The 57,671-nt window shown below is 67.4% G+C and carries 48 protein-coding genes (1 of these 48 cut by a window edge); 20 read left to right on the top strand and 28 right to left on the bottom strand.

What is annotated here, in order from left to right:
- The first annotated feature begins 223 nt into the window (after window positions 1-223).
- A complete protein-coding gene (locus tag AC1VVG_RS25725; protein ID WP_034191569.1) occupies window positions 224-811 on the top strand; it encodes an IMPACT family protein in 588 nt (195 codons plus the stop codon).
- Between the two features lie 60 nt (window positions 812-871).
- Here AC1VVG_RS25725 and ppk2 read toward each other — a convergent pair whose 3' ends face one another.
- From ppk2 to AC1VVG_RS25690, 7 genes are all read right to left on the bottom strand, one after another.
- On the bottom strand, window positions 872-1,822 hold the full coding sequence (gene ppk2, locus AC1VVG_RS25720) for a polyphosphate kinase 2 (RefSeq protein ID WP_034191570.1): 951 nt from the start codon (window positions 1,820-1,822) through the stop codon (window positions 872-874).
- Window positions 1,823-1,910: 88 nt separating this feature from the next.
- On the bottom strand, window positions 1,911-3,305 hold the full coding sequence (locus AC1VVG_RS25715) for an OmpW/AlkL family protein (RefSeq protein ID WP_482836624.1): 1,395 nt from the start codon (window positions 3,303-3,305) through the stop codon (window positions 1,911-1,913).
- 4 nt (window positions 3,306-3,309) lie between these two features.
- The gene (locus AC1VVG_RS25710) at window positions 3,310-4,605 is read right to left on the bottom strand and encodes a beta-barrel domain-containing protein (protein WP_034191572.1); all 1,296 of its coding nucleotides are present in this window, start codon (window positions 4,603-4,605) and stop codon (window positions 3,310-3,312) included.
- A gap of 12 nt (window positions 4,606-4,617) precedes the next feature.
- Window positions 4,618-5,622, bottom strand: coding sequence for a lysophospholipid acyltransferase family protein (locus tag AC1VVG_RS25705; protein ID WP_482837217.1), 1,005 nt, complete (start codon window positions 5,620-5,622; stop codon window positions 4,618-4,620).
- Complete coding sequence (locus tag AC1VVG_RS25700) at window positions 5,619-7,739, bottom strand: peptidase domain-containing ABC transporter (RefSeq protein ID WP_049034799.1); 2,121 nt, start codon at window positions 7,737-7,739, stop codon at window positions 5,619-5,621. Before AC1VVG_RS25700 ends, AC1VVG_RS25705 begins: the two co-directional genes overlap by 4 nt.
- A gap of 131 nt (window positions 7,740-7,870) precedes the next feature.
- Window positions 7,871-8,056, bottom strand: a complete 186-nt coding sequence (locus tag AC1VVG_RS25695; RefSeq protein ID WP_021159490.1) for a hypothetical protein — start codon at window positions 8,054-8,056, stop codon at window positions 7,871-7,873.
- A gap of 225 nt (window positions 8,057-8,281) precedes the next feature.
- Entirely contained in the window at window positions 8,282-8,458 is a 177-nt protein-coding gene (locus tag AC1VVG_RS25690; protein WP_006479216.1) for a hypothetical protein, read from the bottom strand.
- A gap of 378 nt (window positions 8,459-8,836) precedes the next feature.
- On the opposite strand from AC1VVG_RS25690, the gene AC1VVG_RS25685 reads away from it, so the two are divergent.
- Complete coding sequence (locus AC1VVG_RS25685) at window positions 8,837-10,153, top strand: TolC family protein (RefSeq protein WP_376698773.1); 1,317 nt, start codon at window positions 8,837-8,839, stop codon at window positions 10,151-10,153.
- Between the two features lie 213 nt (window positions 10,154-10,366).
- Here AC1VVG_RS25685 and AC1VVG_RS25680 read toward each other — a convergent pair whose 3' ends face one another.
- On the bottom strand, window positions 10,367-10,816 hold the full coding sequence (locus AC1VVG_RS25680; protein ID WP_034191574.1) for a winged helix-turn-helix transcriptional regulator: 450 nt from the start codon (window positions 10,814-10,816) through the stop codon (window positions 10,367-10,369).
- 257 nt (window positions 10,817-11,073) lie between these two features.
- On the opposite strand from AC1VVG_RS25680, the gene AC1VVG_RS25675 reads away from it, so the two are divergent.
- Both AC1VVG_RS25675 and AC1VVG_RS25670 read left to right on the top strand, forming a co-directional pair.
- Window positions 11,074-11,997, top strand: coding sequence for an alpha/beta fold hydrolase (locus AC1VVG_RS25675; protein ID WP_059556438.1), 924 nt, complete (start codon window positions 11,074-11,076; stop codon window positions 11,995-11,997).
- A 478-nt stretch (window positions 11,998-12,475) separates the two neighbouring features.
- Window positions 12,476-14,899, top strand: a complete 2,424-nt coding sequence (locus AC1VVG_RS25670; RefSeq protein ID WP_482836621.1) for a glycosyl hydrolase family 28-related protein — start codon at window positions 12,476-12,478, stop codon at window positions 14,897-14,899.
- A gap of 257 nt (window positions 14,900-15,156) precedes the next feature.
- Here AC1VVG_RS25670 and ggt read toward each other — a convergent pair whose 3' ends face one another.
- The gene (ggt, locus tag AC1VVG_RS25665) at window positions 15,157-16,878 is read right to left on the bottom strand and encodes a gamma-glutamyltransferase (RefSeq protein ID WP_034191577.1); all 1,722 of its coding nucleotides are present in this window, start codon (window positions 16,876-16,878) and stop codon (window positions 15,157-15,159) included.
- A 409-nt stretch (window positions 16,879-17,287) separates the two neighbouring features.
- On the opposite strand from ggt, the gene AC1VVG_RS25660 reads away from it, so the two are divergent.
- From AC1VVG_RS25660 to AC1VVG_RS25650, 3 genes are all read left to right on the top strand, one after another.
- Window positions 17,288-17,812, top strand: a complete 525-nt coding sequence (locus AC1VVG_RS25660) for a metal-dependent hydrolase (RefSeq protein WP_034191578.1) — start codon at window positions 17,288-17,290, stop codon at window positions 17,810-17,812.
- A 190-nt stretch (window positions 17,813-18,002) separates the two neighbouring features.
- Window positions 18,003-22,469: a DEAD/DEAH box helicase gene (locus tag AC1VVG_RS25655; RefSeq protein ID WP_482836618.1), complete on the top strand. Its 4,467-nt coding sequence runs from the start codon at window positions 18,003-18,005 to the stop codon at window positions 22,467-22,469.
- Between the two features lie 141 nt (window positions 22,470-22,610).
- A complete protein-coding gene (locus tag AC1VVG_RS25650) occupies window positions 22,611-23,885 on the top strand; it encodes an APC family permease (RefSeq protein WP_034191580.1) in 1,275 nt (424 codons plus the stop codon).
- A 92-nt stretch (window positions 23,886-23,977) separates the two neighbouring features.
- Here AC1VVG_RS25650 and AC1VVG_RS25645 read toward each other — a convergent pair whose 3' ends face one another.
- The 4 genes from AC1VVG_RS25645 to AC1VVG_RS25630 all read right to left on the bottom strand — a co-directional run bounded on the left by AC1VVG_RS25645 (window position 23,978) and on the right by AC1VVG_RS25630 (window position 26,635).
- Window positions 23,978-24,274, bottom strand: a complete 297-nt coding sequence (locus AC1VVG_RS25645; protein WP_034191581.1) for an XRE family transcriptional regulator — start codon at window positions 24,272-24,274, stop codon at window positions 23,978-23,980.
- Window positions 24,275-24,346: 72 nt separating this feature from the next.
- A complete protein-coding gene (locus AC1VVG_RS25640) occupies window positions 24,347-24,706 on the bottom strand; it encodes a type II toxin-antitoxin system RelE/ParE family toxin (protein WP_049033345.1) in 360 nt (119 codons plus the stop codon).
- 127 nt (window positions 24,707-24,833) lie between these two features.
- Complete coding sequence (pcaQ, locus tag AC1VVG_RS25635) at window positions 24,834-25,820, bottom strand: pca operon transcription factor PcaQ (RefSeq protein WP_034191582.1); 987 nt, start codon at window positions 25,818-25,820, stop codon at window positions 24,834-24,836.
- A 77-nt stretch (window positions 25,821-25,897) separates the two neighbouring features.
- Complete coding sequence (locus AC1VVG_RS25630; protein WP_034191583.1) at window positions 25,898-26,635, bottom strand: helix-turn-helix domain-containing protein; 738 nt, start codon at window positions 26,633-26,635, stop codon at window positions 25,898-25,900.
- A gap of 120 nt (window positions 26,636-26,755) precedes the next feature.
- On the opposite strand from AC1VVG_RS25630, the gene AC1VVG_RS25625 reads away from it, so the two are divergent.
- The 3 genes from AC1VVG_RS25625 (at window position 26,756) to pcaG (ending at window position 28,913) form a co-directional block, all read left to right on the top strand.
- Window positions 26,756-27,331, top strand: a complete 576-nt coding sequence (locus tag AC1VVG_RS25625; protein ID WP_034191584.1) for a YiiX/YebB-like N1pC/P60 family cysteine hydrolase — start codon at window positions 26,756-26,758, stop codon at window positions 27,329-27,331.
- 277 nt (window positions 27,332-27,608) lie between these two features.
- A complete protein-coding gene (pcaH, locus tag AC1VVG_RS25620) occupies window positions 27,609-28,316 on the top strand; it encodes a protocatechuate 3,4-dioxygenase subunit beta (RefSeq protein ID WP_006489685.1) in 708 nt (235 codons plus the stop codon).
- 3 nt (window positions 28,317-28,319) lie between these two features.
- Window positions 28,320-28,913, top strand: coding sequence for a protocatechuate 3,4-dioxygenase subunit alpha (gene pcaG / locus AC1VVG_RS25615; RefSeq protein WP_034191585.1), 594 nt, complete (start codon window positions 28,320-28,322; stop codon window positions 28,911-28,913).
- A gap of 429 nt (window positions 28,914-29,342) precedes the next feature.
- Here the strand turns inward: pcaG and AC1VVG_RS25610 are convergent, their stop codons facing one another.
- Window positions 29,343-30,122, bottom strand: coding sequence for an AraC family transcriptional regulator (locus AC1VVG_RS25610; RefSeq protein ID WP_034191586.1), 780 nt, complete (start codon window positions 30,120-30,122; stop codon window positions 29,343-29,345).
- Window positions 30,123-30,264: 142 nt separating this feature from the next.
- Here AC1VVG_RS25610 and AC1VVG_RS25605 point away from each other — a divergent pair, with 142 nt between their 5' ends.
- The gene (locus AC1VVG_RS25605; protein WP_069705292.1) at window positions 30,265-31,044 is read left to right on the top strand and encodes an alpha/beta fold hydrolase; all 780 of its coding nucleotides are present in this window, start codon (window positions 30,265-30,267) and stop codon (window positions 31,042-31,044) included.
- Window positions 31,045-31,079: 35 nt separating this feature from the next.
- Here the strand turns inward: AC1VVG_RS25605 and AC1VVG_RS25600 are convergent, their stop codons facing one another.
- From AC1VVG_RS25600 to AC1VVG_RS25565, 8 genes are all read right to left on the bottom strand, one after another.
- Window positions 31,080-31,907, bottom strand: a complete 828-nt coding sequence (locus AC1VVG_RS25600) for a M55 family metallopeptidase (protein WP_473375159.1) — start codon at window positions 31,905-31,907, stop codon at window positions 31,080-31,082.
- Window positions 31,904-32,986, bottom strand: coding sequence for a DmpA family aminopeptidase (locus AC1VVG_RS25595; protein WP_482836614.1), 1,083 nt, complete (start codon window positions 32,984-32,986; stop codon window positions 31,904-31,906). Before AC1VVG_RS25595 ends, AC1VVG_RS25600 begins: the two co-directional genes overlap by 4 nt.
- Window positions 32,986-33,879, bottom strand: coding sequence for a glutathione ABC transporter permease GsiD (gene gsiD / locus AC1VVG_RS25590; protein WP_034191590.1), 894 nt, complete (start codon window positions 33,877-33,879; stop codon window positions 32,986-32,988). Before gsiD ends, AC1VVG_RS25595 begins: the two co-directional genes overlap by 1 nt.
- A 7-nt stretch (window positions 33,880-33,886) precedes the next feature.
- Window positions 33,887-34,807 carry a glutathione ABC transporter permease GsiC gene (gene gsiC / locus AC1VVG_RS25585; protein WP_034191591.1) on the bottom strand — a complete coding sequence of 307 codons (921 nt, stop codon included), beginning with the start codon at window positions 34,805-34,807 and terminating at the stop codon, window positions 33,887-33,889.
- 67 nt (window positions 34,808-34,874) lie between these two features.
- Window positions 34,875-36,437 (bottom strand): glutathione ABC transporter substrate-binding protein GsiB, encoded by a 1,563-nt coding sequence (gsiB, locus tag AC1VVG_RS25580; RefSeq protein ID WP_034191592.1) that lies wholly within the window; start codon window positions 36,435-36,437, stop codon window positions 34,875-34,877.
- Window positions 36,438-36,566: 129 nt separating this feature from the next.
- Window positions 36,567-38,471 (bottom strand): dipeptide ABC transporter ATP-binding protein, encoded by a 1,905-nt coding sequence (locus AC1VVG_RS25575; RefSeq protein WP_482836612.1) that lies wholly within the window; start codon window positions 38,469-38,471, stop codon window positions 36,567-36,569.
- Window positions 38,472-38,498: 27 nt separating this feature from the next.
- A complete protein-coding gene (locus AC1VVG_RS25570) occupies window positions 38,499-39,485 on the bottom strand; it encodes an isoaspartyl peptidase/L-asparaginase family protein (RefSeq protein ID WP_049030774.1) in 987 nt (328 codons plus the stop codon).
- Window positions 39,482-40,426: a MurR/RpiR family transcriptional regulator gene (locus AC1VVG_RS25565; RefSeq protein ID WP_049030772.1), complete on the bottom strand. Its 945-nt coding sequence runs from the start codon at window positions 40,424-40,426 to the stop codon at window positions 39,482-39,484. Before AC1VVG_RS25565 ends, AC1VVG_RS25570 begins: the two co-directional genes overlap by 4 nt.
- A 469-nt stretch (window positions 40,427-40,895) precedes the next feature.
- Between AC1VVG_RS25565 and AC1VVG_RS25560 the strand changes: the two genes are divergently transcribed.
- The 5 genes from AC1VVG_RS25560 (at window position 40,896) to AC1VVG_RS25540 (ending at window position 48,610) form a co-directional block, all read left to right on the top strand.
- The gene (locus AC1VVG_RS25560) at window positions 40,896-42,167 is read left to right on the top strand and encodes an MFS transporter (RefSeq protein WP_034191596.1); all 1,272 of its coding nucleotides are present in this window, start codon (window positions 40,896-40,898) and stop codon (window positions 42,165-42,167) included.
- Between the two features lie 27 nt (window positions 42,168-42,194).
- On the top strand, window positions 42,195-44,615 hold the full coding sequence (locus AC1VVG_RS25555) for a glycoside hydrolase family 31 protein (RefSeq protein ID WP_069705286.1): 2,421 nt from the start codon (window positions 42,195-42,197) through the stop codon (window positions 44,613-44,615).
- A gap of 106 nt (window positions 44,616-44,721) precedes the next feature.
- Window positions 44,722-45,909 carry a porin gene (locus tag AC1VVG_RS25550; RefSeq protein WP_034191598.1) on the top strand — a complete coding sequence of 396 codons (1,188 nt, stop codon included), beginning with the start codon at window positions 44,722-44,724 and terminating at the stop codon, window positions 45,907-45,909.
- Between the two features lie 306 nt (window positions 45,910-46,215).
- Window positions 46,216-48,237, top strand: a complete 2,022-nt coding sequence (locus AC1VVG_RS25545; protein WP_482836610.1) for a BCCT family transporter — start codon at window positions 46,216-46,218, stop codon at window positions 48,235-48,237.
- A gap of 61 nt (window positions 48,238-48,298) precedes the next feature.
- Window positions 48,299-48,610: a hypothetical protein gene (locus AC1VVG_RS25540; RefSeq protein ID WP_034191600.1), complete on the top strand. Its 312-nt coding sequence runs from the start codon at window positions 48,299-48,301 to the stop codon at window positions 48,608-48,610.
- A gap of 98 nt (window positions 48,611-48,708) precedes the next feature.
- On the opposite strand, the gene AC1VVG_RS25535 is transcribed toward AC1VVG_RS25540, so the two are convergent.
- Complete coding sequence (locus AC1VVG_RS25535) at window positions 48,709-49,557, bottom strand: class I SAM-dependent methyltransferase (RefSeq protein ID WP_482836608.1); 849 nt, start codon at window positions 49,555-49,557, stop codon at window positions 48,709-48,711.
- A gap of 160 nt (window positions 49,558-49,717) precedes the next feature.
- Between AC1VVG_RS25535 and AC1VVG_RS25530 the strand changes: the two genes are divergently transcribed.
- The 3 genes from AC1VVG_RS25530 to AC1VVG_RS25520 all read left to right on the top strand — a co-directional run bounded on the left by AC1VVG_RS25530 (window position 49,718) and on the right by AC1VVG_RS25520 (window position 52,936).
- The gene (locus tag AC1VVG_RS25530) at window positions 49,718-51,181 is read left to right on the top strand and encodes a metallophosphoesterase family protein (RefSeq protein WP_034191602.1); all 1,464 of its coding nucleotides are present in this window, start codon (window positions 49,718-49,720) and stop codon (window positions 51,179-51,181) included.
- Window positions 51,178-52,563, top strand: coding sequence for a cytochrome-c peroxidase (locus AC1VVG_RS25525; RefSeq protein ID WP_208606523.1), 1,386 nt, complete (start codon window positions 51,178-51,180; stop codon window positions 52,561-52,563). Before AC1VVG_RS25530 ends, AC1VVG_RS25525 begins: the two co-directional genes overlap by 4 nt.
- A gap of 97 nt (window positions 52,564-52,660) precedes the next feature.
- On the top strand, window positions 52,661-52,936 hold the full coding sequence (locus AC1VVG_RS25520; RefSeq protein WP_034191604.1) for a CppA family protein: 276 nt from the start codon (window positions 52,661-52,663) through the stop codon (window positions 52,934-52,936).
- Window positions 52,937-53,017: 81 nt separating this feature from the next.
- Here AC1VVG_RS25520 and AC1VVG_RS25515 read toward each other — a convergent pair whose 3' ends face one another.
- Window positions 53,018-54,502, bottom strand: a complete 1,485-nt coding sequence (locus AC1VVG_RS25515; RefSeq protein ID WP_034191699.1) for an aminotransferase-like domain-containing protein — start codon at window positions 54,500-54,502, stop codon at window positions 53,018-53,020.
- A 203-nt stretch (window positions 54,503-54,705) separates the two neighbouring features.
- Here AC1VVG_RS25515 and AC1VVG_RS25510 point away from each other — a divergent pair, with 203 nt between their 5' ends.
- On the top strand, window positions 54,706-55,056 hold the full coding sequence (locus AC1VVG_RS25510; RefSeq protein ID WP_069705283.1) for a hypothetical protein: 351 nt from the start codon (window positions 54,706-54,708) through the stop codon (window positions 55,054-55,056).
- A 129-nt stretch (window positions 55,057-55,185) separates the two neighbouring features.
- On the opposite strand, the gene AC1VVG_RS25505 is transcribed toward AC1VVG_RS25510, so the two are convergent.
- The 4 genes from AC1VVG_RS25505 to AC1VVG_RS25490 all read right to left on the bottom strand — a co-directional run.
- On the bottom strand, window positions 55,186-55,608 hold the full coding sequence (locus AC1VVG_RS25505) for a DUF6691 family protein (protein ID WP_034191606.1): 423 nt from the start codon (window positions 55,606-55,608) through the stop codon (window positions 55,186-55,188).
- Window position 55,609: 1 nt separating this feature from the next.
- On the bottom strand, window positions 55,610-56,044 hold the full coding sequence (locus AC1VVG_RS25500; RefSeq protein WP_049030563.1) for a YeeE/YedE family protein: 435 nt from the start codon (window positions 56,042-56,044) through the stop codon (window positions 55,610-55,612).
- Complete coding sequence (locus tag AC1VVG_RS25495; RefSeq protein WP_049030564.1) at window positions 56,034-56,384, bottom strand: ArsR/SmtB family transcription factor; 351 nt, start codon at window positions 56,382-56,384, stop codon at window positions 56,034-56,036. The genes AC1VVG_RS25500 and AC1VVG_RS25495 overlap by 11 nt, the downstream gene beginning before the upstream one ends.
- 253 nt (window positions 56,385-56,637) lie before the next feature.
- Window positions 56,638-57,671: the 3' portion of an NAD(P)/FAD-dependent oxidoreductase gene (locus tag AC1VVG_RS25490; RefSeq protein WP_034191609.1), read on the bottom strand. The gene runs 235 nt beyond the window's last position; only the last 1,034 of its 1,269 coding nucleotides appear in the window; the start codon falls outside the window, past its right edge — the gene reads right to left on this strand; its stop codon occupies window positions 56,638-56,640.

Raw genomic sequence — 57,671 nt, 5'->3', positions numbered from 1 at the left:
ACGGGCGGCATGCTCGCGCACGGTGGCCATCTTCGTCTGCGTCTTCGTATCCGGCACATCGCCCGAGCCGGGTTTCGACCGCATCGAAATGCTTCGATGCGCACCACGGTAAAATTCCCGTTTCGTCCCGTCCGCGCGTGCAGGTGCCATCCACGTGCGGGCCGATATCCCAGCATCGCCAGGCCATCATCACCTTGACTTCCTTACCTGTTGCTCGCGGCGCATGAGTTACACGCTCGCCACCACCTATATCCGCGAACTCGAGATCCGCAAGAGCCGCTTCATCGGGCTCGCGATCCCGGTCGACGACCGCGATGCCGCGATGCAGGCGCTGCAACGCCTGCGCGACGCGCATCCGACGGCCACCCATGTGTGCTGGGCGCTGCTGGCCGGCGGCCAGTCGGGCATGTCGGACGACGGCGAGCCGTCGGGCACGGCCGGCCGGCCCATTCTCGAAGTGCTGCGCCATCACGATCTCGACGGCGTGCTCGGCGCGGTCGTGCGTTACTACGGCGGGGTGAAGCTCGGCGCGGGCGGACTGGTGCGCGCCTATACGGATGCGATCGCCTCGGCGCTGCTCGATGCCGAGCGCATCGAGCGCATTCGCCAGACGCGGCTCGCGATCGAGATCGGCTACCCGGAGGAGGCGCGCGTGCGCCGCTGGATCGAACAGGCCGGATACGAACTGGTGGACAGCACGTACGGCATGACGGTGAAACTGGTGATCAAGCTGCCGGAAACCGCCGAGGCCGATGCGAGGGCCGAATTGTTCGACCTGACCCAGGGGCGCTCGGGGTTTCCGGACCTGTGACGCGCGGGCAAGGCACCTGCCTTCCCCGCTTTGCCTGACGCTGCCAGGCGCATTCCTGCGTCAGTAAGTATCCGGCACGATCATGTCGTCCGGCGTCGGCCGGCGGATGTAGTCCTCGTGATGCTCGCGCGGCGGCAGGTCGATCGACGGGTGCGGCACCTCGTGATACGGCACCTGGCCCAGCAGATGGTGGATGCAGTTCAGCCGCGCGCGCTTCTTGTCGACGGCCTGCACGACCCACCACGGCGCCTCGGGAATATGCGTGCGCTGCAGCATCTCCTCCTTCGCGGCCGTATAAGCCTCCCAGCGGCGCCGGCTTTCGAGGTCCATCGGGCTCAGCTTCCACTGCTTCAGCGGATCCTGGATCCGCGCCTGGAAACGCACTTCCTGCTCGTGATCGGTGATCGAGAACCAGTACTTGACGATCTGGATGCCGCTGCGCACGAGCATCTTCTCGAACTCGGGTACCGACCGGAAGAACTCCTCGTACTCGTCGTCGGTACAGAAATTCATCACGCGCTCGACGCCCGCGCGGTTGTACCAGCTGCGGTCGAACAGCACGATCTCGCCGCCGGCCGGCAGATGCGCGACGTAGCGCTGGAAGTACCATTGCGTGCGCTCGCGGTTGTTCGGCGCGGGCAGCGCGGCGACACGGCACACGCGCGGGTTCAGGCGCTGCGTGATCCGCTTGATCACGCCACCCTTGCCGGCCGCGTCGCGCCCTTCGAAAATGACGACGAGCCGGTGCCCGGTGCTCACGACCCAGTCCTGCAGTTTCACGAGTTCGCCCTGCAGCCGGAACAGCTCGCGGAAATACTGCTTGCGTGCCTCGCGACGCGCCTGCGAAAACAGCAAGTCGTCGCCGTCGTCGAAGCGACGGTCGTCGAGTTCCATTTCCAGTTCTTCGTCGTATGCGTCGACGAGATCTTCCTCGAAGCGGCGCTGACGCGCTTCCATCGAGCTCGAATCAGCAAGGTTGTCGGTCTCGGTGCGGGTATCTTTGTCGCCCATGGGGCCTCCTTCCATCATTGACGCGGCCAAACTTCGCCATTATCCCAGCGTCGCGCGTCAAATTGATGAAAACCGGCCGCCGGGACCGTCAGAAGCGGAAGTTCAGCAGCACGCTGGCCAGCACCGGATTGGCCGAAATATCGAAGGTGTTCGATGCAAGCGTCCGGTTCGGCTGGCTGATGTCGAGCGTGATCTTCGTCCGCAGCGGGATATAGGTGACCATCCCCGTGATCCAGAGCCGGCGCGTGATCTGGTAGCTCGCGCCGACGGTGAACACCGGCTCCCACACGCTCTTCACCTTCGTCGATACATTGGTCCGCCCCGACAGCAGCAGGTCGCCGCCGGCATCCCAGATCCGCTGGAACATCGCCGGGTCGAGCAACAGCGACTGCAGGCTGCCGATGTCCGCGCCTGCCGCGAGCAGCCCGCCGAGCGACGCGAGCTTGCGCTGGAACACGGGGTTCAGGTTCGTGTTCGTGAAGCGCGTGTAGCTGACGCCGATGCCCGCGAACGGCCGGAAGCGATCGTCGCGCTCGCCGAGGTAGTACTTGAACACGACGGACCCGAGCCACGCGCGCGTGGTCGCGAGCGGATTGCTTTGCGTGTTCGCAAGGTCGATCAGCGGAAAACGCCCCTGGACGCCGGCAAAGATGCGCTCGAGCGGCAGCGCGATGCTGCCGTGCCCGCGCAGCGTCAGCACCGGCGGAATGCCCGCGCCGAGTTCGGCCGCCCAGTGCTCCGATAAAAAGTGGGTGAACGTGAACGCCAGCGTGTTCGTATTGCTGAGCGACAGGCTCGACCCGGCGTTCTGGAAGCTGTTCAGCCCGAGCGCGTCGGTATGCGTCGTCACGGGCGTCGACCGGCCGGTCGTCCCGACGAAGTGCCAGCCAAGGCCGACCATGTTGCGGTCGTCGCCCATCAGCTGCTCGAGCAACGGCGGCGCCTGCGCGGCCGGCAGATCGGGCAGCCGCGACGGATCGACCGGATGCAGTTCGTACGGCATCCGGCCGGCGTGGACCACGCCGCCAGCCGATGCGTCATCCGCCGTTGCCTCGCGCGGCGCAGCCGGCGCGCAGCCGTCGTCCGCGCCGTTGTCGTCGAAGCCGATACCGTCGACGCCATCGTCGCGCGCTCCCGCGCACGCGCGCCCCGCTTCAACGGTGCGCTGCCCGAGCGTGATCTTGCGTGCGCTCAACGGGACGGCGTCGAGCGGCGGCACGCCGGCCGCAGCGCCATCGCGCCCGCCGCGCGCCGGCCCTGCATCGGTCGCCCACGCGCTCGCGTCGAACCCGTCCGCATCGCCGCCCGGCCAGAAGCCGATCCCGTCGGCACCGGCCTGCCAGCGCGGCGCGGCATCGCCGTCCGGCTGCGGCGCGCCGTGCGCGGCAGCCGCGCACGCGAACAGCGTCGCGCCGAGCCAGCGCGACAACGGACGCACGGCGCCCGGCCGCGCGCGGCGGCGGGTAATGTCGCGATTCGCCATCGGCTCAGGCCGGCACGCCGAACAGGCGCTGGCGGATCCGGTACAGCGGCTCGAACAGCCATTCGAGCAGGCTGCGCCGCTCCAGCACGACGTCGGCCTTCAGCATCATCCCGGCCCGCAGCGACAGCGGCCGCCCCTCGAAGGACGGCGTTCGATCGGCGAGTTCGACCCAGGTCTTGAAGTAGGTCTGCGGCGCGGCCGCATCGCCCGGCAGGTTCAGCTCCTTCGCCGAAAACGCGACCGGCGAGATCGACAGCACCTTGCCGCGATAGGTGCCGAACTTCTCGACCGGATAGCTTGCGTACGCAACCTTCACTTCCTGCCCCTTCTTCACGAAGCCGGCCTTCGACGACGGAATGTAGACCTCGGCGATCAGCCCGTCGGCCTGCGCGGGCAGGATCTCGACGACGCGCGTGCCCGGCGGGTCGATCACACCGCCCTGCACGACGTCGAGCCGCACGATCTGCCCGTCGGCCGGCGCGTACAGCACCTGGTTCACGTTCTCGTCGATGTTGTATTCCTTCGCGTTCAGCTCCTCCTGCTTGATCTTCAGTTCCGCGTTCGCGCCGTCGTACTTGCTCTGCATCGTGTCGAGGTCGCCGCGCAGCTTCATCGCGTTCTTCGCAAGCTCGGCGCGGCGCAGCAGCAGGTCCTGGTACGCCTGCCCGGCCTGCAGGTACTGCGTGTTGACCTGGTTGTACTGTTCGAGCGTCACGACCTGCTCGTCGAGCAGCTGCTTCACGCGTGCGCGCCGTTCGCCGTACTCGTCGACGATGCGCTTCTGGTCCTGGATCTGCCGGTCGATCAGCCCACGGCTCTCGCCTTGCGCGGCGATCTGCTGGTTGATCTGCTGCACCGACGACCGGTATTCGAGCCGTGCCGCGTCGATCTGCTGCGTCACCTCCACGCGTTGCCGGTCGAGCGCCGCACGCATGCCCTGCACGTTGTTCGCCTGGCTGACGAAGCTCGTGTCGCGCGTCACCGCCATCAGCCGCTGGCCGGCCTTCACCTGCTGGTCCTTGCCGACGTAGATGTCGCGCACCGCCCAGCCCGGCGGCGCGCCGACGCCGATCAGCCCCGAGCGCGGCGTCAGCATCCCCGACACGCTCTCGGTATTCGCGTAGCTCAGTTCGACGAGCGCCGTCACGAACATCGCGAACATCGCCAGCGACAGGTAGCAGAAAAACCGCATCGACACCGGCACGTCGACGACGCCGTGGATCACGGTGCCGAAAGTGGTGCCGCGCGCGAGCTTGCGCGACGGCTTTTGTTCTTGGAGGGCGGAATTCCAGATCGGCATGGGGCAGGCTCGTCAGGGGCGACGCCGCGCGGCCGCATCGAGCAGCGGCGTCGGCATCAGGTAAGGCGTGAAGTGTTCCCAGAAATGCCATTGCTCGGGCTGGCGCACGAGCGCCTGTTCGAGGCGGTCGACGATGCGCTGGTGCGTCGCGCGCACCGGCGATGCGTCGTCGTCCGCCCCGAGCATCGGCGCGAGCGGGCTGGCCGCGAGCCCGGTGAAATGCACCGCGCAGCGATCGCGAAACGGCACGCCCGTCGCATACGCGACGAGCAGCGGAATCCCCTGTTCGACCGCGAGCTTCACGCCGCCGCCGGCCATCCGCACCCAGCGCCCGCCGAGCCGGCAGCGGTTGGTCTTGCCGAACTTGCCGTGCAGGTCGGAAAACAGCAGGAACACGGGCGCTTCGCGCCGCAGGCTCGTGATCAGCCGCCGCAGATGCACGCGCTCCTCGATGTCGATGAACTCGACGTCGCCCGCGCCGTATTCGGCGACGAGCCGCAGCGCATCGTCGAAGAACGCGCCGGGCGCGTCGCGATGCAGGATCACCATCAGCTTGCGGTCGTCGGGAATCATGAAGCGCAGTTTCGTGACGAACAGCATCAGGTTGCCGAAGTGCAGCCCCGCGAGCATCAGCGGGCCGCCGCGTGCGAGCGCCGCGCGCAATTGATCGTCGCCTTCGCACGCCATCCCGTCGATCATCGACTTCATCGACGCGAGGCTGTGCGTGCGCAGCTTGAGTCCGGCGAACTCGGCCTCGAACAGCTCGCGCACGATCGCGGCCGATACTTCCCGCACGCGCCGCGGATCGTCGTTCAGGTGCGCGCTCAGCATGTAGGCGACCGCGCGTTCGATCGATTCGCGAATGGGCGGAAAGCAGCGCAGGCATGCGCCCGAGCACCAGCGCATCAGCCGCAGCCCGAACGCGGGCGACGTACGCAGCGCGACCGCACGCACCGCGCGGCGCAGCAGGAACGCATACGAGAACGGATTGAGCAGGAAGAGCCGCCCGAGCATCACCGTGCCTCCTCGGCCGCGTGCCACGCGCCGGTCGCGTCGGTCAATACGCCGTCGTGCATCTGGTAGATGCGGTCGACCATCGACAGGATCGACGCGTCGTGCGTGACGAGCACGATCGTGCACGGCAGCGTCAACACGTTGCGGCAGATCTCGTGCGTCGTCGCCTGGTCGAGGTTCGACGAAAACTCGTCGAGGATCAGCAGGCGCGGCTCGCAATACAGCGCCCGAGCGATCAGCAGCCGTTGCATCTGGCCGGCCGACAGGAACTTCTGCGTATCGCCGAGCGGCGTGTCGTAGCGGTGGTCGAGCCGCTCGATCTCGTCGTGGATGCAGGCGAGCTTCGCCGCGTCGAACATCGCGCCGATCCGCGGCGCCGGCGCGAAGTTCGTGATGTTGTCGCGGATCGTCCCGCGAAACAGCTGGTCGGACTGCGTGACGGCCGCGAGATGCTTGCGGTACTGCCGCAGGTTCACTTCCGCGAGATCGACGCCGCCGACGAACAGCGTGCCCGGATCCGGGCGCACGAGCCCGCAGATCAGGTTCAACAGCGTCGTCTTGCCGCTGCCGGTGCGGCCGACGATCGCGATCTTGGCGCCGGCCGGCACGTCGAGCGCGATGTCGCGCAGGATCGGACGGTTGCCGCCCTTCGGCGTGTACGACAGCGCGCGGATCGACAGCGCGCCGTCGAATCCGTCGACCGGCCGTACGACCGCATCCGGCGCGGGCTCCTCGGTCTCGGTCTGCAGCACGTCGGCGACGCGGTCCATGTGCACCTGCAGCACCTTGCGGCGCACATGGAGCTGGATCGAATCGATGAACTTGTCGGCGAACAGGTTCTTGTACTGGATGAACGCGTAGATCACGCCGATCGTGCTCTGTCCGTGCATCACGAGCCACGCGCCGTACGTGACGATCACGAGTTGCTCGACGTGCACGATCCCTTTCGAGATCGCATCGAACAGCAGTTGCAGCCGCTCCTGCTGGCGCATCGCCTGCAGCTTCTGCGTGAACGCGTTGACCCACAGGCTGCTGCGCGCGGTCTCGGCCGACAGCAGCTTGATCGAATGCGCGGAACGGATGTTCTCGATCAGCAGCGCATCGGCTTGCGCGCCGCGCGTGAGGATCTGCGACATCGCGTCCTGCAGCCGCGGCTGGATCGCGAGCCGGCTCAGCGCGAACAGCACCATCCCCGCGAGGCTGATGCCGGCCAGCACGGGGCTGTAGTACAACATCAGCACGAGCGTCAGCGTGCAGGTGACGATATTCAGCAGCCCGCCGACCAGCCCGTCGACGAGAAAGCGCCCGACCTCCGACACCGACGACACGCGCGAAATCGAATCGCCGGTGTTGTGGAACAGGAAATAGCCGATCGGCAGCCGCGCGAGATGGCCGACCATGTTCGCCGACAGCTGCTGCGACACGATGTTGCGCAGGTAGCTCTTGATGTTGCCGACGAGGTTCGCGTACAGCGTGTCGAACAGGAACACGATCGCGAACAGGATCGTCAGCAGGTACAGGATGTCGACGTCGGTCTTCTTCAGCGCCTCGTCGATCGTCAGCTGCACGTACGACGGGCCGAGCAGCAGCAGGAGCTGCGCGGCGACGCCTCCCGCGATGCCGATCGCGAGGCTCTTGCGGATGCCCGTCAGCCCTGCGAGGTAGTCGCGCAACCGGATCCGGTCGGTCGGACCCGCCCGCGTGAAGCCGATGTCCGGATTCAGTTCGAGCGCATAACCGGTGATGTGCGTGAGCGCCTGCGCGAGCGGCAGCTTCGTCTCGCCGAGCGCGGGGTCGACGATGTGCACGCTGCCGTAGCCGACCTTCGTCAGCACGACATAGTGGTTCATCCCCCAATGCAGGATGCACGGCGTCTTGAGCGCGTCGAGTTCTCCCGCGTCGAACTGCAACCCGCGCGCGCGCAGCCCGAGATCGTTCGAGATCTCCATCAGGTCGAAGAACGACAGCCCGGAATCGATCCGCACCGGATAGCGGTTGCGCAGCGTGCGCAACGTCGTTTCGCGCCCGTGCCACGACGCGATCATCGCGAGGCAGGCCAGGCCGCACTCCGTCACCTCGTCCTGCAGGACCGGACGGACTTTGCGCGTATTGAAGAGCATGGTCGGGCACCCGGGGCGCGACGACACGCCGCCCGGGCCTGCCGTGCGGGCCCGTGGCGGGTCGTGCGCGATACGCATGGGCGCAGCCGGCGCACTGCCGGCCGCGGCGGAAGACCGGTGTTACCGGCCGCTCAGCGCGACGAGCCGAGCGACATCCGGAACTGTTCGACGGCGCGGGCCTGGTACTGGGTCATCAGGCCCTGCAGCGTGGTCCCGATCGACTGGTTGACGAGATCGACCGTATAGGCAGCCGAATTGGAGTAAAGCGACGCGCCGCCACGAATCTGGCGGGCCTGTTCTTCCGTGATGTCTCGCATTTGTTGTGGCCTTTATATTGTCGGAATGCCTGCAGCCGTCAGCCAATCGAAAACTCAATGGCCGTTTACTTTATTACGGAGATAATCCGGCACTCCTGCCTCCTGATAATCGCCCGATTCCGAAATAATGCATTCCGGAGTCGCTTAATTGCCACTGCGGCGATCGATTCTTTTCCTTCTGTTTCGCGGCATCTCGCGCGGGGGGCGCCTCCCCGCGCACGGCGGTTACTTGCCGGTGTTGTTGAACGTCTTCGGGTTCTGCAGGTAATTGCCGAGGCTCGGCAGGAACTGGCCGAGCGCGGTCACCACCGGCGCGGCGTCAACGGCGAGGCTGCCCAGCGAGCTGATCGCCCCGCCGCCATGCACATTCCTGACCTGTTCCGTCGTCATGACCTTCATCATTCTCTCCTCGTAAAAAATAAAGATGATGCAAAGAACCTTCATTGAAAGACAAACGGCTTTTAATCCCTAGCGACTTGTTAATCTAATAATCACCGCGATTACCAGCCGAAATCAGGCTATCATGCGGTCGCATCGAAATTCAATGGAGGACACACTCTTACAGTCGCAATTTCCGATGTATGACGGCTAAGCGACATTCATGTTTTTTTGAATTTCAATTTCAAAACGTTTAAATCCCGCCGCAATGCGTTGCGGCACGGGCAGGAGACGGAGACGGCCATGTTTGAAACGAGGCGCGCGAATGGCGGATCGGCAACGCGGAATGCGGGTATTTCCTTATCAAGATTTCCAACTAGGTGGAATCCCCGACTTGCAACCATGACACTGATCGCTGTAACGGTTATCGGTACGACCACGAACGCGCACGCGTTCTGCCTCGACACCGCCTACCAGTACGCATCCGTGCACGATCCGCGCTATCTGCAGGCGCGCAGCGAATACGACGCGGCCCGCCAGAAATTCCCCGAAGCGCGCGCGCAGATGCTGCCGCAAGCCGCCGCGCAACTCGAATGGGGGCGCTACGGTACGCATGCGAACCTGTTCGGCATCGACGTCAGCGGCTCGAGCAATGCCGCATACGGTTCCGCCCAGATCACGCAGGCCCTGTTCAACGTGCCCTACCTGTACGACATGCGGCGCGCGACCGAGTACGAGGAATCGGCGAAGCAGAAACTCGAGGTCGCGAAGCAGGACCTGATCCTGCGCGTCGCGAACGCGTGCTTCGACCTGCTGAGCGCGCGCGAGAAACTGCAGTCGGCCGACGACGAGGTCAGCGCGCTGGCACGGCTCGAAAGCGACACGCGGCGCATGGCGCAACTCGGGATGAAGACGATCGGCGACACCGCCGAAATCGAGGCGCGCCGCAGCCTCGCCCAATCCGACGAAGCGCTCGCGCAGACCGACGTCGACGCGCGGCGCGCACGCTACGAGACACTGCTCGGCTCGACGATCGACTTCACGCGCTGGCCCCGGCTCGCGATGCGTGGGTCATCGCCGCGCATTCCGTCCGGCGACTACGCGCCGCAGGACAACCCCGCGTACCGTCAGGCGTATCGCGACGTACAGGTCGCGCGGCTCGCCGCCAAGCGCGTCGGCGCCGAGCACTTGCCGACCGTCGACCTGTTCGCGTCGTATTCGCGCGGGCTCAACCCGAACCTGCGCGGGCTCACCGATCGGTCCGACTTCCATCAGAGCGCGTTCGGCGTGCAGGTGACGATTCCGATCTTCTCCGGCGGCAGCGTGTACTACCGGCAGGTGGAAGCCGAGCACGTGACCGAGCAATACCGCAACCGGCTGCGCGAGGTCGAGGAGCAACTGGGCACCGATCATCGCGAGGCGCTGTCCGCGCTCGAATCGGTCGGCAAGCGCATCCGCGCGCTGCAGCAGTCGCTGCAGGCCGCGCGGCTCGCGTACGATTCGTCGATGAAAGCGCATCAGGTCGGTTACAGCACGACGTACGAAACGCTGAACCTGCGGCGGGACATCTCGGGTATCCGGCAGAAGCTGTTCGACAGTTACCTCGATGCGCTGAAGCTGCAACTGAAGCTGAAAAGCGTGCTCGGCACGCTCGACGAGCAGTCGCTGATCGCGGTGGACAGCTTTCTCGAAAGCAACGCGGCGAACGACCGGAGCTGACGGCGGTTCGATGCATGCGCGATCTGCCGCGGTTCGAAACCCGCTGGTGTCGCGTGTGCCTCGCCGGCGGGTCCGCTGCGAATGCCGCGGCGGCCCCCGACTGGAAAAACCGGCGCGGCGCGGCCGCTACCGCAGAGCGACGAAGCGCTTCGCCGAGGCCTGCGAGAAGCCGCTTCAAGCGGCCAGCATGCAGCCGGAAGGCGATCCCGCATGTCAGCCGGGCGGCGGCAGCACGACCGTGTCTTCCGGCCCGAGCACGCGCCCGTCCTGCGAACGAAGCTCCAGCTTCCTGACCGGCAGTCCGGTTTTCCGGTCGACGAGCAGCACGTGCGCCTCGTCCGGTTCGAAGCAGAAATCCTCACCCCACTGCCGCAATGCGACCAGCAGCGGAAACAGCCCGCGCCCCTTCTCGGTCAGCACGTACTCGTGATGCGCGCCGCCGTCGGCGGCCGGCACGATGTCCATGATCCCCTGCGCGACCAGGTTGCGCAGACGGGCGGCCAGGATGTTCTTCGCGAGGCCGAGGTTTTTCTGGAATTCGCCGAAACGGCTCAGCCCGTCGAACGCGTCACGCACGATCAGCAGCGACCACCCGTCGCCGATCGCATCGAGCGGGCGGGCAACGCCGCAAAGGGAATCTTCGTGCGTGGTTCGTCGGTTCATCGGTGCGTGCGGTTACGCCGTTCCCTGTGGGCAGGCTGAGCGGCAGTCGTTTTCCATTGAAATGAATGGTTGCAATATAAAACCCATCTACCCAAAGATCAATGGGGCGAACCCGAACGCTTCGCCACGCATCAACGACGACACCCGGCGGCAGTTGACCGGATCGCGCTTCTGGTTGCAACTGGAAACCTCATGTCCTACGCTTCCATTCGGTTTCACATTGAAACCAAACTACTCGACTACCGAAGGAGCGTTCGATGATCCGGTCCGATGCCACGTTCGACGGCACCTTTCCCTTCGCCCCGCATTTCGACGATGCATCCGGCTTCCGGATGCACTACGTGGACGAAGGACCGCGCGACGGCGAAACCGTCCTGTGCCTGCATGGCGAACCTACGTGGGGTTACCTGTTCCGCCATCTGGTGACAACGCTGCGTCCGACGTACCGCGTCGTCGTGCCCGATCACATGGGATTCGGCAAAAGCGCGACGCCGCGGGACCGCAGCTACTGGCTGCAGGACCACATCGACAACCTCGAGCGCTTCGTGCTCGCGCGCGGCCTCGAGCGCATCACGCTCGTGATGCACGATTTCGGCGGCCCGGTCGGCATGGGGCTCGCCGCACGTCATCCGGACCGGATCCGGCGCATCGTGTCGGCGAACGGACCAACGCCGTTCGGCCAGCCCGATCTCGTCGAGCGCCTGAATGCGAATGCTCGCGAGGCGCCGTGGTTCCAGTGGATCATGCGCGCGGCGGCCGACGATACGCTCGAAACGGTGCTCGGTCAGCTCGGCTTCAACATCCTGAGCACGCTGAAGCTGAACGGGTTCGAGAACCACGCGGTCATCACCGACACGTGGATCGCCGCGTACGGAGCGCCGTTCGCGCAACCGGCCGACTGTCTCGGCGCGATCGGCTGGGCCCGCGGCTTTGCCGCCGGCGCGCACCGGTTCGAGGAGCCCGATGCGGCGGCACTGCGCGCGATACGCGGCAAACCCGCGCTCGCGCTCTGGGGAGATGCCGACCGGACGCTCGGCGCGGAACACTTCCTGCCGCTTTTCACCGCGTTGTTTCCGTCCGCGCCCGTCGAGCGGCTGGCGGGCGTCGGGCACTACTGCTTCGAGGATGCGCCCGACGCCATCGCCAAGCGGATCGCCGGCTTCATCCGGGCCACCGCTTGAACGCCGGTCATCGCCGGAGCAAGCTTCGCAACGCGTTTCCTTCCGGCGACCATTCACCGGATTGGATTCCGGTGCGGACACCAATCGCGCCGGGCAATTTTCGGTGCCTGTCGACGACGTACCATTACAGCGGACATCCATTGTCATGCTGGCGTACGTTTAAGGCGACCAGTAGTCGCCGCAAATATAATCGTCCGCTCCGCCCGGAAATATAATCTGTTGTCTTCCGCACCGTTCTCAAAGAAATCACGCCCACCTCGGACTCAAGACGTATCATGAATACTGCTCGCATCCTTTCATTTAATCAAATGAACGGAGTATCGATCTTGAAATCTCGAAAATGAATCGGTGAACTCCATTGCAAGGGTCAATTTTTCCCGTACCGCTCAAACGGTGAATTCAATCGGAATGGCCGCCGATCATTAAAAAATCTCATTTTAATTCCCGTTGATTAATTGCGATAACAAGGAGTATTCCAATGACAACAGAAATCCCGGCAACCTATATCGTAGGCACGGCAACCGGACTGATTCCGCGCACGCTTTTACAGGAGTTGGTCGACCTTCCGACGAGTGTAAGACGCTTCGGCGTCATGGGCGACGGCGTGACTGACGATACAGCAGCGCTCCAAGTAGCATTCAATGCCGGGACGCCTCTTTATTTCCCTCCCGGCGTCTATCTATACAGCAATACACTGACTGCAACCGCATCGATTATCGGGGCCGGCTGGAATTCAGTTCTCCAGTGCACTACATCGGAAGGCCAAAATGCATCAATATACTGGAAAAACATCAGCAATTTAAAAATCCAGAATTTGCGGTTTTTCTCGAAAAACGCGACCGGATACTATGCCAACGAAAACGCCGGGCCAATCAATTTGGAAGCGTGCAGCCAGTTCGAGATATCCGGATGCCAGATCAACAATGCCGCGAGTCAGGCTATCATGATGCGTGCCTGTGTGAACGGGAAAGTATTCGGAAATACGGTGCTCAATGTCTGGCACGACGGCTTCCATGTTACCGGAGCAAGTTCGGACATTACGATCGTAAACAACGAAGTGATCAATGGTGGCGATGACGCGTTTGCTATTGTCGGATATCAAAGCGATCGTGCCCGCCCCCGCCGCATCATCATTGCAAACAATCGTGTCGATCAGACCAAATATGCACGCGGCATTGCCATTGTTGGCGCTCAAGACCTAACGGTCTCCGGAAACCATATTTATAACTCCCAGTGCGCGGGAATTTATATTGCCTCGGAATCCGGCTATCAAACGTACGGCAACGACAATATAAAAGTAACCGACAACATCCTGGATACGTGCGGCATATCATCCGATATCGTCGCCCGCCCCAACCTTCCGAACGCCCCAAATTCTTACGGGGCGTTGCATTTAACCACAGCCAATGGATCCAACAACTCCAACATTTCAATCATCAACAACACGATCAAGAATTCGGCGGGATACCCGATCTTTTTAGGGGCATCCGGCGGCACCCATATTCAGGTCAACATTTCACAGAACGCGATAGTCAATGGCTGGGATCCGAACAACAAGAACGGATTCACGTTGACGACGATCAGTGCGACCTCGGCATCGACGACGCTGAACTTCGCCAATACCCCGGGTGTCGCGGTCGGCATGACGGCGTGGTATTTCAATGGATCGACGAGCATAGCGATAGGCACGGTCGTATCGGCAGGTGTATCGACAGTCACGCTGAGCCAGAATGCAACTGTACCGAGTGGCGGAATCGTGGTCTTTTCCGGTGTCGGACTGTTCGGTGCGACGATCGTGACAACCGCTTCCACTGCGAGTGCCGCTACGTCGTTGACATTCGCCTCGACAACCGGCGTCACCTATAACGACAACTACGGTTTCGGGTCGCCCGGCAACGAAACGACAGGCGTGTCGATCGGACAAAGCGTCAGCGGGACCAACATCGCGGCCGGCACCTTCGTGACTGGTGTGACGGCGACCTCGGTGACGCTCAGCAAGGCGACGACCGGCACCGTCGCGAGCGGTGCATCCATCGTCTTTACGCCGATGGTTTGCACGACATCTCAAACGATCACGACCTCGGCCGCAGCGGCGGCAGGGACCAATACGCTGACGTTTACACCGTATCCGTCGGCACGCGGCTGTGCGGTGGGACAAGGCGTATCCGGAACGAATATCCCGGTCGGCACTTACGTGGCGTCGGTCTCCGGTAACGGAAATGGCCCGACCGTCACGCTGTCCAACAATTTCACCGGCAGCGGAATTGCAAACGGCGCATCCATTACATTCACCGGAACAGGTTCATTGAGCACATCCGCCGGAATCTTCCTGTCTGCCACTAGCGAGTGTATCGTTTCGAATAATCAACTATCCGGTATCGCGAAGGACGGTATTTATTTCGATGGTTCGTGCTCGCATTCTACGGACATTAATAGCAACATTGGAGAAAACATCGGTTGCTGCAACGCATTTGGCTGTCTTATCACGATCGCAACACTCTCGGCAGGGGCATCCCTCAAATTGAGAGGAAATTATCTGGCTCAACCGGTCAATTATCCCCGAGCAGTCGGCAACTTTATTTATGCTGCTTCGTGGAACAACATATCGTGGAATGAAGACAATTTCGCCCAAAACGGGTTTGCCGCTCCCTATGTGCAGATGGATCTCGTTTTTCCGACAGTCGGCGCTTCGCCGTGGACGTTCACGAACAACAACCTGAGCGCGGTCAGCATGTCGATCGCCGGAGGCACCGTCTTGTCAATCAATGTCTCCCGAAACGGGCAAGCCGCCTATGCGAGCGGCTTGACGAACGGAATGATCGATCTCAAGTCGGGCGACGCAATGACGGTGGCCTATACCGTCGCCCCCACTGTCACGATGATTCCGAGACTGGGGCAATAGCACGTACGCGACTGCGGGATTGACGCGGGGGTACAGACCGGATACGACACACCGCGCTCCCACCTTGGGTCTGGATCGACGCAAGTTCCGTTCCGGCAGAAACAGCAGCAGTGCGACGGCAACGCAAAATCGCCCGACCCCACTCGGCGTAGTCTGCTCGGTGGGGATCGGGCTCACCGTCTTATCCGCGCCGGACTCTTGCCCGACGTCAAGCGCCGTTCGCGCGACCGCCGCGGCGATCACGCAACAGGCTCCCGTCAGCGAATAACCCGTGTCACACCGCGCCCGCGCGGATCGGCCATCGCTTCCGGCGTCTTGCCGTCGATCTTGATGACCTGGATGTCGCCGCTGAAATCCTGCCCCTTCAGCGTGTAGCCGCGCGCCTCGATCTGCTTCGCGAGCTCGCCTTCGATCGGGTGGTACGGCTCCCAGAAGATCGTGTTCGGCGGCAGCAGCTGGTGATGGAAGCGCATCGCGCCGACCGCTTCCTTCAACGGCATCTTGAAGTCGTAGATGTTGTTGATCACCTGGAAGATCGACGTGAAGATGCGAGAGCCGCCCGGCGTGCCGATCACGAGCGACACCTTGCCGTCCTTCGTCATGATCGTCGGCGACATCGACGACAGCGGGCGCTTCTTCGGTTCGATCGCGTTCGCGTCGCTGCCGACCACGCCGAACATGTTCGCGACACCCGGCTTCGCGGAGAAGTCGTCCATCTCGTCGTTCAGCACGATGCCCGTGCCGTCGGCGATCACGCCCGAGCCGAAGTATCCGTTGATCGTGTACGTGTTCGACACCGCGTTGCCCCACTTGTCGACGACCGAGAAGTGCGTCGTTTCGGCCTTCTCCGGCATCGTCGTGCCGAGGCCCGGCTGCACGCTCTTCGTGTCCGACGGCTCCTTCGGGTTGACCTCGGCCGCCCGCTTCGCGATGTAGGCGTCGTCGGTCAGCTGCGCGATCGGCACCTTGTAGAAGTCGGGATCGCCGAGATACTGCGCACGGTCCGCGAACACGCGTTTCTCGATTTCCGCGACGAGGTGGATGTACTGCGGCGAATTGAGCTTCACGCCCTCGAAGTCCTGCTTGAGGTCGGCCTTCATCTTCAGCAACTGCACAAGGCCGATGCCGCCCGAGCTCGGCGGCGGCGCGGTGATCACGTCGTAGCCGTTCCACTTCGCCTGCACCGGCTGGCGCCACACCGCACGATACTGCGCGAGATCCTCGGTGGTGATCAGCCCGTTGCCGTCGCCGGTCTTCATCGACGCGGCGATCAGTTCGGCCGTCTTGCCCTTGTAGAAACCTTCCGCGCCGTCGTTCGCGATGCGCGTGAGCACGTCGGCGAGGTCGGGTTGCTTGAAGTTCGCGCCGGCCTTCAGCCCGGAGAAGTATTTGTCGAAGTTGGTCTTGCCGCCGAATTCCTTCGATGCATCGACGCCGCGCTGCGCGAGTTGCTCGTCGACGACGAAACCGTCGCGCGCATAGTGGATCGCCGGCGCGAGCACCTGCTTCCACTTCAGCTTGCCGAAGCGCTTCTGCGCTTCCCACATGCCGGCGACCGTGCCCGGCACGCCGACCGCGCGCGGACCGTACAGGCTCATGCCCTTGACGACGTTGCCGTCCTTGTCGAGGTACATGTCCTTCGTCGCGGCGAGCGGCGCGCGCTCGCGGTAGTCGATGAAGTACGGCTTGCCGTCCTTGTAGATCGTCATGAAGCCGCCGCCGCCGATGTTGCCGGCTTCCGGATACGTGACGGCGAGCGTGAAGGCGATCGCAACCGCCGCATCGATTGCGTTGCCGCCTTCCTTGAAGATCCGCTCCGCGGCATCCGCGCTGTACTTGTCGGCCACCGCGACGGCCGAACTCGTCAGGACCGCCGGCTGCGGCCCTTTCGCATAGGCGGGCGCGTTCGGCATAAACCCGATGCCGGCCATCGTCGCAAGCACGGCAGCGGATGATTTGAAGCGATTCAGCGTAGTCATTGCATGTCCCCCATGTGGATCTCCTTCAGGCAGGAAAGGCACCTGATCCGTCGATGACCGCCGGCGCGCCGGCGGCGATCGGCCGGCTTCGTAGTATAGGGGGACAATAAGGGTCGAACACGCGGCACACAACGACGGCATGCCGATCGTGTGTGCGCGGTCACATTGCGGCGCCGCGACGGCCAAACGAATCGGTCGAAACGGCATGCGTTGCGCGCCCGATGCACGCCGTCACGCAGCGCGCAAAACCGAAAGTTGCGAACCTCGTCGCCTGCCACGCAGCACACGCAAAAAAATCTGCAAACGCCCCTCCCGCAGCGCGGGTCGATCTGAGAAGATAGCGCCCCGCTTTCGCACGACATCGCTGTTTCGTTCACGTGCCGCTTCACGTTTGCTTGTCTCGCTCCCTATGGCATCACACAACGCACATCATGCGTCCGGCTTCGCGGCCGGCGTCGCCGCCGCCGTCCTCGTCGCGCAAACCGGCGCCACCGGCCCCTGGCACACCGGCATGCTCGCCGCGTTCGTCGCGGGCGTCGCCGGCGGCACCGCACCCGACTGGCTCGAAGTCGCCTGGTGGACCCGCAAGCGCCGCCTGTGGATCACGCATCGCACCGTCACGCACTGGGGCATCGGCTGGGTCGCGCTGCTTGCGCTCGGATGGCACGGGCTGACTCATCATCCGCATCCGCTGTGGGCCGCACCGCTGTTCGGCTTCGCCTGCGGCGGCGTGATGCACCTGCTCGCCGACTGGCCGAACCCGCTCGGCGTGCCGTGGATCTGGCGGCGTCACTCGCTCAACCTGTGGAACAGCGGGCATTGCGACCTGATCGTCGTGGCCGCCGCCTGGGGCGGCACGCTGTGGCTCGCGCAATCGCTGTGGTCGCGCGCGCCGCTGCTCGAACACTGGCTCGGCTGGCTGCATCGCGTTTAGTTGCAATCCGTCGCCATTCGACGCGAAGAATGGCACGCAACTTTCGGTTCGTTGAAAGCGCGCCGCGAGCCCCCATCTGAAGATGAATCGTCGATAGGCCTGCCCGGCACGCACCCGCGACGTCTGGCACACTGACGATTCGATTCATGCGCGGTTCGCCCGCGCACTCGCACCCCATTTCAACGCTCCGATGGACGTCACCGCTACCCGCCCTGCCGCCCGTGCGCTCGACGTGTTCCACCCGGCCGTGGCCGCGTGGTTCCGCCGCACGTTTGCCGCGCCGACCGGCGCGCAGGCGCTCGCGTGGCCCCACATCAAGGCCGGCCGGTCGACGCTCGTCGCCGCGCCGACCGGCTCCGGCAAGACGCTCACCGCGTTCCTGTGCGCGCTCGACGATCTGGTGCGCGATGCGCTGGCGCACGACGGCACGCTGCCCGATGCAACGCTGGTCGTCTACGTGTCGCCGCTGAAGGCGCTGTCGAACGACATCCACGTGAACCTCGACGCGCCGCTCGACGGCATCGCCGAATCGCTCGCGCAACTCGGCCTGCCGGTGCCGGCGATCCGGACCGCGGTGCGTACCGGCGACACCACGCAGGCCGAGCGTGCCGCACTGCGCAAGCGCGCGCCGCACATCCTCGTCACCACGCCCGAATCGCTGTACGTGCTGCTGTCGTCCACCTCCGGGCGGCAAATGCTGTCGAACGTGCGCTCGGTGATCGTCGACGAGATCCATGCGCTCGCGTCGTCCAAGCGCGGCAGCCATCTCGCGCTGTCGCTCGAACGCCTCGATGCGCTGGCCGGCCGCGCGCTGCCGCGCATCGGGCTGTCGGCGACGCAAAAGCCGATCGACGCGGTCGCGCGCTTCCTGGTCGGCGGCCCGGCCGATGCGCCGCGCGACTGTACGATCGTCGACACCGGCCACACGCGCGAGCGCGACCTCGCGCTCGAACTGCCGAACGTGCCGCTCGAACCGGTGATGGCCACCGACGTGTGGGAACAGGTGTACGACCGCATCGCCGGGCTCGCCGCCGCGCATCGCACGACGCTCGTGTTCGTCAACACGCGGCGCACCGCCGAGCGCATGGCGCGCCATCTCGCCGACCGGCTCGGCAAGGATGCGATCGCCGCGCATCACGGCAGCCTGGCCAAGGAACACCGCTTCGATGCCGAGCAACGCCTGAAGCGCGGCGAACTGAAGCTGCTCGTCGCGACCGCGTCGCTCGAACTCGGCATCGACATCGGCGACGTCGATCTCGTCTGCCAGGTCGGCTCGCCGCGCGGCATCGCGCCGTTCCTGCAGCGCGTCGGCCGTTCGGGGCACCACGTCGGCGGCGTGCCGAAGGGGCGCCTCTTCCCGCTGTCGCGCGACGAGCTCGTCGAATGCGCGGCACTGCTCGACTGCGTGCAACGCGGCGAACTCGACGCGTTGCGGATTCCCGAAGCGCCGCTCGACGTGCTCGCGCAGCAGATCGTGGCCGAAGTCGCGTGTGCGGAGTGGCAGGAAGACGCGCTGTACGCGAGCTTCACGCGTGCCGCGCCGTACGCAAGGCTGACACGCGAGCGCTTCGACGAAGTGATGAAGATGCTCGCCGAAGGCTTCACGAGCCGTCGCGGCGTGCGCGGCGCGTACCTGCATCGCGACGTGGTCGGCGGCACCGTGCGCGGGCGCCGCAATGCGATGATGACCGCGACCACGTCGGGCGGCACGATCCCCGACATGGCCGACTACGCGGTCCTGCTCGAACCGCAGGGCATCCAGGTCGGCACCGTCAACGAGGATTTCGCGATCGAGAGCCTGGCCGGCGACGTGTTCCAGCTCGGCAACCAGTCGTACCGGATCATTCGCGTGGAAACGGGCCGCGTGCGCGTCGAGGACGCCCAAGGCCAGTCGCCGAACATTCCGTTCTGGCTCGGCGAGGCGCCGGGGCGCAGCGACGAACTGTCGGCGGCGGTCGGCCGGCTGCGCGCGCGGCTCGACGGGCTGTTCGCCGACGGCGACCGGCTGGCCGGCGAAGGCGCCCGCGCCGGTGGGCGCAAGCGTGCGGCCGGCCAGGCCGCGAGCGACGCAAAACCCGATGCGACAGCCGAAGCGGGCACCGCGCTCTCCTCCGCCGAAAGCCGCCTCGCGCCCGCCTTGCGCTGGCTCGTCGACGCGCTCGGCCTGTCGCCGGACGCCGCGCGCCAGATCGTCGACTACCTCGCCCGTGCCCGCGCCGCGCTCGGTGCGCTGCCCACGCAGGACACGCTCGTGATGGAGCGTTTCTTCGACGAATCGGGCGGCACGCAGCTCGTGATCCACTCGCCCTTCGGCAGCCGCATCAATCGCGCCTGGGGGCTCGCGCTGCGCAAGCGCTTCTGCCGCAGCTTCAACTTCGAGCTGCAGGCCGCCGCGACCGACGACGCGATCATCCTGTCGCTGTCGCTCGCGCACAGCTTCGCGCTCGACGACGTGTGGCGCTACCTGCGTTCGGCCAGCGCCGAGCACGTGCTGGTCCAGGCGCTGCTCGACGCGCCGATGTTCGGCGTGCGCTGGCGCTGGAATGCGACGACCGCGCTTGCGCTCCCCCGCTTCACCGGCGGCCGGCGCACCGCGCCGCAACTGCAGCGGATGAAGAGCGAGGACTTGCTCGCGACCGTGTTCCCCGATCAGGTCGCGTGCCTCGAGAACATCGTCGGCGAACGCGAGATTCCGCACCACCCGCTCGTCGACCAGACACTCGACGACTGCCTGCACGATGCAATGGACACCGACGGCTGGCTCGCGCTGCTGCGCCGGATCGAAAGCGGCGCGATCGAGCTCGTCGCGCGCGACCTGCCCGCACCGTCGCCGCTCGCGGCCGAAATCCTGAACGCGAAGCCCTACGCGTTCCTCGACGACGCGCCGCTCGAGGAGCGCCGCACGCAGGCCGTGCAGTCGCGCCGCTGGAGCGACCCCGAATCGGCCGACGATCTCGGCGCGCTCGACGCCGACGCGATCGACGCGGTGCGCGACGAAGCCTGGCCGCTCGTGCGCGACGCCGATGAAATGCACGATGCGCTGCTCACGCTCGCGTGCATCACCGACGGCGAAGCGCACGCACACGCAGGCTGGCCCGACCTGCTCGCGGCGCTCGCCGACCGCCGCCGCGCGACGAAGCTCGTTACGCCGGGCGGCGCCGTGCTGTGGGTACCGGTCGAGCGGCTCGTGTGCGTGCGCGCGCTGCATCCCGATGCGCGCCCGACGCCGGCGCTCAAGGTACCGGCCGCCTGCGCACAGCCATGGGACGCGGATGCGGCCCTCGTCGACGTGATCCGTGCACGGCTCACGGGCTTCGGGCCGCTCGCGCTCGACGCGATCGCCGCACCGCTCGGCCTGCCGGCTTCGGCGATCGCGACGGCACTCGCTGCGCTGGAGCGCGAAGGCTACGTGATGCGCGGCCGCTTCACGCCCGGCGCGACGACCGACGAATGGTGCGAACGTCATCTGCTTGCGCGCATTCATCGCTATACGGTAAAGCGGCTGCGCCGCGAGATCGAACCGGTCGAACGCGCCGATTTCATGCGCTTCCTGTTCCACTGGCAGCACCTGACACCCGACACGCGCGGCACGGGCCGCGACGCACTCGCGGCCGTGGTCGAACAGCTCGAAGGCTACGAGGCCGCGGCGAGCGCGTGGGAAGACGCGCTGCTGCCCGCGCGGCTGACCGACTACATGGCCGGCGGCCTCGACGAGCTGTGCCGCTCGGGCAAGCTGGTCTGGACACGCATCGGCGCACCCGCACGGGCGGCCGGCACGCCCGTGAAAACGACGCCGATCGTGCTGCTGCCGCGCCGCCATCTTTCCGCCTGGCAAGCGCTGCGCGATCCCGATGCGCAACCGGCGCTGTCGGCACGCGCCACGCAGGTACGCGAGGCACTCGCCGCGCACGGCGCGATGTTCTTCGATGCCTTGCTCGACGACCTGCACATGCTGCCCGTCGAGCTCGAGCAGGCGCTCGGCGAACTCGTGTCGGCCGGCCTCGTGAACGCGGACAGCTACGCCGGCCTGCGCGCGTTGCTGAAACCGGCCGTGAAGCGCGGCGCGACCTATGCACCGCGCACGCGACGCGGCGGCGCGCTGATCGGCGGGATGGACGACGCGGGCCGCTGGGCACTCGTGCAGCATCACGCGCCGCCGGTCGACGGCCCCACGCCGAAACGCGGGCCGGCCACGACCGATCCCGACGCACTCGAACACATCGTCTGGACGCTGCTGCGCCGTTACGGCGTCGTGTTCTGGCGGCTGCTCGAACGCGAGGCCGACTGGCTGCCGAGCTGGCGCGAACTCGTGCGCGTGCTGCAACGGCTCGAAGCGCGCGGCGAGATTCGCGGCGGACGTTTCGTGGCCGGACTCGCCGGCGAGCAGTTCGCGCTGCCCGAGGCCATCCCGATCCTGCGCGAACTCAGGCGGCAACCGGGCGACGGGCAATACGTGTGCGTGACGGGCGCCGACCCGCTGAACCTCGCCGGCACGCTGCTGCCCGGCGACAAGGTGCCGGCGCTGGCCGGCAATCGCGTGCTGTTCCGCGACGGCGTGCCCATCGCGTCGCTCGTGTCGGGCACGTTCCACTATGCGCCCGACCTGTCGCCCGCCGCGCGCGAGGACGCGCGCCTGCGGCTCGCGCGCCACTGCTGACATCGGCTGACACGCACGTCACACGGACTACTGATCGCCACGCCGCATTGCCGCGATCGTTCCGGTAGCATCGAGCGACTGACCGCGCGGGCTTTGCGCGCGATCACCCGCACACAACAAGCCTTCCGGAGACTGCCGCTCATGTCGTCGCATGCCGATTCGCCCGCCGCTCGTCACGCGGGCTCATTGACCATTTTCCAGGGCGCCGCGCTGTATATCGGCGCCGTGCTCGGCACGGGCGTGATCGCGCTGCCCGCGCTTGCCGCGGAGGTCGCGGGCCCGGCCTCGCTGCTTGCATGGGCCGCACTCGTCGTGCTGTCGGGGCCGCTTGCGGCCACCTTCGCCGCGCTCGGCGCACGTTATCCCGATTCCGGCGGTGTCTCGACCTACGCACGGCGCGCATTCGGCCCGAAAGCAGCGGCCATCGTCGGCTGGTGCTTCTATTTCGCGGTGCCGGCCGGCGCACCGGCCGCCGCGATGTTCGGCGGCGCCTACGTCGCGGCCGTCACGGGCGGCGGGCACACGACGATCATCGTCACGGCCGCGGCGCTGATCGCGACCGTGTCGGCCGCGAACGCCTTCGGCGTCACCGTATCGGGCCGCATGCAACTCGTGCTGTCGGCGCTGCTCGTCACGCTGCTGCTCGCCGCGGTGCTGGCGTCCGCGCCGCATGCGCGCTCCGCGAACCTGCAGCCGTTCGCCCCGCACGGCTGGCTCGCGGTCGGCCAGGCCGCCGCGCTGCTGGTGTGGAGCTTCGCCGGCTGGGAAGCGATCACGCATCTCGCGGCCGAATTCCGCCGGCCCGCGCACGACATGCCGCGCTCGGCCGGTATCGCGGTCGTGGTCGTCGGGTTCCTGTACCTGTCGGTCGCCGCCGCGAGCGTGATGGTGCTCGGGCCGTCGGCCGGCGCATCAGGGGCACCGCTCGCCGAGCTGATCGCGGGCGGTATCGGCGGCCATGCGCAGGTGCTGGCGGCGGCCGCCGCGCTGCTGCTCACGCTCGGCACGATGAACGCGTATTTCGCGGGCGCGGCCAAGCTCGGCGCGGCGCTCGGACGCGACGGCGCATTGCCCGCTTGGCTCGCGCAGGGCAGCCAGGTCGGCGGCGTGCCGCGCCGCAGCCTCGGCGTGATCGCCTTGCTTGCAGCCGTCGCGCTGGCCGCGACGACGCTCTCGGACGTCGGCCCCAAGCCGCTCGTGCTCGTCACGTCCGGATGTTTCGTGATGGTGTACGGGCTTGGCGCCGCGGCCGCGTTGAAGTTGTTGCCGCGCGGCGGGATCGCGTACCGCTGCGCGTGGGTTTCGCTGGTCGCGGTCGCCGGGTTGTTCCTCACGACCGGATGGTATTTCCTGTGTCCGCTGCTGCTCGCGGGCGCTGCGCTGCTTTATCTGCAGGTGACCGCGTCACGCAAATGACCCGGGGCAAGCGGGCCGACGCGTGCCCGCTTGTGGCCAGCCGCCTGTGAAGGGCGCCGTCCCGAACGCCGGGCGCGACGACTTCACGCCGGTCAGGCCGGCACCAGCGCGAAACTGAGCCGCTTGCCGAGTGCGGCGGCCGCGCTCGCGAGCGTCGCCAGCGTGAGGCTCGTGTCGGATTCGTCGAGCAGCCGGTTGAGCGCGGCGCGACTGGTTTTCATCCGCGCCGCCATCGCGGTTTTCGTGATGTGCTGCGCCTTCATTTCCTCGCCGATCTGCCACGCGATCACGCGCTTGATCGCGGTCGCGGTGGCCGCCTCGAGATTGCCTTCCGCCTCGAGGAAGGCGTCGAAATCGCTGCCGATATACGGGTTGTTCGTGGTCGTCATGTCGTACTCCAGTGCAGGGCGTTGCCGGCTGCCCGACCGTCGGGGCGAGGCATTCCGGCGCAACCGGGGAATTCAGGTGGCGTGCGCCAGCGCTTTCAGGCGCGCGACGGTGACGGCGAGATCGTCCGGCGGCGTGGCCCGCGACTGCTTGAAGAAGCCGTGCAACAGGACCATCGTGCCGCCGGAGACCGTGAACAGCACGCGGACACTCCGCCCCGGCAGCATCACCCGGATCTCCCACAGATCCTTCGCCATCTTCCGGACCAGCGGCATGCCGAGCGGCCAGCCGAGCTGCACGGTCTTGATCTCCTCGCCGATCGCCCTTCGCTCCGCTTGCCCGAGCGCGTTGAGCCATTCGCGCACCGGCTCGTTGCCACGGGCCGTGCGGAAGAACCGCACGCCGAGCGTGACCTGGATCTGCTGTCTCGCCATCGTCTTGTCACCGATCGTACCAAAAACGGTACGATATGCCAAGCACCATGTGGATCGCTACTGGCCGAATGGCCGATCCGGCCGCGGGAAAACGGATCGCATCGCACGGCCCGTGCAGCCCGACGGATCAATCGCCGTTGCGGGCTGGCTTGCGCGCGGGACGTGGCGCGCGGTGCGCGCCCGCCTCGCCGAACCGCGACCGCGCGATGTCGCGCACCGCGTCGATCAGCGTTCGCGCAACCGGCGACGGCTGCGCATCGGTACGCAGCACGAGCCCGACCGGCTCGTCGGTGCCCGCGGACGGCAGCGGCAGGCGCGCCAGCGCACCGGCCGACAGGTCGTATTCGGCTGCATAGAGCGGCACGAACCAGACTGCGTCGTTCTCGAGCGCCAGCGCGCGGGCGACGGATACCGACAGCACCTCGATGAACGAATCCAGCGGCGGTGCGCCGCATGCGCCGAGCAGTTGCTCGGCCGACTGCCGGATCAGCGTGCCGAACGGCGGCAGCACGACCGGATAGCGTGCGAGTTCGGCAGCGGGCGCCGCGCTCGCGAGCAGCGGATGCCCGGCCCGCACCACCGCGACGAGCGGCTCGTTGTACAACTGCTCGAACGCGAGCCCGATCATCCGCTCCGGCTCCGACAGGCGCCCGATCGCGCACTCGATCGCGCCGGATTTCAGGCGCTCGAGCAGATCGGCGTTCGCGGCCGTCGCGATCCGCACGACGACGCGCGGCCAGCGTGCGGCCAGCGCCTTCATCAGCGCGGGCGCGAGCGAGGCCGCGACGGTCGGCAGCATGCCGATTTCGAGCGTCGCCGCGGCGGCCCCGCCCTCGCGCGCGAGCAGCCCGACGCCTTGCCGCAATGCCAGCACGCAGGCGTTCGCGTGCGGCATGAACAACCGCGCTTCGCGGGTCGGCTGTGCACCCTGCCGGCCGCGTTCGAACAGCTTCACGCCGAGGATCGCCTCCAGTTCGGCGATCGTCTTCGACACGGCCGGCTGCGTGATCGACAGGCTTTCGGCGGCCTTCTGCACGCCGCCCAACTGCGCGACCGCGAGAAAACACTGCAGGTGCCGGAACTTGACGCGGCCGTCGGCGATACGATTATTCATAACGGGCGGTTATGCAGATGACGATGAAATGCCATTTTGCATAACTTTCCGGATAGCCCCAAGCACTCGGCGCGATATCACGTGCCGCGTCGCAGCGCGTGGAACCCCGCCGGCTCCCAGATCCGCTTCGCGATCAGCAGGCCCGTGCCATGCTTCTGCCCGAGCGGCGCGGACGACGATTCCGCATGCAGCGCGGCCGCCTTGTTGCGCAGCCGGCGCAACTCCAGTTCGAGCTCCGCGGCGGCGGCCTCGGTCAGCATCCCTTGCGAGAACGTCATCGTCTCGCCGGCGCCGTCGAAGCGGCTGTCGAGAAAATCGCCGAGCGCATGCGCATGGAAGTACCGGCGGATCGGCCCGCCCGGCAGCCAGTCGAAGTCGCGCGCGACGCGCACGCGAATCCGGTCGCCCGGCAGCAGCGCGACGACGTTCATCCGGTCGAGCATCAGCAGGTATTTCACGCACTCGGCCTTCGTCACCTGATAGGCCGACACGATGTCCTGCACGGTCCAGTAGTTGATCGCGCAGACGGCCACGAGCAGCAGTTTCTCGTCCGACACGAGCAGCGCCTCCTGCTGTTCGGTCAGCACGTGCAGCCGCGGCGCCGATACCGACGCCTCCTGCACGAGCTCGGCCAGCGTATAGCCGAGCAGTTGCGCGATCTCCGCCAGACGCTCCAGCGTGAACCGGCCGCTGGCGAACAGCCGTTTCACGCTCGTCTCGGAGACGTCGAGCGCCCGCGCGACGTCGCGGTAGGTCATGCCCTGCGCCTTCAACTGGCGCTTCAGCGTGTCGATGAGTTGGGCGGTTTCGGTCATTTTGGTATCGGAAAATGATGCTTCAGGTCGAATATTAGGCTACTCGCACAGGAAAATTAACACTTATCGTTACTTGTCTGCATAATCCGCTCCGTCCTGTCACTCGACGACGAAGCCGAAATGACCACCCGAACCGAAACCGCCGCGTACCCACCGCATGACACAGCCCCGCGCGAGGCACGCGACACCGATCGCACGTTGCCGCTTGCGACCGTCCGCACGCTGGCCGCCGGCGCGCATGTCGGCGATCTCGTATTCATCCGCGTGCCGGCAAGGGCGCCGAGCGACGCGGCAGGCACGACGGCCTCGGCGGGTGCGTGGACCAACCGCTTCGGCATCGTCGTCGATACGTCGGGCGACGAACCGGTGATCGCCGAATCCGCTGCATTGGCGTGGACGAAGCTCACGCCGCTGTCGCGCTTCGTCGCCCATACCGAAGGCGGGCGCATCGCGCTGGCGCGCCGTATCGCGGCACCGTCGGCCGACGCTCAGCGCCAGACGCACGCGATGGCCGAACAGCGCATCGACGCACTGCTCGGCCATCGCTTCAACCCGCGGGTGCGGCGCGGATTCTGCGCGCAATACGTATTCGACGTGCTGGGTGCCGAGCGGACCGCGACGCCGGCCGCGCTGTTGCGCAGCGACGCGCTGTCGCTCGAATTCGACGGGATCGTGTTCGATCCCGCCCGCCGCTGACAACGGGCGCGCTCAGGGAGACCGCATAACGACAAGAACAAACGACAAAAAATAGCGACGGGCTGGCTGGAGGGCCGTGCACGGGGTCGTCATCGACGACGCGAAGCCCGATCGCTTTCATCCGCCGGACAGGCATCCTGTCCGGCGGATTTTTCACGGGCGTGTCGAACATAACGAATGGTTATGCGTTCGACGAAAAAAGGTCATTTTGCATAACTTTCCGGATTGGCTAAAGTCATGCCATCCACTTTGCGAAAAACCTAACAGGAGACGCCCGATGGATTCCCCCACGATCCTCACGCCGCGCGACTGGCCGTCGCATCCGGCCTATGTCCACCCCGAGTACCGTTCGTCCGTGAAGCGCGGCCCGACCCGCCCGCTGATCCCGCTGAAAGAGAAGCTGCGCGACCAGTACGCGCCCGTCTACGGCGCCGAGGATCTCGGCGCGCTCGACCACGACCTGACGAAGAACGCCGTGAAGAACGGCGAGCCGCTCGGTGAGCGCATGGTCGTCACGGGCCGCGTGCTCGATGAAGGCGGCAAGCCCGTGCGCAACACGCTCGTCGAGGTGTGGCAGGCGAACGCGGCCGGCCGCTACGTGCACAAGGTCGACCAGCACGACGCGCCGCTCGACCCGAACTTCCTCGGCGCCGGCCGCTGCCTGACCGACGACGAAGGCCGCTACCGCTTCCTGACGATCAAGCCCGGCGCGTATCCGTGGGGCAACCATCCGAACGCGTGGCGCCCGAATCACATCCACTTCTCGCTGTTCGGCGATTACTTCGGCTCGCGTCTCGTCACGCAGATGTACTTCCCCGGCGATCCGCTGCTCGCGTACGACCCGATCTTCCAGGGCACGCCCGAGGCCGCGCGCGATCGCCTGATCTCGCGCTTCTCGATGGACATCACCGAAGAAGGCTATGCGCTCGGCTACGAATTCGACATCGTGCTGCGCGGCCGCGACGCCACCCCGATGGAGCGCTGAACCATGACGACGCTGAAGCAAACCCCTTCGCAGACGGTCGGCCCGTACTTCGCGTACGGCCTGTGCCCGCAGCAATACGACTATGACCTGAAGAGCCTGTTCACGCCGACGATCGCCGCGGCGCACGCCGAAGGCGAGCACGTGCTGCTGGTCGGCCAGGTGTTCGACGGCGACGGCAACGTCGTCGGCGACGCGGTGCTCGAATTCACGCAGGTGGACAGCGCGGGCCGCTACCCGGCCTCGCGCGCCGACATCGCGGCCTCCGGCTTCACGGGTTTCGCGCGGGTCGGCACGGGCACCGACGCGCAACAACGCTTCGTCGTCGAGACGGTGAAGCCGGGCCGCATCGCCGCCGACGAGGCACCGCACATCAACGTGACCGTGATGATGCGCGGGATCCTCACCCATGCGTTCACGCGCGTGTACTTCGACGACGAAGCCGCGGCGAACGCCACCGACCCCGTGCTGAACGCGGTGCCGGCCGAGCGCCGCGCGACGCTCGTCGCGAAACGCGACGCGCAACCGGGCCGCCCGGTCGTCTACCGCTTCGACATCCGCATGCAGGGGCCTGACGAAACGGTGTTCTTCGACGTTTGACGCTTGCGCCGGCACAGGCCGGCGTCGCACGCAACCGCCCGCCGCGTGGCGCGATACCGACAGGCATCGCATCACGCGGCGTTTTTCATGCGCCGTCGCCATCATTCGATGATGCGTCGCATCGTGGCGCGTGGCGGCCGCGAATGCCTGTTGGCCGTGGCGTCTTGCCCCGACTTCAAACGCGTGATCGAAACGCATGCTGCGACCGCACATGGATCGTCGAACCAACGGGATATCGTTTGCGCGTTATGCGGCGTATCCTTCGTTATCTGCAACGTGCAACAAGGATTAAATCTGAAGAGGCAACAATTACACAGGTAATGCGCGAAACGGCCCAACGGGTTGTTCGCGCATTTTTTTCTGACCGAGTGCCTTTAAACGCGTCCGACCGAATTTGGCGGGCGCGTATTTTTTTGCGGTTGCGGCCGGCTAGCGCCGAATCTCCAGATACCGGCTCGGCGTATCGCCGAGGATGCGGCGGAACGCCGACGTGAACGCGCTTGCGCTCGCATACCCGAGATCGAGCGCGACGCGCGTCACCGGCTGCCCGTCGGTCAGGCGGGCAATCGCCGCGAGCATGCACACCTGCTGGCGCCACGCGGCAAAACTCACGCCCGTCTGCGCGCGGAACTGCCGCGTGAACGTCCGCCGGCTCACGCCCGCGTCGGCCGCGACCTGGTCGAGATCGGCCGCGATCGACGGCGACGCGAACAGGTGCCGGCACACTTTCGCGAGCCTTGCATCGGACGGCAGCGGCGCATGCAGCGACAGGCGCGGCATCGTCGCGATTTCCGCGACCAGCAGGTCCATCAGCTTGCCGGCACGCCCGTCGACGTCGTACAGGGCCGGCAGGTCGATCGCGTCGTCGATCAGTTGCCGCAGCAGCGGCGACACGCCATAGACGCCGCACTGCCCGGGCAAACCGGCCGCCTGCGCGGCATCGGCGGACACGAACGTGTTGAGCATCGTGACCGGCCCGGTCATCGTCATTTCGTGCCGCACGCCGGCCGGCACCCAGCACGCGCGCTGCGGCGGTACCAGCCAGCGCCCGTGCGGCGTCGACACGCTGATCGTGCCGCGCGACGCGAACGCGAATTGCCCGCGCCCATGCGCGTGCTCCGGAAACGTCGTGCCGGCCGCATAGTCGTTGGCGGTCACGACCACGCTCCGCGGAAGGTGTTCGTAGGGATCTAGCAGCGTATTTCTCACGGCCCGAATTCCATCATCAATGACCCGATATCGAAGGCGGGTCGCCTTCGATCGATCTACGATCCGCTCCACCGTTGCGCGACCTCTCGGCCGCAAGACCCGTCGGCCTGATCGGCCGGATTGCAACCTCATCGGAGCGGACATGCCGAATACGTTTCATCGCGTGGGGGACGGCCCCCACCCTGTTCTCGTGCTGCACGGCTGGTTCGGCGACGCCCGCGCATTCGACCCCGTCGAAGCGTGGCTGTCGCGCGAGCATTTCAGTTATGTCTTCATGGACTACCGAGGCTACGGCCGCATGCGCGACGCACGCGGCGACTATACGATCGACGAAATCGCCGCCGACACGCTCGCGCTCGCCGACGCGCTCGGCTTCCCGACCTTCAGCCTCGTCGGCCATTCGATGGGCGGCATGGCGATCGAGAAGATCGCCGCCATCGCGCCCGACCGGGTGCGCGCGCTGGTGCCGATCGCGCCCGTGCCGTGCGGCGGCCTGCCGTTCGACACCGCACGACGCGCGTTATTCGAGCGCGCCGCCGACCACGTCGCCGATCGCCGAACCATCATCGACCGCAGCACCGGCGGCCGCCTGCCCGCCGCCTGGGTCGAGTGGAAAGCCGCGTATTCGGCAGCCTGTTCGTCGGCGCAGGCTTTCGGCGCGTACTTCCGCGCGTGGGCCGATACGGATTTCAGCAGCGAGATCGCCGGTACGCATCCGGTCAAAGTGCTGATCGGCGAACACGATCCGGCGTTCGACGCGGCGCTGATGGCCCGCACCTACCTGCGGCGCTATCCGCTCGCGACCGTCGACGTGCTGCGCAACGCGGGCCACTATCCGATGAACGAGACGCCGCTCGCGCTGGTCGCGGCGATGGAAGCGTTCCTGCTCGCCGCGACGGCCCGCCCCGCCGTCGTCGACTGACCGGCCGCACGCACGCGGCATCGTGGCGGCGCGCATCACCGCAGCATGAACGACATGGCCGACAGGCTGTTCAGCGTGCGCACCACGTGCTCGACCGACGGCCCGTCGAAGCGCAGCGTCACCGCATCGACGCGCTCGAGCGACGGCAGCACGCCGAACAGGTCGGCCTGCGCGGCCGTCTGCACGCGCAGCGTGCAAGCAGCCGGCGCGGGCCGATGGGCACCCGCGCGCCACCCCGCCGACAGCGCGTGCGCGACCGTCTCGCGCGCGGCGGCCGCGATCCGCGCACACGACGCGGAGGGCGTGAGCGTATCACCGCTCGATGCGCCGCCGGCCGTCTTGACCGTCTCGAAACGGGCATCCGGAAACAGCGGCTGCGTTTCCCCGGCGAACACGTCGTCGCCCGTGGCGAGCGCGACGCGCGCGCCATATTCGTGCGCCAGCGCGCCGTACAGCCCGGCTTCGCCGAGCTCGACGCCGTTCAGCCACACCTGCGTGAACGCGAAGCTGTTGATCGTATGCGCAAGCACGCCGCGCGTCTGCGACTTCGCGTGATAGCCGATCATGAACACGAGGTCGGGCTGCTGTTCCAGGCCCGCCATCATCCCGAGCATGCGCGGCTTGCCAAGCACGACGCGGGCGCGCGCATCGAGCCCGTCGGGCAGCAGGTTGCGATAGCCGCCGTGCGAATCGTTGACCCACACGGCCTGCGCGCCGCCCGCGAACGCGCCTTCGATCGCCGCGTTCGCCTCGGCGGTCATCCAGCGGCGCGCGCGTTCGTACTCCGGATTACCCGCGCGCGTCTGCTCGATGGCGAATACGCCGGCGACGCCCTCGATGTCGGTCGAGATCAGAATTTTCATGACTGGGTCGGATGCCCTTCGTTATTTTCGTTGAACAAGCGGTCGAGATCGGGCACCGCGTCACGCAGCGATTGCCGCACGTGCCCGTCGCGCCCGGCGACCGTCACGGCCTGCAGCAACGCGTCGGCGATCGCGTGCTCGACGCTTTCGGCCGCGGCCATGAACAGCGGATCGAGCGCCGCATCGGCCACGAGGGCCGGCAACGCGATCGTCGTTGCGTCGTGCGCGATCGTGCAGGCCGTCGAGAACGCAAGCGCGATATCGCCGCTGCCGTGGCCGTAGACGGAACCGGTACGCGCCAGCCCCGCGCCTGCGCGGCGCGCGAGGCGCGACAACTGCCGCGCGTCGAGCGGCGCATCGGTGGCCAGCAACAGGATGATCGAGCCCTGCTCGGGCGGCGCCGCATGCGCGGCATCGGCCGCACGCCGTTGCGCGACGACGCGCCCGAGCGGCACGCCGCCGAGCGTCAGCATCGGCAGTCGGCCGAAATTCGCGAGCACGAGCGCACCGACCGTGTAGGGCCGGCCAGCCGCGAACGCCACGCGTGATGCGGAGCCGATCCCGCCCTTCAGGTCGAAACACGACATCCCGCGCCCCGCCCCCACCGCACCGCGTGCGACGTCGCGGGAGGCCGTGCGGCACGCGTCGTCGTAATGCGCGGCCGTGACCGCGAATGCCTGGATATCGTTCAGGTAACCGTCGTTGCACTCGAACACGAGCGGATTGACGGTCGACCAGTCGCGGCCGATCCGCGGATTCGCGGCGATCGCCGCACGGATCTGCGCCTGGGCCACCGCGCCGACGCCGAACGTATTGGTCAGCGCGATCGGCGTCTCGAGCGTGCCGAGTTCGCCGACCTGCACGAGCCCGACGCTCTTGCCGAAGCCGTTGATCACGGCCACGCCCGCCGGCACCTTGCTGCGGTACACGTCGCCCGGATGCGGCTTCACGACGGTCACGCCCGTCTGCACGTCCCCGGCATCGAGCGTGCAATGGCCGACCGTCACGCCCGGCACGTCGGCGATCGTGCCGCGCGGCCCGGCCGGCAACGTGGCACTCCACATCGGCGCCACCCGCATCAGCGGCGCTCCAGCTTCGGATCGAGCGCGTCGCGCAGCCCGTCGCCGAGCAGGTTGAACGCAAGGACGGTCAGGAAGATCGCGAGACTCGGAAAAATGGCGATGTGCGGCGCCGTCACCATGTCCGCGCGCGCCTCGTTGAGCATCGCGCCCCACTCCGGCGTCGGCGGCTGCGCGCCGAGCCCGAGGAACGACAGGCTCGCGGCCGTGATGATCGACGTGCCGATCCGCATCGTGAAGTAGACGACGACCGACGACACGGTGCCCGGCAGGATGTGCCGCACGATGATCGTCCAGTCCGACGCGCCGATGCTGCGCGCGGCCTCGACGTAGGTCATGTGCTTGAGCATCAGCGTGTTGCCGCGCACGAGCCGCGCGAACGCCGGGATGCTGAAGATCGCGACCGCGCAGATCACGTTGACCATCCCGTTGCCGAGGATCGCCACCACGCCGATCGCGAGCAGGATGCCCGGGAACGCGAACAGCACGTCGGCGATACGCATCGTGATGCGGTCCCACCAGCCTTCGTAGTAGCCGGCGAGCAGCCCGAAGAACGTGCCGATCACCGCGCCGAGCGCAACGGAGAAGAAGCCGGCCGCGAGCGAGATGCGGGTGCCCGTGACGATCCGGCTGAAGATGTCGCGGCCGAGCGAATCGACGCCGAACCAGTGCACGGCCGACGGCCCCGCGTTCAGCGCGTCGTAGTCGAAATAGTTCTCCGGGTCGAACGGCACGATGTGCGGGCCGACGAACGCCAGCACGACGAGCGCGAGCACGAAGCCGCCCGCGACGAGCGCGACGGTCTGCTTGCGGAACTTGCGCCAGAATTCGCGCCACGGCGTGCGGATCGCGCTCGATGCGGCCGGCGCCGCGGTCTGGACAGTCGCGTTCATGCGCGCCTCACTTGAACCGGATGGTCGGGTTGATGACCGCGTACAGCACGTCGACGGTCAGGTTGATCAGGATGAATTCGAGCGAGAACAGCAGCACGATCGCCTGGATCACCGGGTAGTCGCGCATCGTCACCGCATCGACGAGCAGGCGGCCGAGGCCCGGCCAGTTGAACACGACCTCGACGACGATCGAGCCGCCGAGCAGGAAGCCGAACTGCAGCCCCATCATCGTGACGACCGGGATCATCGCGTTGCGCAGGCAGTGCTTGAGCACGACCATCGGCTCGTGCACACCCTTCGCTCGCGCGGTGCGCACGAAGTCCTCGTTCAGCACTTCGACGAACGACGCGCGCGTGAAGCGCGCCATCACGGCCGCGACCGCCGCGCCGAGCGTCAGCGACGGCAGCACGTAGCTCTTCCACGAGCCGTCCGGCACGACCGGCAGCCAGCCGAGCTTCACCGAGAAGACTTCCATCAGCAGCATGCCGAGTGCGAACGCCGGAAACGAGATACCCGACACCGCGATCGTCATGCCGAGACGGTCGGGCCAGCGATTGCGCCAGACCGCCGACGCAATCCCGATCGCCATCCCGAACAGCGTCGACCACACCATGCTGACGAGCGTCAGCATCAGCGTCGGCATGAAACGTTCGCCGATCTCGGTCGAGACCGGCCGCTTGCTGCGCGTCGATGTGCCGAAATCGCCGTGCGCGATCTTCGCGAAGAAATTCACGAATTGCGCGGGCAGCGGCCGGTCGAGCCCGAGATCGGCACGCACGAGCGCGACCGTCGCGTCGTCGGCTTCGGGGCCAGCCGCGAGCCGCGCCGGGTCGCCCGGCAGCAGGTGCACGAACAGGAACACCAGCACCGCGACGATCGCGAGCGTGGGCAGCAGGCCGAACAGGCGTTTGACGAGGAAATTCAGCATGGGGCACCGATCGAATCAGCGCACCGGCGGCTTGCGCCGCCGGCACCGCGTGGCGGGCAAGCCGCCGTCATTTCACCGAGATTTCGTCGAAGTTGAACGAACCGTCCGGCATCACGTACATGCCGTGCAATCGCTTGTTGCGCGCATAGACGATCTTCTCCTGCACCAGGAAAATCCACGGCGCGTCGGTCCACACCTGCTTCTGCGCGTCGGCGTAAAGAGCGGCCTTCTTCGCACGGTCGGTCGTCTCCAGCGCCTTCGCGAGATCGTCGTCGACGGCGCTGCTCTTGTAGTACGCGGTGTTGTAGAGCTTCGGCGGCGCCGATGCCGACGCGAGCAGCGGCGTCAGTGCCCAGTTCGCTTCGCCCGTCGATGCCGACCAGCCGCTGTAGTACATCCGCACCGGCGCGGCTGCCGGATCCTGCGCGCTCTCGACCTTCGCGACCCGCTCGCCGGCCTCGAGTGCCTGCACGCGCACCTTCACGCCGACCTGCGCAAGCTGCTGCTGGACGAACTGGATCAGCTTCTGCGCCGTCGAATGGTTGTACGCGGACCAGAGCGTCGATTCGAATCCGTCCGGATAACCGGCTTCCTTCAGCAACGCACGCGCCTTCGCCGGGTCGTACGGCCAGGGCCCGAGCTTCGTCCCATATTCGACGCCCATCGGCACCACGCCGGTCTGAGGCGTCGCGTAGCCGGCGAACACGACCTTCGCGAGCGCTTCCTTGTTGACCGCGTAGTTCAGCGCTTCACGCACCTTCGGGTTGTCGAACGGCTTCTGCTGCGTGTTCAGCGAGATGTAGCGCTGGATAATCGACGGCGACTCGATCAGCTCGATCTTCGGGTTGCTCTTGAGGTCGCTCGCCTGCTCGAACGGAATCGTGAACGCGAAATCCGCCTCGCCCGTCTTGATCAGTGCGGCGCGCGTGTTGTTGTCGACCACCGGTTTCCAGTCGATGGTGTCGACCTTCGGATAACCCTTCTTCCAGTAGCCGGCGAATTTCTTCACCTTCATGTCGTCGGTCTGCTTCCATTCGACGAATTCGAACGGCCCGGTGCCGACCGGATGCAGCGACACGTCGCGCCCCCACTTCTTCAGCGCGGCCGGCGAGATCATCACCGCCGACGGGTGCGCGAGCGTATTGATGAACGCCGAGAACGGCTCGCGCAACGTGAACCGCACCGTGGTCGGATCGACCACTTCGGTCTTTTCGATCACGCGGAACAGGCCGTAACGCTTCAGCTTGTTCGCCGGGTCGGTCACGCGATCGAAGTTCGCCTTCACCGCGGCCGCGTTGAAGTCGGTGCCGTCGTGGAATTTCACGCCCTCGCGCAGCTTGACCGTGTACACCTTCGCGTCCGGCGACGCCGTGTAGCTGGTCGCCAGGACGTTGACGAGCTTCATGTTTCGGTCGAAACCGAACAGCCCCTCGTAGAACGACTTGACGACGGCCTGCGACACGGTATCGTTCGCGTCGTACGGGTCCATCGTCGTGAACGTCGAGTACACGGCGACCACGACATTCTGCTGCGCGAACGCGGGCACCGCGACCGACAGCGCGAGCGCGCCGGCCCCCGCCGCGAACAGCGCGCGCGGACGGAACATCGGGAACGAATACGGCTTGTTCATCTTGCTGGGCTCCTGTGGATGATTCGGTAACGCGTGGTGGAAATCGCGGCGTGACTGCACCCGCTCGGGATAAAGACGCCGTTGTCTCGCTCGTGCGCAGCTGCGGTCCATATGCAACCTGCCGCGCGCTCAATACGCGCCGCCGACGCGATGCGTCGCGACGTAATGATCGGGGCCGACCGCGACGAGCGGCGCGACGACCGGGTCGTCGCCGATCGCGCGGATCGGGCTCGGGATTTCGTCCGCCGCGAGCTGGCGCGGCGCATGCCGGCGCGCGGGGTCGGCCACCGGCACCGCGCTCATCAGCTTCTTCGTGTACGGATGCTGCGGCGCCTCGAACACCGCGCGGCGCGGGCCGATCTCGACGATCTGGCCGAGATACATCACCGCGACGCGATGGCTGATGCGCTCGACCACCGCCATGTCGTGCGAGATGAACAGGTACGCGACGCCGAGCTCGCGCTGCAGGTCGAGCATCAGGTTGACGATCTGCGCCTGCACCGACACGTCGAGCGCCGACACCGACTCGTCGGCGATCACGACCTTCGGGTTCAGCGCGAGCGCACGCGCGATCGCGATCCGCTGGCGCTGGCCGCCCGAGAATTCGTGCGGATAGCGGCGCGCGGCCTCGGGCGGCAGGCCGACCTTGTCGAGCAGCCAGTCGACGCGCGCCTGCGCCTCGCTGCCGCTCGCGACGCCGTGCACGAGCAACGGCTCCATGATCGAGAAGCCGACCGTCAGGCGCGGGTTCAGCGACGCGAACGGATCCTGGAAGATGAACTGGATGTTCCGGCGCAGCGCCTGCAGGTCCGCGCCCTTCATCGCGCTGATGTCGCGGCCGTCGAATTCGATCGAACCGCTCTGCGATTCGACGAGGCGCAGCAGCGAACGGCCGGTGGTCGACTTGCCGCAGCCCGATTCGCCGACGAGCGCAAGCGTCTCGCCCGCGCGCAGCTCGAAACTCACGCGCTCGACCGCATGCACGTACTGCGACACGCGGCCGAACACGCCGCTTCTCACCGGAAAGCGCGTGACGAGATCGCGCACGCGCAGGATCGGCGGCGCGGCGCGATCGACGGGCGGCTGCGCATCGTCGTTCGCGGCGGGCGCCGTGGCCGGCGCCGGTGCCGTCGTGCTCGCGTCCACCTTCAGCAACGGGAATTTCTCGGGCGCGTCGGTGCCCTGCATCGAGCCGAGCCGCGGCACGGCCGCGAGCAGCGCCCGCGTGTAGCGATGCGCGGGCGCCGCGAAGATGCGGTCCGACTCGCCCTCCTCGACCTTCTCGCCGCGATACATCACGAGCACGCGATCGGCCACTTCGGCGACCACGCCCATGTCGTGCGTGATGAAGATCACGCCCATGTTCATTTCGTCCTGCAGCCCACGCACCAGTTGCAGGATCTGCGCCTGGATCGTCACGTCGAGCGCGGTCGTCGGTTCGTCGGCGATCAGCAGCGCGGGCCGGCACGACAGCGCCATCGCAATCATCACGCGCTGCCGCATCCCGCCCGACAGCTGGTGGGGATAACGCGCGAACACGCGGCGCGCTTCCGGAATGCGCACGAGATCGAGCAGCCGCAGCGCTTCCGCGCGCGCTTCGGCCGCGCTCTTCGACTGGTGCAGCGCGATCGCCTCGCTGATCTGGTCGCCGACCGTGAACACCGGGTTCAGCGACGTCATCGGCTCCTGGAAGATCATCGCGATGTCCGCGCCGCGAATGCCGCGCATCGTCGCGGCGCTCGCCTGCGCCAGATCGACGAGCGCGCCGCCGCGGCGCCGGAACGCGATCCAGCCGCCCGTGATCGCGCCGCCGCCGTGCTCGACGAGCCGCATTAGCGCGAGCGACGTGACCGATTTGCCGGAGCCCGATTCGCCGACGATCGCGAGCGTCTCGCCGCGGTCGACGTGAAACGACACGTTGCGCACCGCGTCGAACGTCGCGCCTTCGCGGCGGAACGTGACCGACAGGTCGTCGACGGCCACCACGCGCTGTTCGGGCAGCACGAGGCCGGATGGGGTTCGGCTCGAAGTCATGCGGGGTTCTCCTCGTGCGATCCGGAATCAGGCCGCATCGTCGCGGTAGATGCCGACGACCGGCGCCTCCCCGACGCGCGCGTAACCGCGGTACATCCCTTCGGTGTTGAACGGCATCGCGACGTTGCCCTGAGCATCGACCGCGATGATCCCGCCGCGGCCAGCCAGGCGCGGCAGCTTGTTCATCACGACGTCGTGTGCCGCGTCGGCGAGCGACGCGCCGCGATACGCCATCTGCGCGGCGACGTCGTGCGCGGTCGCGAGCCGGATGAACATTTCGCCGGTACCCGTCGACGATACCGCGCAAGTCGCGTCGTCGGCATAACAGCCCGCGCCGATGATCGGCGAATCGCCCACCCGCCCCGGCTGCTTGTTCGTGATGCCGCCCGTCGACGTCGCCGCCGCGATGTGGCCGTGCAGGTCGCACGCGACCGCGCCGACCGTGCCGTGCTTGCGGTCCGGATCGAGCGGCTCGGCCGGCTGCGACTTGCCGAACGCGAACGTCGCCGCATCGTGGTCGAGCATCGCACCGGCCGTCGCACGCGCCTTGAGCCACTGCGCATGCCGCGCTTCGGTGTCGAAGTAGCCGGGTTCCGCAAGCTCGAGCCCCTGCGCGGCCGCGAACGCATCGGCGCCCGCGCCGGCGAACAGCACGTGCTCGCTCGCCTCCATCACGCGTCGTGCGGCCAGCACCGGATTGCGCACACGCGTCGCGCAGCAGATCGCGCCGGCGCCGAGCGTCGCGCCGTCCATGACCGCCGCGTCGAGTTCGTGCTTGCCTTCGGCCGTGTAGACGGCGCCGCGCCCGGCGTTGAACAACGGGCAGTCCTCGAGCATGCGCACGGCGACGGTAACGGCGTCGAGCGCGCTGCCGCCGTCGGCCAGCACCTGCTGCGCGGCCTGCAGGATCGCGGTCAGTTCGCCACGGTATCGGCGTTCGGTGTCGGTATCCATCGCTTCGCGCAGGATCGTGCCTGCGCCGCCGTGAATCGCGACGATCGCGGGTGAAGTCATGATTTTTTCGGACCGGGGGAAGAAGGGTTGACGGCCGGCAACGCCGCCTGCGGCTGCACGAGCCAAGGCAGCAGGAATTCGGTCATTTCGGCGGCGGATTTCGCGGACCGGTGCGTACGCAGCGCGACCGCGTCGATCAACGCCTCGATCATCGTGAGCACGGCGGCTTCCGACGTGGCGGCGAAACGCCGTTCGGCCTTGACGTACAGGTTCAACGACGCGATCGGCGCCAGCGGCGATTGCGGACCGTCCGAGATGCCGAGCACGCGCGCGCCGCGCGCCGCCGCACGACGGGCCAGCTCGACCGTGTCCTTCACGTAGCGCGGAAACGCGAGCGCGATCACGAGGTCGCGCGAATCGGCCGTGTACAGGCGCCGTGCCGCGTGCGAAGGCCCGCCGAGCAGCGCGAGCGACTGCACGCTGTCATGGCACACGGACAGCCCGTGCTCCATCAGCCCGGCCAGGAACGCGCTCGACCCGGCGCCGAGGATCAGCACGCGCCGCGCGCCGACGATCGCCTCGACCGCGGCCTCGACGTCGGCCGCATCGAGTTGCGCGCGCGTGCTCCCGATGTTCGCGACGGCCTGGTCGAATACCGCGTCGATCCATACCGCGCCGCGTACGCCGGGCTCCTGCTCCTGCGCGGAACGCAGCCGCTCGACCGGCCCGAGCGTCGCCTCGAAGCCGCGCACGAGCGCCGCGCGCATCGCCGGATAGCCGTCGAAACCGAGCGCCTTCGCGAAGCGGTTCGCGGTCGCGATCGACGCATTCACGGCCTGCGCGAGCTCGTCGATCCGCATCGTCGCCGCGCGAAACGGGTTCGCGAGCACGAACTCGCCCATGCGCCGGTGAATCGGCGTCATCAACGGCATCGCCGACGCGATCCGCTCGGCGATCGCGGGTTCGTCGTGAATGGCATCGGGCGGAACGAGAGGCGTCATGCGAAGGGTCGTTGCAAGGATGATGAAAATCAATTTACACAATCCAGATTCCGGAAAGAAATAAATTTTCATCAGGGTTGTCACGCCCCATCCGACGGGCGCCGCGCGTCCAGCCGTCGCACAGCCCCGCCACGCGGGCATTCGGCACGCGGCCGCGGCCGTCTTCGTGCGCCGCTGCCGTCCGCTTATCGGGAAAACCCCGATCATGTTCGTTCGAATGCAAATTCACGTTGACCGGATTCGAATTCGAACATAGGATGCTCGAAAATGATCAGTCGTCAGATAACAAAGACGTCAGACGGTCACGAAATGTTCGCTCGAACCGCTTGATTTCGATATAAACCGATGGAAACCGGTGTTCAAGATGATCGGACATCGTACAAATAAGGTGAAAGAGCCGTCCTGATCGGACGGCTCGCATGGTTCAAGGCAGGTGTCGCATGCCCGCCCTGCCCAACAGGAGACAGCAGTGAAAACAGTCAAGGCATTGCGCTGGTGGATCATCGTGCTCGTGTGTCTCGGCACGATCCTCAACTACCTCGCACGGAATTCCCTCGCGGTGCTCGCGCCCGAGCTGAAGCAGGTGTTTGCGATCTCGACGCAACAGTATTCGTACATCGTCGGGGCCTTCCAGATCGGCTACACGATCATGCAGCCGGTATGCGGATTCATCGTCGACCTGATCGGGCTGCGGCTCGGCTTCGCGCTGTTCGCGATGCTGTGGTCGGTGGTCGGCGTCGCGCATGGTTTCGCGTCGGGCTGGTTGTCGCTCGGCATCCTGCGCGGTTTCCTGGGGCTGTTCGAAGCCGCCGCGATTCCGTCGGGGATGAAGGCTGTCGCCGAATGGTTTCCCGATCGCGAGAAGTCCGTCGCGGTCGGCTACTTCAATGCAGGCACGTCGCTCGGCGCCGCGATCGCCCCGCCGCTCGTCGTGTTCCTGTCGATGCGGTTCGGCTGGCAGGCCGCGTTCATGGCCACCGGCGCGCTCGGGTTCGTATGGGCCGCGCTCTGGTACACGCAGTACCGGTCGCCCGCCGAGCATCCGCGCATCTCGCCGCAGGAACGCACGCTGATCCGCGACGGCCAGGCGACGATGCCGCCCGTGTCGAAGCGCCGTATCCGCGACGTCGTCACCGCGCGGCGCTTCTGGGCCATCGCGCTGCCGCGCTTCTTCGCCGAACCCGCCTGGCAGACCTTCAGCTTCTGGATTCCGCTGTACCTCGCGACCGAGCGCCACATGCCGCTCACGCAGATCGCGATCTTCGCGTGGATGCCGTTCCTCGCGGCCGATGCCGGCGGCATCGCGGGCGGCTACCTGTCGCCGTATCTCGCGAAGCGCTTCAAGCTGCCGCTCGTGTGGTCGCGCGTCGCCGGCGTCGCGCTCGGCGCGGTGCTGATGCTCGGGCCCGCGATGATCGGCCTCGTGTCGTCGCCGTACACGGCCATCGCGCTGTTCTGCGTCGGCGGTTTCGCGCACCAGATGATCTCCGCGCTCGTCAACACGCTGTCGGCCGACGTGTTCGATTCCGAGGAAGTCGGCACCGCGAGCGGCTTCGCGGGAATGGCCGCGTGGATCGGCGGGCTCGGTTTCTCGCTGCTGGTCGGCGCGCTCGCCGACAAGATCGGCTACGCGCCGCTGTTCGCGTGCCTCGGCCTGTTCGACATCATCGGCGTGACGCTGCTCGCGGTGCTGATCCGCGGGCAGTCGAAGCAGGAACGCCTGCTCGCGCAGCACGCCTGACATTCGCTCTCACCAGGAATCGCATCCATGACTTCGCTTCTTCATCCGCCCGTGTTCCGCGTCGCCGCCACGCACGCGAACCGCGTGCTGCTCGCGTCCGAAACGGGCGCCACCGTCGAGATCTTCGTGCTCGAGGACGACATCGTGCGGGTGCGCGTGCTGCCCGACGCGACCGCGCGCAACCCGCGCACGTGGACGATCGCGCCGGGCCTCGACGACGTGCCGCTCGACGGGCGCGACCGCCTCGACCTCGACGGCTTCACGCTGCCCGCCTTTTCCCTCGTCGAGGACGACGACGTCCTGTTGGTCGAAACCGCCCAGATCCGGCTCGCGGTGCGCCGGCAAGGCGGCCATTGCACGTGGTCGATGCGCGGGGCGGACGGCGCCTGGCGCGTCGCGCTCGCCGACCGTGCGACGCAGGCGTACAACTTCGGCTGGTGGGACGATCGCGCGTATCACTACGTCGCGCGCGAACGCGGCGACAAGGTCTTCGGCCTCGGCGAACGCGCGGGCGAACTCGACCGCACGGGCGCGCGCTTCGAGATGCGCAACATCGACGCGATGGGCTACAGCGCGAAGCATACGGACCCGCTGTACAAGCACATCCCGTTCTACATCACGTGGTCGCCCGACGCGTGCCAGGGCTTCGGGCTGTTCTACGACACGCTGTCGGACTGCACGTTCGACATGGGCCGCGAACTCGACAACTATCACGGCCCGTACCGCTATTTCGTCGCCGAGCACGGCGATCTCGACTACTACTTCATCGCCTCGCCCGACACGCCGCTCGCGGCCGCGCGGCGCTTCACGTGGCTCACCGGGCGCCCCGCGCGCACGCCGAAATGGGGGCTCGGCTATTCGGGCTCGACGATGAGCTACACCGACGCGCCGGACGCGCAGCAGCAGATGAACCAGTTCGTCGAGCAGTGCGACACGCACGACATCCTGTGCGATTCGTTCCACCTGTCGTCGGGCTACACGTCGATCGGCGCGAAGCGCTACGTGTTCAACTGGAATCGCGACAAGTTTCCCGACGCGAAGGGTTTCGTGCAGCATTACCGCGACCACGGCATCCGCCTGTGCGCGAACATCAAGCCGTGCCTGCTGCGCGACCATCCCGCGTTCGACGATGCCGCGAAGCGCGGGCTGCTGATCCGCTCGGCGTCCGGCGAGCCCGCATGGGTGCAGTTCTGGGACGAGGTCGGCGCCTATATCGACTTCACGCAGCCGGATGCGTACCGCTGGTGGCGCGAGCAGGTCACCTCGGCGCTGCTCGACTATGGAATCGAATCGACCTGGAACGACAACAACGAATACGAGATCTGGTCGCCCGACGCGATCGCGCACGGCTTCGGCCAGCCGTTCCCGGCGCGCGAGGCGAAGGTGCTGCAGACGATGCTGATGATGCGCGCGTCGCGCGACGCGCAGCGTGCGCATGCGCCGGCGCGGCGGCCGTTCCTCGTGTCGCGCGCCGGCGGCGCGGGCATGCAGCGCTACGTGCAGACCTGGTCCGGCGACAACTACACGTCGTGGGAAACACTGCGCTACAACCTGAAGATGGGTCTCGGGCTCGCGCTGTCGGGCGTGTCGAACATCGGCCACGACATCGGCGGCTTCTCCGGCCCCGCGCCGTCGCCCGAGCTGCTGCTGCGCTGGGTGCAGTTCGGCATCTTCATGCCGCGCTTCAGCATCCATTCGTGGAACGACGACGGCACCGTCAACGAGCCGTGGATGTATCCGGAGATCACCGCGCAGATCGCATCGCTGATCAAGCAGCGCTACCGGCTGCTGCCCTACCTCTACCACCTGCTGTGGCTGTCGACGACGCGCTACGAGCCCGTGCTGCGACCGACCCTCGCCGATTTCCCCGGCGATGCGCGCTGCTACGACGCCTGCGACGACATGATGCTCGGCGACGCACTGCTCGTCGCGCCGGTCGTCGATCCCGGCCAGACGGCGCGCACGGTTTACCTGCCGTCCGGCGCGCGCTGGATGTGCTGCGCGAGCGCGCAGGCGTTCGACGGCGGCGCAAGCGTGACGCTGCCCGCCCCGCTCGACACGCCGGTGATGCTACTGCGCGAAGGCCGCGTGCTGCCGCTGAACGTCGCGGCCCAGCACTTCGGCGCGCGCGGCGACACGCGCGGCTTCCTCGTCGCGCCACGCATCGAGGACGGCGTCGCGTCCGGCGAATGCGTCGAGGACGACGGCGAAACGGAAGCCTGGCGCGACGGCGAATACGGACTGTGGCGGATCGAAACCGGCCGCGAGGCATCCGGCGCGCTCGGCGTGTCGGTGCGCTGGGACGGCCGCCCGGCCCGCCCGGCCGAGCGCGTCGAGATCCTGCTGCCGGCGTCGCTGCAAGGCCCCGTCGCCGTGCGCGGCGCGCGCGTCGAGCAGGATGCGCAGGACGGCGCATGGCGCCGCATCGTCGTCGCGTTCGACGACTGACGCAAGCCCGATCAGGCGGGCCGTTCGCGCGGCCCGCCGTCCGCCACAGAGGAGGCACCCCAGCCTCCCGCCCCGTTGGAAAGATGAAGAGACCTGGAGATCGACAATGAAAGCACCCGTCAACCGTTATGCAATCCTGATTTTATCGGCCGCCTCGCTCGGCACGACCGCCGCCCACGCGCAGAGCAGCGTGACGCTGTACGGCGTCGTCGACGATTCGATCGCGTACGTGAACAACCAGCAGGGCCATTCGAACATCTACATGCGCGACGGCAACCTGTATGCGTCGAAGTTCGGCCTGCGCGGCGACGAGGATCTCGGCGGCGGCACGCACGCGATCTTCGACCTGCAGTCCGGCTTCAACCTGAACACGGGCGCGCAGGCCGCCGCCGGCACGCTGTTCAACCGCCAGGCGTTCGTCGGCCTGCGCAACGATCACTACGGCACGCTGACGGCCGGCCGCCAGTACACGCCCTACTTCCTGTTCGTCGGCCCGTACGCATCGAGCAGCTGGCTGACCGGCGCGACGGGCGCGCATCCGGGCGACATCGACGGCCTCGACACGACGATCCGCGTGAACAACTCGGTCACCTATACGTCGCCGACTTTCTCGGGGCTGTCCGCGAGCGCGATGTACGCATTCGGCGGCATCGCCGGCGCGACCGGCAAGGGCAACACGTTCAGCGCCGCGCTGCGCTACGCGAACGGGCCGGTCGGGATCGCGGCCGGCTACCTCCGGATCAACAGCTCGGGCTCGTCGGCCGGCTTCCTGAACCCGGCCACCGCGGCGTCGGGCAGCTTCGCGGTGTCCGTGCTGAACCAGGGCTACCTGACCGCGAAGGCCGTCGAACAGGTCGCGGCGGCCGGCAACTACACGCTCGGCGACCTGACGATGGGCCTCAACTATTCGAACGTGAAATACCTGCCCGGCAACGGCTCGGCATTCACCGACACGGCCGTGTTCAATACCTACGGCGCGCTTGCCGCGTACCGCTTCACGCCGGCGTTCTCGGTGGCCGGCGCGTTCGCTTACACGCTCGCGTCGAAAGCGAACGGCGTCGCGAGCGCGGCCCGCTACCAGCAGTACTCGCTGAAGGAGTCGTACAGCCTGTCGAAACGCACGACGCTCTATGCGCTGCAGGCGTACACGCATTCGAGCGGACAGACGCTCGGCGCGCAAGGCGCCGGCCACATCGTCGACGCGGCGCCGATCGTGGGCGATTCGCAGCAGCTCACGCCGTCGACCACGCACGGCCAGTTCGTCGGCATGGCCGGCATCGCCGTCACGTTCTGAACCTGCCGGCAGCGCCTCCAGCGCGCTGCCGACGCCCCGGACGATGCGCATTCCGCATGCGCCGTCCGGGCGCCCGATGTCCGGCCGCCGCGCCGTGTTCCCCGTCCCGTCCGCCTGCCGCGCCACCGCGCAGGTTTGCCGGATCGCGCCGATACCTTACAATTCGTCAGATTAATCCCTTCTGCATGCCCCTTCTTGCAGTCCTGACACCGCGGTACACTCGACGCACGCCGTATCAGGGTCCGACGCGCGACACGCGCGCCGGGCGGCGTTGCGCCTCGTTGCGCCCACAACTGGATGCCCGCCATGCCGGATTCCCGTCCCTCGCCCCGCACGACGTTCAAGCCGCAAGTCGTCCTGCCCGCGCTCGCCGTGATCGGCGCGCTGCTCGTCGTGTGCGCGCTGCACCCGAGCGAAGCCGGCGCGTTGTTCTCCGCCGGCCAGCAGTGGGTCATCGCACGCTTCGACTGGTTCTACGTGCTCGCCGTCACCGGCTTCCTCGTGTTTCTCGTGCTGATCGCCGCCAGCGGCTTCGGCAACATCCGCCTCGGTCCCGACGATGCCGAACCCGAATTCAGCTTCGTATCGTGGACGGCCATGCTGTTCGCGGCCGGCATGGGCATCGGCCTCATGTATTTCGGCGTCGGCGAGCCGATGCAGCATTTCCTGAAACCGCCGACCGTCGATCCCGGCACGCCCGCCGCCGCGCGCGAAGCGATGCTGATGACGTTCTTCCACTGGGGCTTCCATGCGTGGGCGATCTACGGGCTGATGGGGCTCGTGCTCGCGTACTTCGGCTTTCGCTACAACTTGCCGCTGACGCTGCGCTCGGGGCTGTATCCGGTGCTGCGCGAGCGCATCGACGGCTGGATCGGTCACACCGTCGACGCATTCGCGCTGGTCGGCACGGTCGCCGGCATCGCGACGACGCTCGGCTACGGCGTGATGCAGCTGAGCGCGGGCCTGCATACGGTCGGCGGCTGGGACACCGGCAGCAACGTATTCCGCATCGGGCTCGTCGCGGTCGTCGTGATCCTCGCGGGCGTGTCGGCCGCGACCGGTCTCGACAAGGGTGTGCGGCGGCTGTCCGAACTGAACCTGCTGCTCGCGTTCCTGCTGCTCGCCTTCGTGGCCGTCGCCGGCCCGACGCTGTTCCTGTTCCGCGCGCTCGTCGACAACGTCGGCCAGTACCTGTCGAGTCTCGTCGACCTGTCGTTCCGCACTTACGCGTATGCGTCGCCGCGCGAGGAAGGCTGGTTCGGCGGCTGGACGATCCTCTACTGGGCGTGGTGGGTGTCGTGGTCGCCGTTCGTCGGGATGTTCATCGCGCGCATTTCGCGCGGCCGCACGATCCGCCAGTTCGTGATCGGCGTGCTGCTCGTGCCGACCGCGTTCAACCTCGTGTGGATGACCGTGTTCGGCAACAGCGCGATCTGGCTCGATACGCACGGCGCGGCCGGCGCGCTTGCGCAAACGGCCACCAACGTCGACGCGCTGCTGTTCCGCTTCTTCGATTTCCTGCCGTTGACGCAACTGCTGTCGATCGCCGCGATCGTGCTGATCGCCGTGTTCTTCGTCACGTCCGCCGATTCGGGCGCCTTCGTGATCGACCAGATCGCGACCCGCGGCAACGCACACTCGCCCGTGTGGCAGCGGCTGTTCTGGGCCGTGCTGCTCGGCGTGACCGCGGCGGTGCTGCTCGTCGCGGGCGGGCTCGGCGCGCTGCAGGCGATGACGCTGATCGCCGCGCTGCCGGTCGCGATCATCATGCTCGCGCTGTGCTACGGGCTGTGGCACGGGCTCGCGGCCGATCGTGCGCACTATTCGCAGGACGTGGCGCCGGCAACGAGCTTCTGGACCGGCCAGCACTGGCGCCATCGGTTGACGCACATCCTGCGGCAGACGACCGAGGCCGAAGCGCGCCAGTTCGTCGCGGAAACGGTCGAGCCGGCGCTGCGCAAGGTTGCCGCCGAATTGCGCGCGAGCGGCGTCGATGCGCACGTACAGCGCGACAGCGACGATGCGGTGCGGCTTACCGTGCCGACCGCCGAGCATCGCGACTTCGTGCACGGCGTGCGCGTGACGGCGAAATCCGCGGCGGCGTTTCTCGTGCGCGAGGCGGCCGAGCCCGATGCGGCACGCGAGCACGTGTACGGGATCGTCACGTTCTTCGAGGACGGCCGGCTCGGCTACGACGTCGAATACCTGCGCGGCGACGAGGTGATCGCCGACGTGCTGCGCCAGTACGAACGCTACGTGTCGCTCGCCGCCGACAAGCGCACGCATCTGCTGAGCCGCGCGCCGGGACATGCGACGGAGGCCGAATGAGCACGCACGCGGCTCGCATCGTTTCGCCGTACCGGTCGGCCACGCCCGACGGAGCGTCGCGATGAATGCGCTCCTGCAAAGCCGCTCCGCCGACCTCGTCGCGCTCGGCACGCTCGCGCTGCTGTATCTCGGCGGCGCCTGCATCGCGCTGTGGCGAATCCGCGCGGCCGCAGCACGCGGCAAGATCTACTGGATCGTCTGCATGGCACTGCTGACGGGCGGCGCCGTCGCAATGGGCGGCAACCTGTCGCCCGTGCCCGACACCGGTGAAATGCCGCCCGGTTTCGCGCTTGGCGTCGAGGCGGTCCTGCTCGGCCTCGCGCTGGTGGCCGGCGGTTGCGCGTGGCTGATGCTGCGCGCGAGGAAACCCTGACACGCACCGCGCAGCGCGGTTTCCTCAGGCGTGAACGGCGCCGCGCAAGCGGGCCATGCCGGCACCGATGCGCGTTGCTCCGTTTTATCGCCATCACGCTACGCGGACGGCGCGCGCGCCGTCACGAGCCAGCACGCCGCATCGAAGCGCACCTCGGCGCCGCGCACGTAATGCTCGAACGCGGCACGCACCGTGTCGACCACGCGGCGCCGGGTAGCTTCGTCCGCCTCCAGCAGGGCAAGGCCGACCGGACCCAGCCGGGCGATGTACTCGTCCAGCGCGGCCGCGGGCAGCACGCATACTCTGTCGACCGGCTTGATCTCCACGTCGGCCCAGCCGCTGTCCGCCAGCACCGACACGATCCGCTGCCGGTCGCCGAACGCGAACTGGCCCGGCGCGCCGGGCTGCCGTGCGGGCAAGTTCGGCAGCAGCGGCGCGGCGGCCCGCTCGGCCGTCGTCATGAACGGGTTGTCGGCCGCACCGCGCCACGCGACGAACCGCATCCGCGCGTCCGGCCGCGCCGCCTGCCGCAGGTTCGCGAACGCCCGGACCGGGTCGTCGAAGAACATCACGCCGAGGCGCGACACGATCAGGTCGACGCTCGCGGGCTCGAATGCATGCGTCTGCACGTCCGCGCGCACGAATCGCGCATGCACGCCGCTGCGTTCGGCACGCGCCCGCGCGGCGTCGATCATCCGCGCCGAGAAATCGATGCCCGTGCAGTGCGCATTCGCGCCGAGCCGCCGCGCGATCGCGAGCGTGACGGCGCCGGTGCCGCAGCCGACGTCGAGCACATTGCTGCCGGATGACACGGCCTCCGCATCCGCAAGCAACGTCTCGAGCGGCGCGAACATCCGGTCGATCGTTTCCTGCACGTCGACCCACGCGCGCCCCGACGGGCCGTTCCACAGGGCGGACTGCGCTTCGTTGGGCCGGCTGGTTTCCATCGTCGACTCCCTTCTGGTTCGTGAATGATGAACCGGACTGTGCTGCTTCAAGCCGGCTTGAAGTCAAGGCCCGCCGGTATGCGCGCGCCGCCGCATCCTGCTTTTCACATTTCTTACATTCGCGCTGCGTATCGTTGACGGCTTTCCTACGGTGCCTCCCATGCGACGATTCCTCACGCGCACCCTGCTCGTGCGCTGCGCTCCCGTTGTTGCCCTCGCCGCGCTTGCCGCGTGCTCGAATCACATCGATACGCCGGACGATCCGGCCAGCGCCTCGGCCAACGTCCAGGCCGCCTGGGTCGAGATCGGCGAGGCGAACCAGGCGATCGCGCGCGTCATCACGAACTACACGCCCGCGTCGGCCAGCGAGCCGCTGTGCCCGCAACTGACCGTCGACGGCAAGCTGTCGCGCATGGCGCTGCGCGCGGGCGCCGCAACGCCGGCCCAGCGGCCGACCGCCAGCGATCCGGCCGATTCGAAGCCGTCGAGCTTCCCGGTCTCCGTCTGCGAAACGACGCTGCCGGCCGGCGCGCAGGCGGCGAGCGTCGCAGGCCGCACGCTGCCGCTGCCGAAAGCGCAGCCGCAGCGCATCGCGATCATCGCGGACACCGGCTGCCGGATGAAAAAGGCCGACAACGCATGGCAGGCGTGCAACGACGCGACGGTCTGGCCGCTGAACACGATCGCGGCCAGCGTCGCGAAGCTGTCGCCCGATCTCGTCCTGCACATCGGCGACTACCACTATCGCGAGAACGCGTGCCCGCCGGACATCGCCGGCTGCAAGGACAGCCCGTGGGGCTACGGCTGGGATACGTGGCAGGCCGACCTGTTCCGCCCGGCCGCGCCGCTGCTCGCGAAGGCGCCGTGGGTCGTCGTGCGGGGCAACCACGAGGAATGCGCGCGCGCGGGCCAGGGCTGGTTCCGCTTCCTCGATCCGCGTCCGTATGCGGCGGCCCGCTCGTGCGACGATCCGGCCAACGACAACAACGCGAACTATTCGGAACCCTACGCGGTATCGCTCGGCGGCGGCTCGCAGGTGATCGTGTTCGATACCGCGAAGGTCGGCCGCACGCCGCTCAAGACGACCGACGCGCAATTCGGCATTTACCAGAAGCAGTTCCAGACGGTCGCATCGCTCGCGTCGAAGGCCGGCATGACGACGACGATCTTCACGAACCATCATCCGATCCTCGCGTTCGCGCCGATCGCCGGCAGCACGCCCGCGCCGGGCAACCTCGCCCTGCAGTCGGTCATGTCGAGCCTCAACGCGCAGGCGTACTATCCGCCGGGCGTGCATGTCGCGCTGCACGGCCACGTGCACGACTTCCAGGCGATCAACTTCTCGTCCGGACACCCGGCGACGATCGTGTCCGGCAACGGCGGCGACAACCTCGACGTCGCGCTGCCCGATCCGTTCCCGGCCGGCCTGACGCCCGCACCGGGCGCCGTGATCGAGCGGCTGTCGCACAACAACAGCTTCGGCTTCCTGATCATGGAGCGCCGCGCGGCGCCCGCGACGGGCTGGGTGTTCCATGCGTATTCAGCGGCGGGCAAGCTGCTCGCGTCGTGCGACCAGTCCGGCACGACGCTCGCCTGCGACAAGACGGGGTTCATTGCGCCGTGAGTGAAGCCGTCCGACGTAACGGCCGCGTGGTGCGCGGCCGGCAGGCGCTGCGCACGCTTTCCGTCGCCGTGCTCGCCGGCCTGACGCTCGCGGCCCATGCCGCGCCGGCCGAAACGGTACTGCTCCCGGGTGCGCCGCCGTCGCGCGTCGTCAACACGATCGGCACCGGCACGCCGCAGGTGACCGGCAAGATCGATGCGGCCGCCGCGCGCTTCGCACCCGACCCGACGCTCGTCGCGCTCGGCCGGCGGATCTTCTTCGACCCGCGGCTGTCCGAGCCGCGCGGCCTGTCGTGCGCGGGCTGCCACGATCCGGGCCGCGCATTCGCGCCGACGCTGTCGGCCGCGTCGCTCGCCGGGCCCGGCGTGCCGGAAGGCAGCCGGCCCGGGCGCTTCAGCCAGCGCAACGCGCCGTCCCTGCTCTACGTGCGCTACGTGCCGCGCCGCCACTTCTACCAGGACGACGATGCGCCCGCGCCGTCGCCGTTCGGCGGCCTGTTCGGTGACGGCCGCGCGGATACGCTCGCCGAGCAGATTCGCGGGCCGCTGTTCGATCCGAACGAGATGAACAACCGGTCGCCGGCCGCGCTGCTGCGCAAGGTCAACGCGACGGAACTCGCGGCCGATCTCGCCGCGCGCTTCGGCGCGCCGGTGCGGCGCGATCCCGGGCAACTGGTGCGCGCGCTGGGTTCGGCCGTCGAGGCCTATCTGCAGAGCGACGAGATGGCGCCGTTCACGTCGCGCTTCGACGCGTTCCTGCGCACGCGCACGCCGCTGGCGCCAGCCGAGATGCGCGGCCTCGCGCTGTTCCGGAATCCGGACAAGGGCAATTGCATGACTTGCCATACGCTGTCGGATACGTCGAGCCGCCCGGAACGCTCGCTGTTCACCGATTTCGGCTACGACGCAATCGCGGTGCCGCGTAACCGCGCGCTGCCGGCGAACCGCGACCCGCGCCATTTCGACAACGGGCTGTGCGACACCGCCCGTCGGCTGCGCTGGCCCGAGCCGACGCAGTGGTGCGGCTACCTGCGCACGCCGGGGCTGCGCAACGTCGCGGTCAAGCAGACGTTCATGCACAACGGCGTGTTCACTACACTGCGCGACGCGGTCGCGTTCTACAACACGCGCTCGACCGATCCCGGCTTCTGGTATCACGGCGCCAACACGTTCGACGACGTGCCGGCCGCCTATCGCGGCAACATCAACGTCAACTCGACGCCGATGAACCGCCGGCCCGGCACGCCGCCCGCGCTGACCGATGCGGAAATCGACGACATCGTCGCGTTCCTCGGCGCGCTGACCGACGCGCGCTACACGGCGGTCGCGGCCGCCCAGGCGCCCGCTGCCCGGATGACGCGTACCGCCGCGCCAGCGCGTTGACTCTGGCCGGACGGCCAATCGCACGCGCACCCGCTTGCGGTCACCGCAAACACTGGTTATATTTACAGTACTGTATTTATGAACAGTGAGGTGCGAGATGGAACATCTGGTCCGTATCGTCAACGAAGCCGATCGCCAAGTGCTGGCATGGCTTCGCGCCCAGGTCGGCGATGCCCGCGTCGAGCGCGCGGCTCGCCAGCTCGGGCATACGCGCAAGCCCTTTCCGTCCGCCGTGTGCCGGTATCTGGGCATGAGCGCGCCGGCCACGCTGCGTCAGGCCGACCGGCCGCGCGCCGCACGCGATTTCTCGGTCGGCGATCGCTACCTGTCGCTGATCCGCCAGCACCTCGCCACACATTCGGCCAGCCGATGAAATGGCGGCGGCTTGCCACTGCGGCGTCTCGGCAAGCCGGAGGGCTCGCGTATTCGCCAGTCCGGCCGGTTGCCGCCGCGCCTATGCTGCCGCCGTGGCTTCCCGGACGAGGCGGCCGAGCGTTTCGAACGCCGCTTCGTGCGCCGCATCGAACACGCGCGTGCAGGCCAGCCGGATATAGCCGTCGAAGCGGTCGGAATTCGAGAAGATCGACCCGGGCGCGATCCTGATCCCGCGCGCCAGCGCGGCATCGAACAGCGCCTCGGAGCGCACGCCGTCCGGCAAGGCGATCCACAGCAGCATCCCGCCCAGCGGCTGGTTCATCCGTGTGCCGGCCGGGAAATGTCGTGCGATCGCGTCGATCGTCACGTCGCGCTGCACACGCAGTTGCTCACGAAAGCGATGCAGATGGCGGTCGAACGCACCCGAGCCGACGAATTCGGCCGCCACGGCCTGCAACAGCGCGGCGTTGTGCCGACTATGCGCGAACTTCAGCATCCTCACGCGCGCATGCCAGCGTCCCGCACTCATCCAGCCGAGCCGCATCCCGGGAGCCAGCACCTTGTTGAGCGACGGGCAGTAGATCACCGTGCCGTCGCGGTCCCATGCCTTGACCGGCTTGACCGGCCAGGGCGCTTCGACGAGCTCGCGATACGGCTCGTCCTCGATCACGGCCACGCCTTGGCGCGAGCACAGCGCGACGAGCGCGGCCTTGCGGTCGTCAGGCATCACGCAACCGAGCGGGTTCTGCAGGTTCGGCACGACGACCACGGCCCGAATATCCGGATACACGGTCAGCGCCACTTCGAGCGCCTCGATCGATAACCCGGTCGTCGGGCTCGCCGGGATTTCCAGCGCACGCAGGCCAAGGCTTTCGAGCAGCTGGATCAGACCGAAAAAGGCCGGCGATTCGATCGCGATCGTGTCGCCGGGGCGCGCCACCGCGCGCAACGCGAGATTCACGGCATCGACGCCACCGCTCGTCGACATCACGTCGTCCGGCGTCACCGTCACGCCATACGACAGCGCGCGTTTGGCCATCGTCTGCCGGAATTCGGGCGAACCGCCGACAGGCCCCGCGTCGGTGAGCAACGTGGGTTTGCGCCGCAGCAGCCGGATGGCCAGAGCCTGCAGGCGCTCGGCCGGATACAACGTGGCGAGCGCAGATGCGCCGCCGAAATTCAACGCGTCGGGCACCGTGTTCGCGCGATCGATCACGCGCGACACGCGTTCGTGCAGGCCCGCGAACGGCGGCTCGACGCGCAACGGCGGCCCGTCGCTTTCCGGCAGCATGGCGAGCGTGGCCGCCGCGCGGCGCCGCACAAAGTAGCCCGACCGCGGCCTCGCCTCGCACCAGCCCGTATCCTCGAGCCGCCGATACGTCTGCGTGGCGGTCGACAGGCTCACGCCGTGCTGCGCCATGAACGCACGCACCGACGGCATCCGGTCGCCGGGCGACAGCGTGCCGGCCGCGATGATGCGCCGGTAATGCTCGGCGAGCCGTTCGTAAAGCGGCTCGCCGCCCAGCGGTAATGGCGTACGGGAAGTGTCGGTGAAAGGCGTCATCGAACGATCGTGCCCGCGCGGCCCAGCGCGCGCCAGATACAGATCCGCGAAAAAACCGCCGATACAGCCGTACGAAATCGACGCTTGCACCGCAACAGATTCCCGTCCCCTGAATCTGTCGCGACTGCGCCCGTTTCCCTAACCTGACTGCACGCAATCGCTTCGCCATCGCGAGGCCGCGCAACCGGGAAAAAGGAATCGCCATGCGGACGCAACACATCCGGCTCGACGCAGGACAAAGCCACTTTGCGTGGTTCGACAAGGGCAGCCAGGTGATCGTGCTGGACGGCGCGCTCGCGGTCACGTTGCGTCACGACGGGCTCGAGTGGCTGCCCGACGCGCCGCAATACATCCGTCGCGTGCTCGACGAAGGCGAGTGTCTGACGTTCGACACGGCCGGCCACGTGGCGTTGTCGGCCGGCGGGGCCGGCTCGGTCAGTACGACGGTCGTGGCGCCCTCGAGCCCGCGAGGTTTGCGCGCGGCGTGGCGCGGGCTCCTGCGCCGGCTGTCCGGGCGAGTGCGTGGTGGCCGTCACGTGCGCGAGCATTCCTGATATCGGAACCTGCCCCGCCTCGATACGCGGTTGGCAGATCCCCCATCATCGCAGCCGACCGAAGGACGCGTTCGGCTCCATGCCGCCTTGCGACCGCCGCAACCTGCCCGGCATGCGGCGGCGGCCACATCAATGGCCGTTCCGGCGGCGCTCGACCCATTCGAACATCGCCATCCCGGCCAGCATCGCGACGACGAACGCGATCCCCTTGACCGACCCGAAGCCGATCGACACGATCGCGGGCCCCGGACAGAACCCCGCCATCCCCCAGCCGATACCGAACACCGCGCTGCCTGCGACCAGGCGCACGGTGATCGCGCGCAGCGCCGGCAACCGGATCGGCAGGCCGAGCCACGACCGTGTCCGGCGCTTCGCCCACGCGAACGCGAACACAGCCACGCCCGTCGCGCCGGCCATCACGAACGCGAGCGACGGATCCCAGCGGCCCGCCAGGTCGAGAAAACCGAGCACCTTCTGCGGATTGGCCATGCCCGACACGATGAGGCCGACGCCGAACAGCAGGCCGGCCAGAAACGCGAATGCTGCCTGCATGTCAGCCTCCCAGCACGTGCAGCCGCACGAAGACGGTCGCGAAACCCGCGGCCATGAAGGTCGCCGTCGCGACCACCGACCGCAGCGCGCCGCGCGACATCCCGCACACACCGTGGCCGCTCGTGCAGCCGCCCGCGTACCGCGTGCCGATTCCGACCAGCAGGCCGGCCGCCAGCAGTTCGGGCCAGCCGGCGTCGACCTGCGGCGTCAGCCCGGCGCCGACGACGTGCATCACGACTGGCGCGACGATCAATCCGCCGACGAACGCGATACGCCAGCCGCGCTCCCCCGAACCCGCCGTCAACAGGCCGCCGACGATGCCGCTGATGCCGGCGATCCGGCCGTTGAACGCGACGAGCCACGCGGCCGCGAGCCCGATCAGCGCGCCGCCGGCCAGCGACAGCCATGGCGTGAAATGAAGCGCATCAAGCTGCATCGCGCTTCTCCTTCGCGGCCGCACCGCAGAACTGCTCGTACAGCACGCCCATCACCGCGATCGCGGCCGGGCTGTCGAGCGAATAGTGAATGTTCTTGCCGTCGCGGCGCGTCCGGACCAGCGCGTTGTCCCGCAACACGCCGAGTTGCTGGGACAGCGTCGGCTGGCGGATGTCCAGCCGCGTTTCGAGATCGCCGACGCAGCGCTCGCCCTGCGACAGTTCGCACAGCAGCAGCAGCCGGTCGGGATTCGACAGCACCTTGAGGAGCGCGCACGCCGATTCCGCGGCGGCGCGCATCTGATCGGGCTCGGGCAGCCCGGCGGGAAGCGCGTCGTTCATCGAGGCAGGACATCAATTAAAGAATCAATATTATATCAATCTATATATTATTGACACCTACCGCGTGCCTGCTAACACCCTCGCCGTACACCTTTACCGGTATCGAACCCGTCGATCGCAACGATCAGAAAGCACGGAACGACGATCGAGTGCCTGCGCGCCCGTGCGGCGCCGCAAGTCGGCGGATGGGAGAAAGTGAAGGTCGAGTAATCGGGGCGGCCCGGCGCGAACCGGGCCACCCCGACGCGCAGCGTCACGCGCCGTCGCAGGACGCCGTGCCGTCGAGCATCAGCGTGCCGACCCGCGCGGGCACGAGCGGCGTACGCGGCACCGGCGGCGTCCAGCCGAACAGCGCTTGCGCGGCCGCGCCGCATACGCGGCCCTGGCACGCCCCCATCCCGCAACGCGACTGCAGCTTCGCAGCCGTCCAGCCGGGCGCCTGCGCGACGGCGCCGAAACGCACATCCTCGCAACGGCACAGCAGCGTCTCGGGCCGCGCGAGCCGGCGAACCGGCTCGCGGATCGCAAAGCGCTCGCGCACGGCATCCGCAAAAGCCTGCCAGTGCGCGCGCCGTGCGACGCGCGCGGCCAGTTGCGCCGTCTGCCCCGTCGCCGCCAGCCCGGCGATCTCGCCTTCGACCATCGCGAGTTCGCTGCCGCCGACGCCCGTGCACTCGCCGGCCGCGAAGCAGCCGTCGCGGCTCGTCCGCTGGTGCGCATCGACCGCCACCGCGCCGTTCTCGATCCGGCAGCCGAGATGGCTCGGCAGCACCGTATTCGGCACGAGGCCGAAACCGCACGCGAGCCGGTCGCAGTCGACGTCGAACGCGCGATCGCCCTGACGGATCCGTACACGTTCGAGCCGCGTGTCGCCGAACGCCTCGACGACGTGCGCATCGGGCCGGTACACGGCCGTGACGAGCTTCGCGGCCTGCGCGAGCTTCGACGGCCAGCGCCACAATCCCGCGCCGAAACCGGCCACGTCGCCCCATGCGGCCTGTTCGAGCACGTGCGACACGCGCGCGCCGGCCTGGCGGGCCGTCGCCGCGCTCGCCAGCAGCAGCGGCCCGCTGCCTGCGACGACCGTGCGCTGCCCACGCACGTCGAGGCCGTACTTGATCAGCGCCTGCAAACCGCCCGCACCGGTGACGCCCGGCAGCGTCCAGCCCGGAAACGGCAGCAGCAGCTCACGCGCGCCGCAGCAAAGAATCAGCGTCCGGAAATCGAGCAGCAGCCCGCGTTCGTCGTCCTCGAGCAGCAGCGTGCCCGGCTGCGTTTCGGCGACGA

Source organism: Burkholderia sp. L-4, assembly GCF_056856535.1.
The sequence above is the reverse complement of the archived record's forward strand: the minus strand, read 5'-3'. Positions and strand labels throughout refer to the sequence as shown.

Excerpts from the sequence above, each read along its gene's own strand:
- AC1VVG_RS25725 (WP_034191569.1), top strand. The coding sequence starts at position 224 with ATGAGTTACACGCTCGCCACCACCTATATCCGCGAACTCGAGATCCGC.
- ppk2 (WP_034191570.1), bottom strand. The coding sequence starts at position 1,822 with ATGGGCGACAAAGATACCCGCACCGAGACCGACAACCTTGCTGATTCG.
- AC1VVG_RS25715 (WP_482836624.1), bottom strand. The coding sequence starts at position 3,305 with ATGGCGAATCGCGACATTACCCGCCGCCGCGCGCGGCCGGGCGCCGTG.
- AC1VVG_RS25710 (WP_034191572.1), bottom strand. The coding sequence starts at position 4,605 with ATGCCGATCTGGAATTCCGCCCTCCAAGAACAAAAGCCGTCGCGCAAG.
- AC1VVG_RS25700 (WP_049034799.1), bottom strand. The coding sequence starts at position 7,739 with ATGCTCTTCAATACGCGCAAAGTCCGTCCGGTCCTGCAGGACGAGGTG.
- AC1VVG_RS25695 (WP_021159490.1), bottom strand. The coding sequence starts at position 8,056 with ATGCGAGACATCACGGAAGAACAGGCCCGCCAGATTCGTGGCGGCGCG.
- AC1VVG_RS25690 (WP_006479216.1), bottom strand. The coding sequence starts at position 8,458 with ATGATGAAGGTCATGACGACGGAACAGGTCAGGAATGTGCATGGCGGC.
- AC1VVG_RS25685 (WP_376698773.1), top strand. The coding sequence starts at position 8,837 with ATGACACTGATCGCTGTAACGGTTATCGGTACGACCACGAACGCGCAC.
- AC1VVG_RS25680 (WP_034191574.1), bottom strand. The coding sequence starts at position 10,816 with ATGAACCGACGAACCACGCACGAAGATTCCCTTTGCGGCGTTGCCCGC.
- AC1VVG_RS25675 (WP_059556438.1), top strand. The coding sequence starts at position 11,074 with ATGATCCGGTCCGATGCCACGTTCGACGGCACCTTTCCCTTCGCCCCG.
- AC1VVG_RS25670 (WP_482836621.1), top strand. The coding sequence starts at position 12,476 with ATGACAACAGAAATCCCGGCAACCTATATCGTAGGCACGGCAACCGGA.
- ggt (WP_034191577.1), bottom strand. The coding sequence starts at position 16,878 with ATGACTACGCTGAATCGCTTCAAATCATCCGCTGCCGTGCTTGCGACG.
- AC1VVG_RS25660 (WP_034191578.1), top strand. The coding sequence starts at position 17,288 with ATGGCATCACACAACGCACATCATGCGTCCGGCTTCGCGGCCGGCGTC.
- AC1VVG_RS25655 (WP_482836618.1), top strand. The coding sequence starts at position 18,003 with ATGGACGTCACCGCTACCCGCCCTGCCGCCCGTGCGCTCGACGTGTTC.
- AC1VVG_RS25650 (WP_034191580.1), top strand. The coding sequence starts at position 22,611 with ATGTCGTCGCATGCCGATTCGCCCGCCGCTCGTCACGCGGGCTCATTG.
- AC1VVG_RS25645 (WP_034191581.1), bottom strand. The coding sequence starts at position 24,274 with ATGACGACCACGAACAACCCGTATATCGGCAGCGATTTCGACGCCTTC.
- AC1VVG_RS25640 (WP_049033345.1), bottom strand. The coding sequence starts at position 24,706 with ATGGCGAGACAGCAGATCCAGGTCACGCTCGGCGTGCGGTTCTTCCGC.
- pcaQ (WP_034191582.1), bottom strand. The coding sequence starts at position 25,820 with ATGAATAATCGTATCGCCGACGGCCGCGTCAAGTTCCGGCACCTGCAG.
- AC1VVG_RS25630 (WP_034191583.1), bottom strand. The coding sequence starts at position 26,635 with ATGACCGAAACCGCCCAACTCATCGACACGCTGAAGCGCCAGTTGAAG.
- AC1VVG_RS25625 (WP_034191584.1), top strand. The coding sequence starts at position 26,756 with ATGACCACCCGAACCGAAACCGCCGCGTACCCACCGCATGACACAGCC.
- pcaH (WP_006489685.1), top strand. The coding sequence starts at position 27,609 with ATGGATTCCCCCACGATCCTCACGCCGCGCGACTGGCCGTCGCATCCG.
- pcaG (WP_034191585.1), top strand. The coding sequence starts at position 28,320 with ATGACGACGCTGAAGCAAACCCCTTCGCAGACGGTCGGCCCGTACTTC.
- AC1VVG_RS25605 (WP_069705292.1), top strand. The coding sequence starts at position 30,265 with ATGCCGAATACGTTTCATCGCGTGGGGGACGGCCCCCACCCTGTTCTC.
- AC1VVG_RS25600 (WP_473375159.1), bottom strand. The coding sequence starts at position 31,907 with ATGAAAATTCTGATCTCGACCGACATCGAGGGCGTCGCCGGCGTATTC.
- AC1VVG_RS25595 (WP_482836614.1), bottom strand. The coding sequence starts at position 32,986 with ATGCGGGTGGCGCCGATGTGGAGTGCCACGTTGCCGGCCGGGCCGCGC.
- gsiD (WP_034191590.1), bottom strand. The coding sequence starts at position 33,879 with ATGAACGCGACTGTCCAGACCGCGGCGCCGGCCGCATCGAGCGCGATC.
- gsiC (WP_034191591.1), bottom strand. The coding sequence starts at position 34,807 with ATGCTGAATTTCCTCGTCAAACGCCTGTTCGGCCTGCTGCCCACGCTC.
- gsiB (WP_034191592.1), bottom strand. The coding sequence starts at position 36,437 with ATGAACAAGCCGTATTCGTTCCCGATGTTCCGTCCGCGCGCGCTGTTC.
- AC1VVG_RS25575 (WP_482836612.1), bottom strand. The coding sequence starts at position 38,471 with ATGACTTCGAGCCGAACCCCATCCGGCCTCGTGCTGCCCGAACAGCGC.
- AC1VVG_RS25570 (WP_049030774.1), bottom strand. The coding sequence starts at position 39,485 with ATGACTTCACCCGCGATCGTCGCGATTCACGGCGGCGCAGGCACGATC.
- AC1VVG_RS25565 (WP_049030772.1), bottom strand. The coding sequence starts at position 40,426 with ATGACGCCTCTCGTTCCGCCCGATGCCATTCACGACGAACCCGCGATC.
- AC1VVG_RS25555 (WP_069705286.1), top strand. The coding sequence starts at position 42,195 with ATGACTTCGCTTCTTCATCCGCCCGTGTTCCGCGTCGCCGCCACGCAC.
- AC1VVG_RS25550 (WP_034191598.1), top strand. The coding sequence starts at position 44,722 with ATGAAAGCACCCGTCAACCGTTATGCAATCCTGATTTTATCGGCCGCC.
- AC1VVG_RS25545 (WP_482836610.1), top strand. The coding sequence starts at position 46,216 with ATGCCGGATTCCCGTCCCTCGCCCCGCACGACGTTCAAGCCGCAAGTC.
- AC1VVG_RS25540 (WP_034191600.1), top strand. The coding sequence starts at position 48,299 with ATGAATGCGCTCCTGCAAAGCCGCTCCGCCGACCTCGTCGCGCTCGGC.
- AC1VVG_RS25535 (WP_482836608.1), bottom strand. The coding sequence starts at position 49,557 with ATGGAAACCAGCCGGCCCAACGAAGCGCAGTCCGCCCTGTGGAACGGC.
- AC1VVG_RS25530 (WP_034191602.1), top strand. The coding sequence starts at position 49,718 with ATGCGACGATTCCTCACGCGCACCCTGCTCGTGCGCTGCGCTCCCGTT.
- AC1VVG_RS25520 (WP_034191604.1), top strand. The coding sequence starts at position 52,661 with ATGGAACATCTGGTCCGTATCGTCAACGAAGCCGATCGCCAAGTGCTG.
- AC1VVG_RS25515 (WP_034191699.1), bottom strand. The coding sequence starts at position 54,502 with ATGACGCCTTTCACCGACACTTCCCGTACGCCATTACCGCTGGGCGGC.
- AC1VVG_RS25510 (WP_069705283.1), top strand. The coding sequence starts at position 54,706 with ATGCGGACGCAACACATCCGGCTCGACGCAGGACAAAGCCACTTTGCG.
- AC1VVG_RS25505 (WP_034191606.1), bottom strand. The coding sequence starts at position 55,608 with ATGCAGGCAGCATTCGCGTTTCTGGCCGGCCTGCTGTTCGGCGTCGGC.
- AC1VVG_RS25500 (WP_049030563.1), bottom strand. The coding sequence starts at position 56,044 with ATGCAGCTTGATGCGCTTCATTTCACGCCATGGCTGTCGCTGGCCGGC.
- AC1VVG_RS25495 (WP_049030564.1), bottom strand. The coding sequence starts at position 56,384 with ATGAACGACGCGCTTCCCGCCGGGCTGCCCGAGCCCGATCAGATGCGC.